The sequence below is a fragment of the Sulfurospirillum arcachonense DSM 9755 genome, from assembly GCF_000597725.1.
GTDB classification, from domain to species: domain Bacteria; phylum Campylobacterota; class Campylobacteria; order Campylobacterales; family Sulfurospirillaceae; genus Sulfurospirillum_A; species Sulfurospirillum_A arcachonense.
The window spans coordinates 1-57,671 of the sequence record NZ_JFBL01000007.1 but is presented as its reverse complement, the minus strand read 5'-3'; the positions used below and the strand labels follow the sequence as shown (position 1 = coordinate 57,671).

At 29.8% G+C, this 57,671-nt stretch carries 64 protein-coding genes and 1 tRNA gene (1 of these 65 running past the window's edge); 50 read left to right on the top strand and 15 right to left on the bottom strand.

The window, feature by feature from the left end; translation table 11 throughout:
* From K354_RS14090 to K354_RS0106855, 18 genes are all read left to right on the top strand, one after another.
* Window positions 1-303 carry the 3' portion of a coproporphyrinogen III oxidase family protein gene (locus K354_RS14090; RefSeq protein WP_084607337.1) on the top strand. The gene continues 978 nt to the left of window position 1, outside the view, so the window shows 303 of its 1,281 coding nt (coding positions 979-1,281); the start codon falls outside the window, past its left edge; it ends in the stop codon at window positions 301-303.
* A 15-nt stretch (window positions 304-318) separates the two neighbouring features.
* Complete coding sequence (locus K354_RS14085; RefSeq protein ID WP_037940432.1) at window positions 319-1,152, top strand: tetratricopeptide repeat protein; 834 nt, start codon at window positions 319-321, stop codon at window positions 1,150-1,152.
* 11 nt (window positions 1,153-1,163) lie between these two features.
* Window positions 1,164-2,006, top strand: a complete 843-nt coding sequence (locus K354_RS0106930) for a cysteine-rich Sel1 repeat protein (protein ID WP_024954777.1) — start codon at window positions 1,164-1,166, stop codon at window positions 2,004-2,006.
* A 1-nt stretch (window position 2,007) separates the two neighbouring features.
* Entirely contained in the window at window positions 2,008-3,069 is a 1,062-nt protein-coding gene (locus K354_RS0106925) for a nitrous oxide reductase accessory protein NosL (protein WP_051505398.1), read from the top strand.
* Entirely contained in the window at window positions 3,069-3,257 is a 189-nt protein-coding gene (locus K354_RS15100; RefSeq protein WP_024954775.1) for a hypothetical protein, read from the top strand. The genes K354_RS0106925 and K354_RS15100 overlap by 1 nt, the downstream gene beginning before the upstream one ends.
* Complete coding sequence (locus K354_RS0106915) at window positions 3,247-4,347, top strand: ABC transporter permease (RefSeq protein ID WP_024954774.1); 1,101 nt, start codon at window positions 3,247-3,249, stop codon at window positions 4,345-4,347. The genes K354_RS15100 and K354_RS0106915 overlap by 11 nt, the downstream gene beginning before the upstream one ends.
* Complete coding sequence (locus K354_RS0106910) at window positions 4,344-5,021, top strand: ABC transporter ATP-binding protein (RefSeq protein WP_037940429.1); 678 nt, start codon at window positions 4,344-4,346, stop codon at window positions 5,019-5,021. The genes K354_RS0106915 and K354_RS0106910 overlap by 4 nt, the downstream gene beginning before the upstream one ends.
* Window positions 5,021-5,974: a hypothetical protein gene (locus K354_RS0106905; RefSeq protein ID WP_024954772.1), complete on the top strand. Its 954-nt coding sequence runs from the start codon at window positions 5,021-5,023 to the stop codon at window positions 5,972-5,974. The genes K354_RS0106910 and K354_RS0106905 overlap by 1 nt, the downstream gene beginning before the upstream one ends.
* On the top strand, window positions 5,971-6,555 hold the full coding sequence (locus tag K354_RS0106900; RefSeq protein ID WP_024954771.1) for a hypothetical protein: 585 nt from the start codon (window positions 5,971-5,973) through the stop codon (window positions 6,553-6,555). Before K354_RS0106905 ends, K354_RS0106900 begins: the two co-directional genes overlap by 4 nt.
* Window positions 6,556-6,692: 137 nt before the next feature.
* Window positions 6,693-7,775 (top strand): ABC transporter permease, encoded by a 1,083-nt coding sequence (locus tag K354_RS0106895; RefSeq protein WP_024954770.1) that lies wholly within the window; start codon window positions 6,693-6,695, stop codon window positions 7,773-7,775.
* A complete protein-coding gene (locus K354_RS0106890; protein ID WP_024954769.1) occupies window positions 7,772-8,392 on the top strand; it encodes an ABC transporter ATP-binding protein in 621 nt (206 codons plus the stop codon). Before K354_RS0106895 ends, K354_RS0106890 begins: the two co-directional genes overlap by 4 nt.
* Window positions 8,379-9,947 (top strand): hypothetical protein, encoded by a 1,569-nt coding sequence (locus K354_RS0106885; protein WP_024954768.1) that lies wholly within the window; start codon window positions 8,379-8,381, stop codon window positions 9,945-9,947. The genes K354_RS0106890 and K354_RS0106885 overlap by 14 nt, the downstream gene beginning before the upstream one ends.
* Complete coding sequence (locus K354_RS0106880) at window positions 9,929-10,903, top strand: hypothetical protein (RefSeq protein ID WP_024954767.1); 975 nt, start codon at window positions 9,929-9,931, stop codon at window positions 10,901-10,903. Before K354_RS0106885 ends, K354_RS0106880 begins: the two co-directional genes overlap by 19 nt.
* Window positions 10,896-11,429, top strand: coding sequence for a YceI family protein (locus K354_RS0106875; protein ID WP_024954766.1), 534 nt, complete (start codon window positions 10,896-10,898; stop codon window positions 11,427-11,429). The genes K354_RS0106880 and K354_RS0106875 overlap by 8 nt, the downstream gene beginning before the upstream one ends.
* The gene (locus K354_RS0106870) at window positions 11,426-11,881 is read left to right on the top strand and encodes a hypothetical protein (RefSeq protein WP_024954765.1); all 456 of its coding nucleotides are present in this window, start codon (window positions 11,426-11,428) and stop codon (window positions 11,879-11,881) included. Before K354_RS0106875 ends, K354_RS0106870 begins: the two co-directional genes overlap by 4 nt.
* 5 nt (window positions 11,882-11,886) lie before the next feature.
* The gene (locus K354_RS0106865; RefSeq protein WP_024954764.1) at window positions 11,887-12,618 is read left to right on the top strand and encodes a metallophosphoesterase; all 732 of its coding nucleotides are present in this window, start codon (window positions 11,887-11,889) and stop codon (window positions 12,616-12,618) included.
* A gap of 3 nt (window positions 12,619-12,621) precedes the next feature.
* The gene (locus K354_RS0106860) at window positions 12,622-13,290 is read left to right on the top strand and encodes a response regulator (protein ID WP_024954763.1); all 669 of its coding nucleotides are present in this window, start codon (window positions 12,622-12,624) and stop codon (window positions 13,288-13,290) included.
* Between the two features lie 103 nt (window positions 13,291-13,393).
* Complete coding sequence (locus tag K354_RS0106855; protein WP_245600583.1) at window positions 13,394-14,653, top strand: sensor histidine kinase; 1,260 nt, start codon at window positions 13,394-13,396, stop codon at window positions 14,651-14,653.
* A gap of 40 nt (window positions 14,654-14,693) precedes the next feature.
* On the opposite strand, the gene sppA is transcribed toward K354_RS0106855, so the two are convergent.
* Together sppA and mqnF are read right to left on the bottom strand one after the other, a co-directional pair.
* Window positions 14,694-15,545, bottom strand: coding sequence for a signal peptide peptidase SppA (gene sppA / locus K354_RS0106850; RefSeq protein ID WP_024954761.1), 852 nt, complete (start codon window positions 15,543-15,545; stop codon window positions 14,694-14,696).
* A complete protein-coding gene (gene mqnF, locus K354_RS0106845; protein ID WP_024954760.1) occupies window positions 15,542-16,756 on the bottom strand; it encodes an aminofutalosine deaminase family hydrolase in 1,215 nt (404 codons plus the stop codon). Before mqnF ends, sppA begins: the two co-directional genes overlap by 4 nt.
* 83 nt (window positions 16,757-16,839) lie before the next feature.
* Here mqnF and aroQ point away from each other — a divergent pair, with 83 nt between their 5' ends.
* The 11 genes from aroQ to mnmA all read left to right on the top strand — a co-directional run bounded on the left by aroQ (window position 16,840) and on the right by mnmA (window position 25,821).
* Window positions 16,840-17,316 carry a type II 3-dehydroquinate dehydratase gene (gene aroQ, locus K354_RS0106840; RefSeq protein ID WP_024954759.1) on the top strand — a complete coding sequence of 159 codons (477 nt, stop codon included), beginning with the start codon at window positions 16,840-16,842 and terminating at the stop codon, window positions 17,314-17,316.
* An 8-nt stretch (window positions 17,317-17,324) separates the two neighbouring features.
* Window positions 17,325-18,359 (top strand): M24 family metallopeptidase, encoded by a 1,035-nt coding sequence (locus tag K354_RS0106835; RefSeq protein WP_174377778.1) that lies wholly within the window; start codon window positions 17,325-17,327, stop codon window positions 18,357-18,359.
* Window positions 18,356-18,820 (top strand): 2-amino-4-hydroxy-6-hydroxymethyldihydropteridine diphosphokinase, encoded by a 465-nt coding sequence (gene folK, locus K354_RS0106830; protein WP_024954757.1) that lies wholly within the window; start codon window positions 18,356-18,358, stop codon window positions 18,818-18,820. Before K354_RS0106835 ends, folK begins: the two co-directional genes overlap by 4 nt.
* Window positions 18,821-20,095, top strand: a complete 1,275-nt coding sequence (gene flhF / locus K354_RS0106825; RefSeq protein ID WP_024954756.1) for a flagellar biosynthesis GTPase FlhF — start codon at window positions 18,821-18,823, stop codon at window positions 20,093-20,095.
* Window positions 20,076-20,951, top strand: coding sequence for a MinD/ParA family protein (locus K354_RS0106820; protein WP_024954755.1), 876 nt, complete (start codon window positions 20,076-20,078; stop codon window positions 20,949-20,951). Before flhF ends, K354_RS0106820 begins: the two co-directional genes overlap by 20 nt.
* A gap of 10 nt (window positions 20,952-20,961) precedes the next feature.
* Window positions 20,962-21,330: a membrane protein gene (locus tag K354_RS0106815; RefSeq protein ID WP_024954754.1), complete on the top strand. Its 369-nt coding sequence runs from the start codon at window positions 20,962-20,964 to the stop codon at window positions 21,328-21,330.
* The gene (locus tag K354_RS0106810) at window positions 21,308-22,015 is read left to right on the top strand and encodes an RNA polymerase sigma factor FliA (RefSeq protein WP_024954753.1); all 708 of its coding nucleotides are present in this window, start codon (window positions 21,308-21,310) and stop codon (window positions 22,013-22,015) included. Before K354_RS0106815 ends, K354_RS0106810 begins: the two co-directional genes overlap by 23 nt.
* The gene (gene fliM, locus K354_RS0106805) at window positions 22,008-23,084 is read left to right on the top strand and encodes a flagellar motor switch protein FliM (RefSeq protein WP_024954752.1); all 1,077 of its coding nucleotides are present in this window, start codon (window positions 22,008-22,010) and stop codon (window positions 23,082-23,084) included. The genes K354_RS0106810 and fliM overlap by 8 nt, the downstream gene beginning before the upstream one ends.
* A gap of 66 nt (window positions 23,085-23,150) precedes the next feature.
* Window positions 23,151-24,017 carry a flagellar motor switch protein FliY gene (fliY, locus tag K354_RS0106800; protein WP_024954751.1) on the top strand — a complete coding sequence of 289 codons (867 nt, stop codon included), beginning with the start codon at window positions 23,151-23,153 and terminating at the stop codon, window positions 24,015-24,017.
* Between the two features lie 3 nt (window positions 24,018-24,020).
* The gene (locus K354_RS0106795) at window positions 24,021-24,755 is read left to right on the top strand and encodes an LOG family protein (protein WP_024954750.1); all 735 of its coding nucleotides are present in this window, start codon (window positions 24,021-24,023) and stop codon (window positions 24,753-24,755) included.
* Window positions 24,756-24,789: 34 nt separating this feature from the next.
* Window positions 24,790-25,821: a tRNA 2-thiouridine(34) synthase MnmA gene (gene mnmA / locus K354_RS0106790; protein WP_281169400.1), complete on the top strand. Its 1,032-nt coding sequence runs from the start codon at window positions 24,790-24,792 to the stop codon at window positions 25,819-25,821.
* Between the two features lie 20 nt (window positions 25,822-25,841).
* Here mnmA and K354_RS0106785 read toward each other — a convergent pair whose 3' ends face one another.
* Window positions 25,842-26,180 (bottom strand): EF-hand domain-containing protein, encoded by a 339-nt coding sequence (locus K354_RS0106785; protein ID WP_024954748.1) that lies wholly within the window; start codon window positions 26,178-26,180, stop codon window positions 25,842-25,844.
* Between the two features lie 115 nt (window positions 26,181-26,295).
* Between K354_RS0106785 and K354_RS14685 the strand changes: the two genes are divergently transcribed.
* Window positions 26,296-26,892 (top strand): NUDIX domain-containing protein, encoded by a 597-nt coding sequence (locus K354_RS14685; RefSeq protein ID WP_024954747.1) that lies wholly within the window; start codon window positions 26,296-26,298, stop codon window positions 26,890-26,892.
* A complete protein-coding gene (locus K354_RS0106775; protein WP_024954746.1) occupies window positions 26,882-27,061 on the top strand; it encodes a YgaP family membrane protein in 180 nt (59 codons plus the stop codon). The genes K354_RS14685 and K354_RS0106775 overlap by 11 nt, the downstream gene beginning before the upstream one ends.
* Before the next feature lie 2 nt (window positions 27,062-27,063).
* Here K354_RS0106775 and K354_RS0106770 read toward each other — a convergent pair whose 3' ends face one another.
* The gene (locus K354_RS0106770) at window positions 27,064-27,909 is read right to left on the bottom strand and encodes a DUF4405 domain-containing protein (protein WP_024954745.1); all 846 of its coding nucleotides are present in this window, start codon (window positions 27,907-27,909) and stop codon (window positions 27,064-27,066) included.
* A gap of 142 nt (window positions 27,910-28,051) precedes the next feature.
* Between K354_RS0106770 and K354_RS0106765 the strand changes: the two genes are divergently transcribed.
* The 5 genes from K354_RS0106765 (at window position 28,052) to K354_RS0106745 (ending at window position 33,998) form a co-directional block, all read left to right on the top strand.
* On the top strand, window positions 28,052-28,981 hold the full coding sequence (locus tag K354_RS0106765) for a ribose-phosphate pyrophosphokinase (protein ID WP_024954744.1): 930 nt from the start codon (window positions 28,052-28,054) through the stop codon (window positions 28,979-28,981).
* A gap of 11 nt (window positions 28,982-28,992) precedes the next feature.
* Complete coding sequence (gene lepA / locus K354_RS0106760) at window positions 28,993-30,786, top strand: translation elongation factor 4 (RefSeq protein WP_024954743.1); 1,794 nt, start codon at window positions 28,993-28,995, stop codon at window positions 30,784-30,786.
* Between the two features lie 2 nt (window positions 30,787-30,788).
* Window positions 30,789-31,361 (top strand): ComF family protein, encoded by a 573-nt coding sequence (locus K354_RS0106755; protein WP_024954742.1) that lies wholly within the window; start codon window positions 30,789-30,791, stop codon window positions 31,359-31,361.
* A 114-nt stretch (window positions 31,362-31,475) separates the two neighbouring features.
* Window positions 31,476-32,939, top strand: a complete 1,464-nt coding sequence (locus K354_RS0106750; RefSeq protein ID WP_024954741.1) for a DASS family sodium-coupled anion symporter — start codon at window positions 31,476-31,478, stop codon at window positions 32,937-32,939.
* A 72-nt stretch (window positions 32,940-33,011) separates the two neighbouring features.
* Window positions 33,012-33,998: a type 2 periplasmic-binding domain-containing protein gene (locus K354_RS0106745; RefSeq protein ID WP_024954740.1), complete on the top strand. Its 987-nt coding sequence runs from the start codon at window positions 33,012-33,014 to the stop codon at window positions 33,996-33,998.
* Here K354_RS0106745 and K354_RS0106740 read toward each other — a convergent pair.
* The 4 genes from K354_RS0106740 to K354_RS0106725 all read right to left on the bottom strand — a co-directional run bounded on the left by K354_RS0106740 (window position 33,988) and on the right by K354_RS0106725 (window position 37,945).
* Window positions 33,988-35,382 carry a sensor histidine kinase gene (locus K354_RS0106740; protein WP_024954739.1) on the bottom strand — a complete coding sequence of 465 codons (1,395 nt, stop codon included), beginning with the start codon at window positions 35,380-35,382 and terminating at the stop codon, window positions 33,988-33,990. The two genes, K354_RS0106745 and K354_RS0106740, sit on opposite strands and share 11 nt — an antisense overlap.
* A 3-nt stretch (window positions 35,383-35,385) precedes the next feature.
* Window positions 35,386-36,045 carry a response regulator transcription factor gene (locus tag K354_RS0106735; protein ID WP_024954738.1) on the bottom strand — a complete coding sequence of 220 codons (660 nt, stop codon included), beginning with the start codon at window positions 36,043-36,045 and terminating at the stop codon, window positions 35,386-35,388.
* A gap of 157 nt (window positions 36,046-36,202) precedes the next feature.
* A complete protein-coding gene (locus tag K354_RS15335; protein WP_024954737.1) occupies window positions 36,203-37,384 on the bottom strand; it encodes a methyl-accepting chemotaxis protein in 1,182 nt (393 codons plus the stop codon).
* Between the two features lie 117 nt (window positions 37,385-37,501).
* Window positions 37,502-37,945 carry a CZB domain-containing protein gene (locus tag K354_RS0106725; protein ID WP_024954736.1) on the bottom strand — a complete coding sequence of 148 codons (444 nt, stop codon included), beginning with the start codon at window positions 37,943-37,945 and terminating at the stop codon, window positions 37,502-37,504.
* A 91-nt stretch (window positions 37,946-38,036) separates the two neighbouring features.
* Here K354_RS0106725 and K354_RS0106720 point away from each other — a divergent pair, with 91 nt between their 5' ends.
* Window positions 38,037-38,600: a PAS domain-containing protein gene (locus K354_RS0106720; protein ID WP_024954735.1), complete on the top strand. Its 564-nt coding sequence runs from the start codon at window positions 38,037-38,039 to the stop codon at window positions 38,598-38,600.
* A gap of 28 nt (window positions 38,601-38,628) precedes the next feature.
* Here K354_RS0106720 and K354_RS0106715 read toward each other — a convergent pair whose 3' ends face one another.
* From K354_RS0106715 to K354_RS0106700, 4 genes are all read right to left on the bottom strand, one after another.
* Window positions 38,629-39,255, bottom strand: coding sequence for a LysE family translocator (locus K354_RS0106715; protein ID WP_024954734.1), 627 nt, complete (start codon window positions 39,253-39,255; stop codon window positions 38,629-38,631).
* A 118-nt stretch (window positions 39,256-39,373) separates the two neighbouring features.
* Entirely contained in the window at window positions 39,374-40,324 is a 951-nt protein-coding gene (locus tag K354_RS0106710) for an HD-GYP domain-containing protein (protein WP_024954733.1), read from the bottom strand.
* A gap of 114 nt (window positions 40,325-40,438) precedes the next feature.
* A complete protein-coding gene (locus K354_RS0106705; protein ID WP_024954732.1) occupies window positions 40,439-40,651 on the bottom strand; it encodes a 4Fe-4S binding protein in 213 nt (70 codons plus the stop codon).
* Window positions 40,652-40,869: 218 nt separating this feature from the next.
* A complete protein-coding gene (locus K354_RS0106700; RefSeq protein WP_024954731.1) occupies window positions 40,870-41,613 on the bottom strand; it encodes a ferredoxin-thioredoxin reductase catalytic domain-containing protein in 744 nt (247 codons plus the stop codon).
* Window positions 41,614-41,768: 155 nt separating this feature from the next.
* Here K354_RS0106700 and K354_RS0106695 point away from each other — a divergent pair, with 155 nt between their 5' ends.
* The 10 genes from K354_RS0106695 (at window position 41,769) to K354_RS0106650 (ending at window position 51,387) form a co-directional block, all read left to right on the top strand.
* On the top strand, window positions 41,769-42,536 hold the full coding sequence (locus tag K354_RS0106695; protein WP_024954730.1) for a transposase: 768 nt from the start codon (window positions 41,769-41,771) through the stop codon (window positions 42,534-42,536).
* A 93-nt stretch (window positions 42,537-42,629) separates the two neighbouring features.
* Complete coding sequence (locus K354_RS14885; protein WP_084607336.1) at window positions 42,630-42,890, top strand: cyclic nucleotide-binding domain-containing protein; 261 nt, start codon at window positions 42,630-42,632, stop codon at window positions 42,888-42,890.
* Window positions 42,891-43,057: 167 nt separating this feature from the next.
* Window positions 43,058-45,544, top strand: coding sequence for a DNA gyrase subunit A (gene gyrA / locus K354_RS0106685; protein ID WP_024954729.1), 2,487 nt, complete (start codon window positions 43,058-43,060; stop codon window positions 45,542-45,544).
* A gap of 115 nt (window positions 45,545-45,659) precedes the next feature.
* Window positions 45,660-46,157 (top strand): LPP20 family lipoprotein, encoded by a 498-nt coding sequence (locus K354_RS0106680; RefSeq protein WP_156928217.1) that lies wholly within the window; start codon window positions 45,660-45,662, stop codon window positions 46,155-46,157.
* Window positions 46,133-46,525, top strand: coding sequence for a hypothetical protein (locus K354_RS0106675; protein WP_024954727.1), 393 nt, complete (start codon window positions 46,133-46,135; stop codon window positions 46,523-46,525). Before K354_RS0106680 ends, K354_RS0106675 begins: the two co-directional genes overlap by 25 nt.
* A gap of 34 nt (window positions 46,526-46,559) precedes the next feature.
* Window positions 46,560-47,864, top strand: a complete 1,305-nt coding sequence (locus K354_RS0106670) for a sigma-54-dependent transcriptional regulator (RefSeq protein ID WP_024954726.1) — start codon at window positions 46,560-46,562, stop codon at window positions 47,862-47,864.
* A complete protein-coding gene (locus tag K354_RS0106665; RefSeq protein ID WP_024954725.1) occupies window positions 47,861-48,886 on the top strand; it encodes an aspartate-semialdehyde dehydrogenase in 1,026 nt (341 codons plus the stop codon). The genes K354_RS0106670 and K354_RS0106665 overlap by 4 nt, the downstream gene beginning before the upstream one ends.
* Before the next feature lie 8 nt (window positions 48,887-48,894).
* Window positions 48,895-49,389: a YqhA family protein gene (locus K354_RS0106660; RefSeq protein ID WP_024954724.1), complete on the top strand. Its 495-nt coding sequence runs from the start codon at window positions 48,895-48,897 to the stop codon at window positions 49,387-49,389.
* A 2-nt stretch (window positions 49,390-49,391) separates the two neighbouring features.
* Complete coding sequence (hemE, locus tag K354_RS0106655; RefSeq protein ID WP_024954723.1) at window positions 49,392-50,417, top strand: uroporphyrinogen decarboxylase; 1,026 nt, start codon at window positions 49,392-49,394, stop codon at window positions 50,415-50,417.
* 49 nt (window positions 50,418-50,466) lie between these two features.
* Window positions 50,467-51,387 (top strand): radical SAM protein, encoded by a 921-nt coding sequence (locus tag K354_RS0106650; protein ID WP_024954722.1) that lies wholly within the window; start codon window positions 50,467-50,469, stop codon window positions 51,385-51,387.
* A 20-nt stretch (window positions 51,388-51,407) separates the two neighbouring features.
* Here the strand turns inward: K354_RS0106650 and K354_RS0106645 are convergent, their stop codons facing one another.
* Together K354_RS0106645 and K354_RS0106640 are read right to left on the bottom strand one after the other, a co-directional pair.
* Window positions 51,408-53,558, bottom strand: a complete 2,151-nt coding sequence (locus tag K354_RS0106645) for a TRAP transporter permease (protein WP_024954721.1) — start codon at window positions 53,556-53,558, stop codon at window positions 51,408-51,410.
* 75 nt (window positions 53,559-53,633) lie between these two features.
* The gene (locus K354_RS0106640; protein ID WP_024954720.1) at window positions 53,634-54,581 is read right to left on the bottom strand and encodes a TAXI family TRAP transporter solute-binding subunit; all 948 of its coding nucleotides are present in this window, start codon (window positions 54,579-54,581) and stop codon (window positions 53,634-53,636) included.
* Window positions 54,582-54,750: 169 nt separating this feature from the next.
* Between K354_RS0106640 and K354_RS0106635 the strand changes: the two genes are divergently transcribed.
* Window positions 54,751-54,825: transfer RNA gene (locus K354_RS0106635), tRNA-Asn, on the top strand.
* Between the two features lie 130 nt (window positions 54,826-54,955).
* On the opposite strand, the gene K354_RS0106630 is transcribed toward K354_RS0106635, so the two are convergent.
* Entirely contained in the window at window positions 54,956-55,324 is a 369-nt protein-coding gene (locus K354_RS0106630; RefSeq protein WP_024954719.1) for a hypothetical protein, read from the bottom strand.
* A gap of 215 nt (window positions 55,325-55,539) precedes the next feature.
* Here K354_RS0106630 and K354_RS0106625 point away from each other — a divergent pair, with 215 nt between their 5' ends.
* Window positions 55,540-55,833 (top strand): nucleotidyltransferase family protein, encoded by a 294-nt coding sequence (locus tag K354_RS0106625; RefSeq protein ID WP_024954718.1) that lies wholly within the window; start codon window positions 55,540-55,542, stop codon window positions 55,831-55,833.
* Between the two features lie 181 nt (window positions 55,834-56,014).
* Window positions 56,015-57,571: a flavocytochrome c gene (locus tag K354_RS0106620; RefSeq protein ID WP_024954717.1), complete on the top strand. Its 1,557-nt coding sequence runs from the start codon at window positions 56,015-56,017 to the stop codon at window positions 57,569-57,571.
* Window positions 57,572-57,671 lie beyond the last annotated feature (100 nt).

Here is a 57,671-nt window from a genome sequence, read left to right as displayed (position 1 = left end):
GCTTCGAGTAAGCTATTTACACTTAAAAAACATATTCAATATCAATTTTTACTATATCTTTTTGGTGGTTGTGTTGAAATTAAAAAGTTTAATAAACTATTTAAAGTTAATTTAGAAAACATTTTAAAATTAGAAATTTTTATGCTAAAAAGAGTTAAAGCAATTGATATAAAAAAAGGGATTATTTATCCAACTAGATTTGGAGAGTTTCTTATTGTTTCTATGATGAAGGAGTTTTATATGGGTATGGATAATATTAGAGCAATGTTGAGAAAGTCAATTATGACTGAGACATTAAATTAATCAAAAAGGATAGATATGAAAAAGATTATAATTTGTTTATTTATGGGTTCAATGTTACTTTATGGAAGTTTTTTAGAAGATGGTATAAAAGCATACGCTAAAGGAAATTATAAACAAGCAGCACTAAATTATGAAAAAGCATGTGATAACAATAATGCAGATGGATGCTATAAATTGGGTTTTATGTATGAAAATAAACAAAGTCTCAAGCAAGATTTTAGAAAAGCTTTCAATTTATATGAAAAAGCATGTACTTTTGGTAGTGCAAGAGGTTGTTTTCAAGTAGGTGTTTGTTTTGATAAGGGTGGTATTGTAAATGTTGAAAAGGATTATTTAAAAGCAGAAACTTATTATAAAAAATCTTGTAAAAATGGTTTTTCATTGGCTTGTTATAATTTAGGAGGGATGTACCAATATTCTTTAAATCCTGATAAAAATAAAGAAAATATGGTGAGTATGTATGAACAAGCATGTGAAAAAGGAGCAATTTTAGGATGTTACAAGTTAGGTAATATTTATGAGCCAAAAGATAAAAAGAAAGCTATAAAATGGTACAAAGAAGGATGTGATCGAGAAGATACGCAATCTTGTTTTCGTCTTGTAGATATTCAAATAAAAAGTGTAGCAGCACTTGATTCTAAAGATTTTAAAAAAGTTTTTGATGAGTATACTGAGGGGTGTAAAGTTGGTAACACTACACAATGTTATAAATTAGCTATTTTGTATTCAACAGGTAGAGGTGTAAAACAAAGTTACCCAAAAGCAAGAAAGATATATAAAAGAGCTTGTAGTATGGGTGATAATGCTAGCTGTATAGAGTATTTAATGTTAACTGATATGGGTTTTTAAAAGGAATCAAAATGAAAAAAATTATAATTATATTAATGGCGTTTTTTCTTACAGCTGAAGCTGGGTATATAAAAGAAAGTGTTGAAGCGCATAAAAAAGGTGAGCATAAAAAAGTAGCAAGTATATATCAAAAGGCTTGTAATGAAGGAAAAGCATCAGCTTGTTATAATTTAGGTGTTTTATATATGGGCTCAGATGGAATAAAAAAAGATGTTACTAAAGCCATGAGTTATTATAAAAAAGCATGTGATGAAAAATTTACTTCAGCATGTTATAACTTAGGGGTGATTTATAGCGCTGGAAAAAATGTTAAAAAAGATATAAAAAAAGCAGTGAAATTATATAAAAAAGCATGTAAAGATAAGGATGGAGCAGCTTGTAATAATTTAGGACGAATCTATGCCCAAGGTGATGGAGTTACTCAAGATAAAAAAATGGCAACTACTTTTTATGAAAAGTCTTGTGCAAGTTTTGATTTGATAGGATGTAATAATTTAGGTTACATGTATGCTCATGGTGAAGGCGTTAAAAAAGATTATAAAAGAGCAAATGCATTTTATAAAAAAGCATGTGATGGTAATGTTTATATGGCTTGTGAAAATCTTGGTGTTATGCATGAAAATGGTTTAGGGCTCAAACAAGATTATAAAAAAGCTTCCCAATTGTACAAAAAAGCATGTGATAAAAAGTTTGCTAAAGGATGTAATAACCTTGGTATATTACATATTCAGGGAAATGGTGTAAAACAAGATACTATAAAAGCTAAAAGTCTTTTTAAAACAGCCTGTGATAAAGGGCTTAAATTAGCATGTACCAATTATAAATATTTAGATGATAGTAAAAAAGGAAATTAGTATGTTTGTTAAGTATTTATGTATATTAGCACTCATGTTTACTGTTTCAAATGCAAAAATGTTTCAGTCAATATCTGAAGACAAAGGGACATTTGTTCAAAAAGGTAATACAAAATTGTATTGTCCAAATTGCGGGATGAATTTACCAAAGTTTTATAAAACAAATCATATTCATAAAAATCATCAGTACTGTTCTTTACATTGTTTAGCTGAATCAAATAATGGAAAAAAACTTCAAGATGCAAAAGTTGTAGATACTAAAAGTTTAAAGTTTATTGGTGTAAAAAATGCTTATTATGTGGTTAATAGCACCAAAAAAGGGACAATGAGTGTACATAGCAAATATGCATTTGCAAAAGAAAAAGATGTACAAGAGTTTAGAAAAAAATATGGTGGACAAATTGTTGATTTTGCACAAGCATATGAATTAGCAAAAATAGATTTAAAAAAAGATACATCAATGATAAATACAAAAAGACAAAAAAAAGTCTATAAAGTTGGCAAAAAATTGTATTTAGCTAAATGTAATAAAGTAAACCCAGAAGCTTTTGAGAGTATAGCCTCTTTAAAAGCAGGGCTAAAAAGTGAATGTAAGATTTCAAAAGATAAAGCTTTGCAAGCTGTAGCTGTATATCTTTGGGATACACAAAAACTTCATAAAAAAATGGGGGCAATAGGTTCGATTAAAGTACCAAAAGATGCAAAATGTCCTATATGTGGTATGTTTGTTCATAAGTATCCAAAATGGGCAGCTATGATAGATGCAGATAAAAAGCTCTATTTTGATGGTGTGAAAGATATGATAAAGTATATTTTTTCTCATAAAGAAGATATAGATGTAAAAAATATTTATATAACTGATTATTTTTCAACAACGAAAATTAAAGCTAAAGATGCATATTTTGTATTTGGATCTAACGTATATGGTCCTATGGGAAATGAGCTTATACCTTTTAGCTCTGAAATTAGTGCGTATGCATTTAAAAAAGATCATTTTGGAAAAAAAGTACTTACTTTTTATGACATTGATCAAGATGTTTTAGAAGAGATTGAGGAGCTGTAGTGTTTTTTATAAAAAGGATATTAATTATTTTTTTCATTTTTTTAGTAATCATTATTGGTGATTTAGTGACTTATGATTATGTTGAAAAAGAAGATAAGATTAAGGAGATTTCTTCAAAAATGACTTCTATATCTCCCTCTTTTTCCTTTGCGTCAAAAGAATATAAGAAGTTTGTTTATGATAAATAAAAATTTTGTTGATTTTTCTATACTTTTACTTTTAAAAGATAAAAAAGAGTACTTATTTAGTTTTTTTATTTTTACTTTTATTGTTTTTTTAGCAAGTTCAATCTTATTTATATCAGATTCTATTAAACATGATCTGTTTATAGCTTTGGATAAACAGCACCAAATTATAGTAAAAAATACAAAGTCTGGTAGGTATACACCTTTAAGTGAAGAGCATATTGATAGTATTTTACAAATTTCTGGAGTGGATAACGTTAAAGGTAAAGTTGATGGCTATTATTATTTTGCTCAAGATAGACGATATTTTCATATAGTTGTTGATGAATCTTTAGATGAGCATAGTATGATTATATCTTCTGAAATTAAATCTATTTTAGCAAAATTTAAATACACCACTCAATTTAATTTTTTAACCCAAGATGGTATTACTAGCTTGGATATTAAAAAAGTTATTAAATCCAATATCATTTCTAATGATGTTATCTTAGTAAACGAAGATATTGCAAGAAAAATTTTGAATATGGATGAAGATGAATACTCTTATCTAGATGTATTAGTTCCTAATAATAGTGAGATAGATTTTATTTCACTAAAAATAGTTGATTTGTATCCTGATATAAAGGTAAAAACAAAAAATGATTTAAAGTCAGATTATGAATATGTTTTTTATTATAAAGGAGGTATATTTATGATTTTATATATAGTATCGATGATATCATTTTTTATTCTTTTAAAAAATCAAATATCTTCTGTATTTGGTGAAAAAAAACGTGAAATAGCAATATTTAGAAGTATAGGGTTTGCGATAAAAGATATTATTTTTCTTAAATTTATTCAAAATAGTGTAGTTGCTCTTTGTTCTTACTTTTTAGGTGTATTCTTAGCATATATTTTTGTATTTATCTTTGGTGCTCCATTATTAAAAAATATATTTTTAGGGCATGATGCTAGCCATATTATATTTACACCTATTGTAGATGTAAAAACACTTTTTGTTATGTTTATATTTACTGTTATTCCTTTTTTAGCCTCTATTTTATTGCCTGCATGGAAAATAGCAGTAGAAGATATGAGTGAGGTAATAAAATGAGATCCAAAATTTTAATAAGAAATTTATACAAGATTTATAATGAAAAAAAAGAAAATGAGTTTTTTGCCCTTAAAAATATAAATTTAAATATAAAGTGTGGAGAAATTGTTATTATAAAAGGTATTAGTGGCAGTGGAAAAAGTACTTTACTTTCTCTTATTGGAGCACTAAGTAAACCAAGTAGCGGTGATATATTGGTAAATGAGCAAAATATTGCAAAACTTCCTGATATTTTTTCCTCGCAATATAGAAATGAAGAGGTTGGATTTATATTTCAATCGTTCAATTTAGTAGATGGCTTAAGTGTTTATGATAATGTTAAAGCTCCTCTAGTATTAAGTAATATAAATCAAGATGAATTAAAGAAAAAAATTAATTTAGCTTTAGAAGTTGCAAACATAGCGCATAAGTCTCAACAGATGGTTTCAAATTTAAGTGGAGGAGAAAAACAAAGGTGTGCAATTGCACGAGCCTTAGTCAATTCACCTTCTCTTATTTTAGCTGATGAGCCTACTGCAAATTTAGATAAAAATAATTCATTAATATTTGTTGATATTTTAAAAAAATTCAAACAATTAAATAAAACGGTAGTTGTAGCAACTCATGATACAATATTTGATAATTTAGCTTTTGTTGATACATATGTAAATATAGAAGATGGAGCAATTATTTAATGTCTCTTTTTTTGTTAAATGACATAGTAGTTTTTATATTTATAGAAGTTATTTTATTACTTTTGTTATTTATTAGTGAATTTTCTGTCTTAAAAGTTTTAAAATATTGGGATTTTAGTGCAACCACTACTTTTCAATATGCTTTGGAAAAAAGAAATTATTTGGTTAATACTATAATATATTTTACAGTATCAGTAAAAATAGTACTTTTTATCTTTTTTGTTAAATCATTGGATGAGCTTTCACTTTTAGTTCCTGGAGCTATGTGTGCAACAGGTGTTATTGGAGCAAATTCCTACGGAAACATTTTATTGTTGTTTAAAATTTTTATGTTATTTTTACTTAGTATTTGGATTATTATTAATAAACTTGACTTAGAATCAAAAGTTTTTCCATATATAAAAGAGAAGTATTATCTATTTAGTTTTATTTTTGTTCTTACATGTATAGAGTTTTGCTTAGAGCTATTTTATTTTATGAATATACCATTAAGTGTACCAGTCTTTTGTTGTAGTACAGTTTTTAAATTAGATAATTTACCATTTGAATTAAACACATCAGGCTTACTGATAATATATTACTTACTTTTTGTAGTTATCTTAATATCATCGTACTATAAAAAAAGCATCATTAGTTTTTTTGCAAATATACTGTTTTTATTTACATCATATTATGCTGTTACGTATTTTTTTGGCACATACATTTATGAATTACCAAACCATAAATGTCCATTTTGCATGTTGCAAAAAGAGTATTTTTATGTAGGCTACTTTATTTGGTTTTCTCTTTTTTTAGGAGTTTTTTTTGGTATATCTCCTTATATAATTGAATCTATAACATTAAAAAAATATACTTATTTGCATAAGTATTGTATATTGTTTACCACCATATTTGTTGCTTTATCTACATATTTTGTAGTGAGTTATTATTTAAAAAATGGAGTGCTTTTATGAAAAGAGTATTACCATATTTTATTTTAATTATATTTGGTATTTTTATCTATAATTATGCACAGACTACTTCAGAAAATGTATATTATGTAGATGAGAATATAAAAAAAGAGCCTCTTCCTGTAGTTGAAATAAAAAAAGAAAAAACTGTTATATGTAGTGATTGTGGCATGATGGTCAAAAAACTTGATACTTCTGCACAAGTTGTAACTCCAAGTGGAAGAACTTATTTTTTTGATGATGTTGGGTGTATGATTCGTTGGGTTGATAAACAAAGTTTTAAAAAAGATATAAAAATGTTTGTTTTTGTCCCTGAATGTTCATGTTATATTGATGCATATGAAGCTTGGTATATAAGAGATGGTATAACGCCAATTGGATATGGCGTCAGAGCATACGGAACTTCAATGGGTGCACTTGGTAGTGATTTTACATTTTCCGCTCATGAGTATGGACTGCAAAATTATAAAGAATCAGATGCAGAAAAAGATATATATGAATTTGATGAAGTGAGACTCTATGTACTTAGAGGAGAAACTTTGCTGAACCCTTTGATTAAAAAACTGATACTATACCCAAAATAGAAATAAAACTCACTGCTTTTTTTACTGACAATTTACTAGTTACTTGACACTTCTTTTAATATGAATATTTGTTCATATACAATTCATAAACCTTTCATATTCGGATGTTATATTTACAAAAAATATAAAGGAATAGTTTGTTAAGTAATGCAATAAAAGCTTTAAAAGCGAATGCTTTAAAAACAACTCTTATATACTTTAGCCTCATTTTTTCAATTGTATCTATATTTTTAATAAGTGCAATTTCTAGTGGGATTATAAGTATGTATAGTAGTATGCTTAAAAGCGATGGTGATATCATAATAACTCAAGCAAAGATTTCTGATACATTCTTCTCTAATGTTGATATTAATCTTATAAACAAGATAGATAGACTCAATGGTGTTAAAGAATCATCAGCAATGATAGTAGGAGCATCACCAGTTGAAAAACTACCAATAGTTGCTGTTTATGGAGTGACTAAAAATAGGTTAAAGAATTATAAACTTATAAAAAATAATTATCCAAAGCAAAATGAAGCTCTTGTTGGAGAAGCAATATATACGAATCTAAAAAATAAAAATAGTATTTCTATTGCAAATAAAGATTTTAAAATATCGGGAGTTTTTACAAGTGATGTAGGCTTTGAAAATGGGAGTGTTGTTATAAATATTGATGAAGCAGGAAAAATATTTAATAAAAGTGCTTCTATGATAATGGTTAATAGTGATTTGAATGCTAATATAGAACTTTTAATAAAAAATATTAAATCTTTAGATACTAATATCGATGCAAAATCTACAGATAATTTTGTAGATAATTATAATCAATTTAAAATCATCAAAACGTCTTCAAATGTTATTTCATTAATTGCTTTTGCCATGGGCTTACTTGGAATTGTAAGTATTATGAGTATCACTATAAATCAAAGAAAAAGTGAATTTGGTATAAAAAGAGCATTAGGTATCTCTATGAAAAAGATTATTTATTCAATTATGTTTGAAAGTTTGATATTAGGATGTTTAAGTTTTGTAAGTGCATTTTTGTTATCTGAATTTGCTCTTTATCTCATAAAACATTCTTCTCATTTACAAGGTTATGTAAATGGGGAGATAACTTTTTCATTGGCTTTAAGTATTTTTCTAACTTCCATTTCTATGGCTGTTATAGGAGCTATTATTCCAGCATTTAATGCGGCTCAAACTGATCCTGTTAGTTTAATACAAGGTAATAGAATATGATAAAAGCAGTAGATATAACTCATAAATACAATAATGATTTAGCATTAAACAGAGTAAACCTTGAGATAAAAAAGGGTGAATTTGTATCGATAATAGGAGAGAGTGGCAGTGGAAAGTCTACTTTACTTTCTATCTTATCAACACTTTTAAAACCAAGTGAGGGAGATGTAATCTTCAATGATACAAATTATAAAGAGATAGAAAATATAGATACCTTTAGACAAACAAATATTGGATTTATATTTCAGTTTCATTATCTAATCAATTATCTTAATGTAAAAGATAATTTAAAAATTGCGAATGAAAAAGTCAGTGAAGAAGAAATTAACACACTTTTAGAAAAATTAGATATTCAAGAATTAGTTAATAAATATCCAAGTGAAATATCAGGGGGACAAAGGCAAAGAGTAGCTATAGCGCGTGCAATGATGAATAAACCTACTGTTATATTTGCAGATGAGCCTACCGGAAACCTTGATTCTAAAAATTCGTTAAAGGTATTTGAATTGTTTAAAAAGTTATCAAATGAGGGGACTATTATTATAGTTGCAACTCATGATTTAAAATTAGCTGCATTAGCAGACACAATATATGAGGTGAAAGATGGACAACTTTAATAGTTTTATTCAAAGAAATTTTAAAATATCTTTTGTATTTTTTGCATTAGGACTGTTTTTTGGCATTATATACTCTTTAAATTTACTGGGTATTTTTATAGATTCACAAACATTGTTACCTTCAAATATGAGATCAATCCATATTAGTTTAATGCTTTATGGTTTTGTGACATTAATGCTTTCGTATCTTCCTTTTTTAATTATTAATAAAGAAGTCGGAAGTTGCAGTGATGGACTCCATTATTTAAATTTATATACAATTTTTTGGTATATATTTTTAATATTTATGATTTTCTCACTTCTTTTTGGAAATACAAGAGGTTTAGCTTTTTATGATTTTCCTTATGAATTGAATTTTATTTTAGCACTCGCAGGTGTTTTTTATATTATCGCTTTATTTAAGTTTATTAAACAATATAAGGTGTTACCTACTTGGGTAAAAGTATGTTTAAAGATAGTAATTATTGCGCCAATTACACTGTTGATTTTAATGAATCCTATTATCGGTCAAGTTGAAAGAACGATAAGTGGACCTCATGGAGATAATACTTTAGGAATGAGTTTATCGATGATCCCTTTGTATTATTTGATTATAAAATTACTCAATAAAGGTGAATTTGTTGCTAAGTGGAATATTTTTTGGATTATTCCTACTATTTTTTATTTTTCTTCTGTTTTGTATAGAATCTTTTTTGTGCCACTTACTTATAATCAAGAGTGGTTTTTACAGTATTTAACATTTTTGTATGTGCCATTACTTTACAAGTGGTATAAGGATACTCATATTGAAGGATTTGCTAAAAAAGCTCTTCTTGTATCAATTTTAGCCTTTGTATTTGTAGATATTGAAGGCAATATTCTTTTTATTCCAGAACTACGATGGGTATTTCATAGAAATGATTTAGTGGTAGCTCACGCTCATGTAGCCATGGGTATAGGTGCATTTTTTATGGTAATTGCTATGTTTACACAATATATAAAAGAACTTCAAAAAAACTTTTTTTATACTGTGTATCTTTTAGGTATGCTCGGTATTTTTAGTGTTTTAAGTGTGAGTGGTTTATCACAAGCAGGTTTTATAGATATTGATATCTTGCAACTTTGGATGGCACGAACATTCTTTGGAATTATCACGTTTGCATCTATTATCGTATTTATAGATTATAAAATCAAAGCAACGAATTTACAAATATACAATGTACTAGGGGTTTTAAATGATGGTTTAGGAGGGGTATTTTTAATTTTATTAGCAAGTTTTATATACCCTTATATGCAAATACCTTTTGATGGAAAGTACCAGTACATTGTATTTGCTTTTGTAAGTCTTACAGGAGTTATTCATTTTATGGCTTTAAAATATAAAGAACATGAAGATATTTTGACCTCGCTTACAGCATTAATAAGAGTTTTTATAAGCGCAGTATTCTTTTCTTTGTATTCAGCAAATATTTTAGGGAAAGAAGCTTTAGTTATTTGTGTATTTGATTTGGTATTTGCACTTTTTTATGTAGTTTTTTTAAAGAAAGGAAAGATGTTATGCAAAGATTCATTCTAGTGCTTTTTATAGCTTCTGAGTTGTGTTATTATTTACTTATTGCTCAAACGGGTATTGTTGAGTATTTTTCATCAAATATTTATTTGATTGCGTCACTTCCTATAGGTGGAGTATTAGGTTCTTTTTTAAGCTTTTACATAAAAACATCTAATTCAAATAAAATATTATTTTTTCTAATTATTCAGCTTATTATGAGTTTTTTATATCCCCAATTCTCTTTTATTATGCTTTTTATTTTAGGCATTAGTGTTGGAGCTTTAGCTCCACTTATAATTAATGAGTTAAAAAAAGCTACGGCTTTGGATATAGGATTATCTTTGAGTCTTTCTTATGTTGTTGGAACTTTCTTATTTAATTATGAAGCTTCTGAGCGAGGGAGTATAGCTATAGTTTTAAGTCTCATAACTTTAGTCTGTTCAAGATTTTTACCAAAACAAAAAGTTTCTAGAATGAAATATGAAAATTATTCACTCTTTGCTATGGTTTTGTGGGTGTTTTTAGACTCTGCTTTGTTTGAATCCCTTTCTAGAGATTTAAGTATTTCTATATGGAGAGGTGGTTATAGTTCTCAGATTGCTCTGTTTCACATTGTGGGGGTCATAGCAGCTTTAGGTGTGAAATTAGAAAAGAATCAAAAAGAGTTATTGATAATGGTGCTGTTTGCTATAAGTTATCTCTTATATTTTTTGAGAGAAGCTAATATATTAGCTATTGTCTATCCGTTTGTTATTTCTTATTATAATGTTGTCATACTTCAAACAATATTGAAAAAAGATTTAAAAACAATATCAATTTATATGGTATTTATTGGATGGATAGCTTCTGGGACAGGTTTATTTGTTGCTGTAGAAAATTTGATTTTATTTGTACCAATTATATTTTTAATTGCATTTTTTAGAATCATCATATCTTATGAGAAATTAAGTATAATAAATAAGGAGATACGTCATGTATAGAATAGTTATTTTTGTTTTAGTAACTTGTCTTTGGGCAAATGCCTCAGATTTAACTTTACAAAAGGGAAATATATCAGCACATACAGAGATATTTGGTGATAGTAATATTAATCCAAGTACAAAAGAGATTCACTCAAAACTTATGATAGATGCTAATATAGAGTCACTAAGAGGCAAAATATTTATTGATACTCTTTCTTTAAATAGTGATAAAAAAGATAGAGATGAGCATATGTATGAGCTTTTAAATACACAACTTCATAAAACTATTTCATATGAAATAAAAGAAATAAGTAAAATAAAAGATGATTACCAAATAGCAGGTGTTTTAACGCTTAATGGAGTTCAAAAAGATGTCCTTTCCATAGCTTCAATCAAACAAGATAGTAATAACTTGAGTTTAGAAGGAAATTTCTCTATTCAATTAACACAGTATGATATGACACCACCAACATTATTGTTTTTAACTGTGAGAGACCAAATAGATATAACTTATAATTTAACATATAAAAAGGTAAATAAATGATAAAAAAAATCTTATTTTTAACACTATTTTCAGTATATATATTTGGAGCTAGTTTTAAAGTTAGTGATACTATTGGTAGTTTTTCTTTACCAGATCAATTTGACAAAGTTCATGTTGTAGATAATAAAGCAAAAATTATAATAGTCTCTTTTGAAAAAGATACAGGTAAGCTGGTTAATGATTTTTTGGCATCAAAGGAACCAAGTTTTTTACAAGAGCATAAAGCAGTATTTATTGCAGATATTTCTTTGATGCCTTCAATTATTACAAAGTTGTTCGCTCTTCCTAAAATGAGAGATTATAAGCATGACATCTTACTAATATATAAAGAAAATGATGATAGATTTTTACATAAAGAAGATCAATCAACAATTTATAAACTTGAAAATGGAGTTATCAAAAGTATAAATTTCATTACAACAAAAGAAGATTTAGCAAAAGTTTTTGAGTAATCAAGATGCATATTGTAGAACCTACTGTTTTAGAAGTATTTGTAGAGAATACTTCTTTAAACAACCTTAGAATACTTCACTTAAGTGACTTGCATATCAATAAAAAAACGAATAGTGAAGTATTGAAGTTATTAGTAAAACAGTGTAATGATTTAGAGGTTGATTTTATAGCATTGACTGGGGATATTATAGATTGTAAAGTAAAATTTATCAAAGAAAAATTGCAAATTTTAAATTCTATATCAAAAAGTGTTTATTATATTAGTGGCAATCATGATCTCTTTTACGGCTTGTCTTCACTTCAAAAAGTTCTAAGTAATTTTATTTTTTTAGATAACCAAATAAAAACAATTGAGTTTAAGGGTAATAGTATAAATATAATAGGTTTAAGTGATCGATTTTCGAAATTTTTTGGTCACAAAAGAGATGAAAAAAAAATAAAAAATATATTAAAAAAAAGTAGCCCATCGATATTTTTAGCACATCAGCCCAAAGATTATAAAATAGCTGTTAATTCACAAACGGAGCTTTTTTTATGTGGACATACTCATGGAGGACAAATTTTTCCTTTTCATTATCTTGTGCGTTTAGTACAACCTTTTTTAAATGGCCTTTTTTATGTGAATAAAACTGCTATTTATGTCAATAAAGGATTAGGTACTTGGGGTATTGATTATAGGTATAAAGCAAAAGCAGAAATGACTATTTTAAAATTAATTTCAAAAAAGGTACAATAAATTATGAAAATTTTAATTATAGAAGATGATATAAAAATTGTAAATTTTTTGAAAAAAGGCTTAAAAGAAGAAAGTTATACAGTTGATTATTCACTCAATGGTGATGAAGGTATATATCTGGCTTCTACAAATAATTATGATCTAATTTTATTAGATATTATGCTCCCAGTTAAAGATGGTATGGAAGTATGCAAAACATTACGCTCTTCTAATATTCAAACACCAATAATCATGTTAACAGCGAAAGATTCTATCGAAGATAAGATAATTGGATTAGATGTAGGGGCTAATGATTATTTAGCAAAACCTTTTTCCTTTGCTGAACTATTAGCAAGAATTCGAGTACAATTAAGAGCAAAAAACACATCTGATATTAAATTAAAAATTGCAGATCTTGAGTTAGATTTATTGCAAAAAACTGCAAAAAGAAACGGCGATAATATAGTATTAACCGCAAAAGAGTTTTCTCTTTTAGAATTTTTAATAAAAAATAAAGGTAGAGTCTTATCTGAAACATTGATAAGTTCATCATTAAGCAATATTGATGAAATGAATTTAAGTAATACGGTAAATGTATATATTTATAGACTAAGAAATAAAATTGATAAACCTTATGAGCAGAAGTTGATTAAAACTGTACGAGGTTTAGGTTTTAAGATATGTGATGAATAAGTTATCTATTAAAAAAAAGTTACTTATTTACGGCTTTTTTATACAACTTATTGTTTTATGTATTTTCTCTTTTTCTTTATATAAATCTTTAGATATAGCTACCATGGATAAGTTAAAAACTACTTTAAGAGTGATTGTATTAGATGTTGCAGATGATATAGTACATCATAAAAATGAACTTCATAGCATTAATTTTAATGAAGAAAATGAGTATAAATTTGAGCCTTTGTATTTTAGGTTATTAAAAGTCAGTGATTCTTTAGAAACCATAAGTTCTTTAACATTTCCTAAAAATATTTCTAGTCAATATTCAGATTTAAAATTTTTAAAACAAGGAACTATTACTTTTGAACATCAAAATCATTATGTTATTAGTAGAGTGAAAATAGATATAAAAAATATAGATTATGTGATAGAAGTTGCTACAAATCAAAATTATTTTAATAATACTTTAGAAAATCTTTTGTATATTCTATTTTTTATAGTTCCAATTGTATTGATTTTATCAACTACAGGAGGATATTTTTTAATTTATAAATCATTTTTACCAATTAACGAAATCTTAATGAATTTAAAAAAAATCAATGCAACAGATTTATCAAAAAGACTAGAAACTTTAGATAACAATGATGAAATAGACTTGTTAAGTAAAGAGATTAATAGCCTCTTATCAAGACTGGAAATTTCTTTTGATAAAATTTCTCAATTTAGTAGCGATGCTTCACATGAACTGAAAACGCCACTTACTATTATAAGAGGAGAGATCGAAGTAGGACTTAGAAAAGAGAGAACTACTCAGGAGTATAAAGAGATTTTAGAAAATAATTTAGAAGAAATTTTAATTATACAACGCACTATTGATGATTTACTTTTTTTAGCAAAGTCTGAAGAACCTTTAAATAGTAATTCTAAAGAGTTAATATATTTAGATGAAGTAACACTTGAGGCAATAAATGAACTTAAGAGTTTTGCAAAGTTAAAAAATGTGAGTATAGAGTATGAAATAAAAGATGCTATGCAGATGCAAGGGCATTCAAAATTACTTAAAGTGGCTATAAAAAATATTATAAAAAATGCCATTCTTTTTAGTCATGAAAATGAAAATGTCATAGTTGAAAATTATATAAAGGATGAGAAATATATTATCAGTATTCAAGATTTTGGTATTGGAATTCCTCAAAAAGAACATAAAAAAATATTTGAAAAATTTTATAGAACTGATAAAAGCAGAAACAAAAATTCAGGAGGAACTGGTCTAGGAATGGCAATTTGTGAAAAGATTGTTACATTACACGGTGGAAAGGTTGAACTTCAAAGTAAAGAGAATGAAGGCACTATAGTTACTTTTGCTTTTTTTGTATAAACCTTTACATGTAAATAAAAGAGTATTGTGAAATACTCTTTTATCGTAGAGAACTTTTAATATTAAAAAAGCTTAAGGCATTGACACCTTTTAATTCTTGTAAAAACATATCCATTTCACTTGGTTTTTCCCAAATAGGATTTTGAACACCACTAATTTTTTCTAATTCAAGTTGGGCAGTGTATAAAGATCCAACTTCATCAATAAGGCCCTCTTTTTTTGCTTTTTGTGCAATAAAAACTCTTGCATTTGCAAAACTTTTTGTATCTTCTATTTTAAGATTTCTTGCATTTGCTACATCTGTTGTGAAAAGAGTGTAAGCATCACTTATAAGTTCTTTAAGAGCCATTTTTTCTTTTTCATTCCACTCTCTTGTAAATGTTCCCATTTGTTTATATTCACCAGCTGTTATAACTTGTTCACTAATTCCTAGTTTATCAGCAAGTGATTTAATGTTTGGTGCTTGGAATAATACGCCGATTGAACCTATAAAAGCTCCAGGATTTGCTATAATTTTTTTACTCCAAATAGATGCATAATAGCTTCCACTTGTCATACTCCCAGCTGCATATGCAACAACAGGTTTAATTTGATTTAATCTTTTAACAGCCATACTAAGTTCAATTGAAGGGGCCAAAGCACCTCCTGGAGAGTCTACTCTAAGTAATACACCTTTTATATTTTTATTAAGTGCTGCTTTTTCAATATTTGCTAAGATGGTGTCTATCTGATTTATTTGACCTTCAATTCGTATTGTTGCTAGATTTGCTTTTTGTAATGTTTCTTTGTTTAAAGGGTTAAATATAAAAAACAATAAAAGAAGAAAAAGCATAGCTTTGAAATGGTTATGGATATAACTTATGAAGTTGCCTATCCATCTAAAAATTATCATAATTTCCTACCTCCTATATAAGTCGAGTGGGTTGTTTTAGTATGGAGAATTAGTTCTAAAGGAATGTCTTCTTCACAGTAAACATCCTCTGGCAGTTCACATACTATAAAGTCTGCCAAAGTGTCTTTTTTTATTTCACCACAGTTTAGATTGAGTGCATTTGCTCCATTTTTCGTAACAGCAAGAAGAGATTTTTTTGCAAGTGAATTAATATCTTGTTTTTCATGTGTTAAAATTACTGCTCTTAATTCATCCCAAAGATTTAAAGAGATGTTGGAGCTTAGACCATCTGTTCCGATTGTCAGGTTGTTAATATTTCTAATGTTGAGTTTACCTGTTCCAAGAAGTCTATTAGAAACAGGACAGTGAGTGATACTTCCTCCTTCATCTTCTATTTCTTTAATTTCTTTTGGAGTTGCTTGGACGCAGTGAGTAAAAAGTGTTTTACAGCCTTTAAAAAGTTTTATATAATCATCTGCATTGCTCATAGGTTTTGAGTTTGGTGCAAAATTTGAAAAGAAGTTATTAAAATCCCCATCTCCTTTATCCAACCAATTTCTCTCAGCTACACTTTCCATAAAGTGAGTTGAAACGACATAATTATATTTTCTTGCAATATCAAGTGCATTACGAGCTAAAATTGGATGAGTAGAGTATGGTGAATGAATAGAAATAGCAGGGATAAGTCTTTCACTTTGATGATCTTGTGCAGCTCTTAGTCTTGATAAAAAATCATTAAAAAGTATATCCACTGCATCAGGACGACTTCCTAAAACTTCTGCAAAAAACACAACTCTTTGAGGAGAGTTTAGGCATGCTTCAAAATCTTTACCAAAACTACTAATAGCACCAATAGAAGTAGTACCACTTTTTTGCATGATTTTTAACTGTTCCTCTATAATTTCATCTGTACAAGCCAAAAGTAAATCATCCCTTTTTACGATAACTGAATTTAACCAGGCTATAAAATCACCATAAGTTAAAGAAGATTTGTTTGCACTAAATTCTAAGTGAACATGAGGGTTAATAAGTCCTGGCATAAGCACAGAATTTTTTGGTAGATTTATTATTTCTGCATCAGGATATTTTACATTCAAAACCTCAATATTATCTATATCTATAATTTTTTCATCAAAACAAATTGCTTTATCTTTTGAAATTTCAAATTCATCGTTACATGTAAGGATGTAACTTGCATTTATTATCTTCAAATTTGTCCTTGTATTTTTTTTGAATTATACTTAAATTATGCTAAGAATAGGTATAATAGCAAAAATTTATATAAAGGTGTTTAATGAAAATCGTAGTAATTCAAGGTCCAAATTTAAATCTATTAGGACATAGAGAACAAAATATCTATGGCCCAATGAAATTAGAAGAGATTCATACTCAAATGGAAAATATTGCAAAACAAAATAAAATTGAAATAGAATTTTTTCAATCTAATTTAGAAGGTGAGATTGTTGATAAAGTTCAAGAGTGTATTGGTGATGCTGATGGTATTATTATCAATCCAGCAGCATATACTCATACATCAATTGCAATTAGAGATGCAGTTGCAGCAGCAGCAATGCCTGTAGTAGAAGTTCATATCTCTAACATTCATAGACGTGAAGAATTTAGAAGTAAAAGTTTAATTGCTCCAGTTTGTGCAGGTCAAATTGTTGGTTTTGGTCCATTTGGTTACCATTTAGCAATGATTTCTATGACACAAATTTTAGGTGAAATTCAAGCAGCAAAAGAAGCTCAAAAAGTACAAGCAGAAGCTTAAGTATAATAATGAACTTTATTTTAAGAGATGAAAATGCCGTATTTTATGAATGCGGCTTTTCATGTGATAATGTTGTCTTTTTAAAACTTGGAAGTGAAGCTTTTTTTATAACAGATTCTAGATATGATACTGAAGCAAAAGAGTATATTCAAAATGCAGAGGTTATTGTTGGGGATAGAAGAGATTTGTTTATAACAGTAAGAGAGTTTATAAAAAAATCAAATATAAAAGAGCTTGTTTTTAATCCAAATGAGTGGAGCTTAGCAAAATATGAAAAATTTACTTTAGATTTAGATGAAGTAAATTTTAAACAAGTTCCTAATTTTTCACAAGAAAAAAGGATAATAAAGAGTGATACAGAGTTAGATATTTTAAGACATGCTTCAAGCATTGGCGCAGATGCTTTTGATAGATTTGCAAAGTATCTTAATGAAAACTCTTTAGGTGCAAGTGAACAACGATTACATTATGAAGCAGAAAATATTTTGAAAAAACAAGGTGAATATGAATTAAGTTTTTCTCCTATTTTTGCATTAGGAAGAAATGCTGCAAAGTGTCATGCTCTTCCTTCAAATGATTCTCTTGAAATAAATGATTTAATTCTTTTTGATGCAGGTGTGAAGTATAAAAGATATTGTTCAGATAGAACAAGAACAGCACAGTTTGATAAAAAGATAAATTTTTCTAAAATTCAAACCTTTAGTGATGCAAAACAGCAAAAGATTTATGATACTGTTTTAAAAGCACAAGAAGCTGGCATAAAAAAAGTTCAAACAGGTATAAAAGCTTGTGAAGTTGATTTTGCTTGTAGAGAAGTGATTGATAAAGCTGGTTTTGGTGAGTTTTTTATTCACTCTACTGGTCATGGGGTTGGTTTAGATATCCATGAGTTACCAATAATATCTTCCAAAAGTGAAACTATACTCGAAGAAGGAATGATTTTTACAATTGAGCCTGGGATTTATCTTCCAGATGAATTTGGTGTAAGAATCGAAGATACAATAGTTGTTACAAACGGTGGTGCTGAGGTTATTGGTCAATGACATTTTTTTGTGATAGGTTTTTTCCTATTGTAAAAAATGAAAATAAAAATTATAAATATAAAGCAGTAGTTGGCATTGGTGGAAATAAGGGTGATATGAGAAAAAGATTTAGAAATCTTTACATGTATCTTTTAAAATGCCCACTGATAAGTATAAGTGAAACATCTTCGATTTTAAAGAATCCACCTTTTGGATACTTAGAACAAGATGATTTTTACAATGCTATTATTGTTTTACGAACGTCTATGAGTGCAAAGGCATTTTTAAAATTTCTTTTACATGTAGAAAAGATTTTTAAAAGAGAGAGAAGTTTTAAAAATGCCCCAAGAACACTTGATTTGGATATAATATTTTTTAATAATATGCAAATTCGAAGTAAAAATTTAGTGATACCACACCCTAAGTGGTTTGAGCGAGAGTCCGTGGTTCTACCACTTTTAAACTTGAAAAGGAAAATATAGGTGAAGTTTTTAACTTTTAGTGCAGAAACACCAGCAGCTGCTTTAAAACAAGCACAAATAGAGTGTGGTGAAGATGCCTTAGTTGTCAGTACTAAACAAGTGAAAAAAAAGACAGTGAATGCCCCTGCTCTTTATGAAGTTGTTGTAGCAGTAGAAGATGCAAAAGTAGCAGCTCCTCAAGTTCCTAAAAAAGAAAATTTAAAAAGCAGCGAAGATGTATTACTCAATATATCAGAAGCAGCAAAACAAATTTCTCAGATTGCCAGAGTAACTGATGAGAGTATGCCCGGTAAAAGAAAAACCAATATTTCTATAGAAGAAAAAAGTAGAAAAGATGAAGATGTAAGTGATATAAAAGTAGAAATAACAAAACTTGCAGATAAAATTAAACTTATTCAAGAAATGTTTTGGGAAGAAAAAGCACCACAGAGAAATAACTTAGCAATACCACCAGAGTTTTCTGAAATATATAAGTTAGCAAAAACAAGTGGTATGGGACCAGACCATTTGGATAATATAATGAAGTTGACTCTTGAGCATATGCCTCAGAAGATGAGACAAAGTAGTGAATCAATCAAAAGATATTTTCAAGTGCTTCTTCGTAAAATGGTTCCTGTTCGTCATGAGAGGGAAGTTCCCAAAGGAAGTAAAAAACTTATCATGTTCGTAGGGCCAACAGGAGTTGGCAAAACAACAACTATAGCAAAATTAGCTGCTCGTTTTTCATATATAAAAGAAAAACGAGATAAGGTAGGCATTATTACACTCGATACCTATAGAATAGGTGCTGTAGAACAACTTTTTCAGTATGCAAAAATGATGAGACTTCCAATAGAAGATGTTGTAGATCCAAGTGATTTTAACAATGCACTTCGTTCTTTAAGTCATTGTAATGTTATATTAATAGATACTGTAGGGAGCTCTCAGTATGATAAAGATAAATTATCAAAATTAAGTAAGTTTATTCAAAATAGTGATTATGAAATAGATGTTAATTTAGTGCTTTCTGCAGGAAGCAAATTAGAAGATTTAAAAGAGATTTATAAAAACTTTTCATTTTTAGATATTGATACACTTGTTTTTACAAAATTTGATGAAACAAAAGTTTTTGGAACAGTATTTTCTTTGATTTATGATATAGATAGACCGGTGAGTTACTTTTCAGTAGGGCAAGAAGTTCCTGATGATATAGTAGTTGCAAATAGTGATTTTTTAGTGGAATGTATGTTAAATGGTTTTGAAAGGAAGCAAAAAGATGCAAACTCAAGCAAATAAACTTCAAGAACTTGTTAAAGATGGTACACAATCTACTAAAAAAAATAAACAAACAAAGTATATAGCAATAACAAGTGGAAAAGGTGGAGTTGGAAAAAGTACGCTTAGTGCAAATTTAGCTAATGTTTTATCTACAAATGGTTATAAAGTTGGTTTGTTTGATGCTGATATAGGATTAGCCAATCTTGATGTTATTTTAAATGTAAGAATAGAAAAAAATATACTTCACGTGCTAAAGGGTGAAGCAAAACTTGAAGATATCGTTGTTTCTGTAAAAAAGAATCTTTTTTTAATACCTGGTGAGAGTGGAGATGAGATATTAAAATATAACGACCAATTTTTATATGAAAGATTTTTTGAAGAGACAAAGGTTTTAGATGATTTGGATTTTATGATAATAGATACAGGTGCTGGTATTGGTGGACATACACAACTATTTTTAGAAGCTGCTGATGAAGTTATCGTTGTGACTGTTCCAGATCCTGCAGCTATTACAGATGCATATGCAACGATTAAAATAACAAGTAAAGTCAAACCAGTTATCCATTTAGTATTAAATATGACAAAGAGTTCTAAAGAAGCGGAACTTATTTATGATAAAATATCTAAAGTAGCTATGGCAAATATTAAGAATTTGAGTTTAAATTTATTAGGACGTCTTCCTGAGGATAAACTCATTGCAAAGAGTATAAAACAAAGAACACTCTTTACAGATGATGCACCAAATTCTTTAGCTTCACAAGATATAAAAAGGATTGTGAATAATTTAGTTTATAGATTGGAACACAAAGTGCTTAATAACAACGAAAGCAGAGGTTTTGGTAACTTTATAAAGAGTCTTATAGAAAAGTTTTAAAGGTTAAAAAGTGGTTAGTCCAAATAATTTTATTTATTTTTTTACAGTATGTGGTTTTTTTATTGGTTTAATATTTACGATAATAAATTTTACATTACCAGAAGATATTATTCTTTACACTGCAGAGATAACACTCTTTTTTTATCTTTTTATACATATTGTAATCATGAATTTTGTGGACATAAAACGTTTTGGCGTGAGTCTTTTTAATAAAAAAGAGTATGAAGAAATTAGTGAATATTTTGTTGGTGAACTAGATGTTAGAGAAAAAAGAATGGATAGTTTACTTCTTGAAGTAGAAAAAATGAATATAAAATATGAACAAGAAACAAAACAAAAGAAAGAACCTGAAGTAGATGCACATAAAAAAGCAGCTTAATCCATATTCTAAACATATAAAAAAAGATCAAGATGATTTAGTATTACAATACTTGCCTGCGGTTAGAGCAATGGCATATAGATTAAGAGAAAGATTACCATCATCCATTGATGTTAATGATTTAATTTCTATTGCTACTGAGGAAATGATAAAACTCTCTCGTAAATATGATGTAAGTCAAAATGATTCTTTTTGGGGATATGGACGTAAAAGAGTATATGGATCAATGCTTGATTACTTAAGAAGTCTTGATGTTATGAGCAGATCAAATAGAAGATTAATAAAAGCAGTTGATAGAGAAATTGAAAAATATCTTAGTGAGTATGAAGAAGAACCAACTAGTGAGTATTTAGCAAAAGTCTTAGAAGAAAGTTTAGAAAAAATAGAAGAAGCAAGAAGTGGTACAAGAGTAGTTGCTTTAATGCCTATAAATGAGCAAATAACAATACTTTCTGAAGAAGATACTGCTCAGAAGGTTGAAAAAGATGAGCTTATTGATTTAATTAAAGGGATTTTGGAGAAGTTTAATGAAAGAGAACAATTGATAATTCAGCTATACTACTTTGAAGAATTAAATCTCAAAGAGATAAGTGCTATATTAGAAATTAGTGAGTCTAGAATTTCTCAGATTCATAAAAAATTATTATCAAAAATAAAAGAAGAGTTAGGATTAGGCAATGGCTGATATATTAAGTCAAGAAGAAATTGATGCCTTATTGGAAGTTGTTGAAGAAGATGGAGATACAGAATCTGTTGAATCTGGAGAAGAGGGTGATGATAGACAGATAATTCTTTATGATTTTAAACGTCCCAATAGAGTATCAAAAGAGCAACTTCGTGCTGTAAAAGGTATACATGATAAAATGGCAAGAAATCTTGCTGCTCAAATTTCTTCTATAATGAGAAGTATCGTTGAAATTCAACTTCACTCTGTTGATCAGATGACTTATGGTGAATTTTTAATGAGTTTACCAAGTCCTACTAGTTTTAATGTTTTTTCTATAAAGCCACTTGATGGAAGCTGTGTTATAGAAATTAATCCTTCTATAGCTTTTCCTATGATTGATAGACTTTTAGGTGGGTTAGGAGAGTCATTTGAATCTACTAGAGAATTAACAGATATTGAATTAAACTTATTAGATGCAATTTTAAGAATAGTTATGCAAAGACTTAGAGAAGCATGGGGACCAATTACAGAGATGTATCCTGTTGTTGAGACTAAAGAGTCTAGTCCAAATGTTGTGCAAGTAGTAAGTCAAAATGAAATTGTAATTATGGTTGTTATGGAAATTATCATTGGAAATTCTAGTGGTATGATAAATCTTTGTTATCCTGTTATCTATCTTGAGCCAATTTTGTCACGCTTAGCCAATAGAGATATTATGCTTGGTGAGACGAGTGCTAAAAAGAGTAGGAATAAAGAACTAAATGCACTTGTAAGTCGTGCAGAAGTTTTTAATGAGGCTATTTTAGGCACAGCTGATTTAAGTGTAGGAGAATTACTTGATATTGAAGCAGGTGATGTTATCATACTTGACAGGGCAGCTGATGATCATGCAATAGTGTCTATAGATAAAAAAGATTTATTTTTAGCAGAAATTGGTTTGCATAGATTTAGAAAATCAATAAAACTAAAATCATTAATAAAAACTGATAAAGATGAAGTTAAATCTGTTTTAGAACAATTAGAATCAAAAAGAATGGAAAAAATTTATGCTACATCTGAAGAAAATAATGAAAACAAAGAAATATGATAAAACAAAAAAATAAAAAGAGGTTTACTTTTAGTACAACTCTAGGTTCAATGAAAAGGGGCATTAATGGTAAATGAATTTGTAAAGATATTAGAGGGTGAAATAGTCTCAACAATTGAAGGTTTAACAGGAATTGCTCCTACTGTAGTGTTAAATAAAGAGACATCTGCAGATGATAAAACAACATTATTACCACCTCTTGCCGTCTTAGATGTCAGTGTAAGTGGTGATTTAGATACATCATTGAGAATTACAATATCTGCTATATTAGCAACGGCTCTTGGAGATATGATGCTTGGTGGTGAAGGCATTGAAAAAGAAGAGATGGATGATGATGATTTAGATGCAACAAAAGAGATAATCTCAAATATTCTGGGTTCTTTATCGACTACTTTAAGTGGACAAAAAAGCATGCCAAATTTTGCTTTTAGTGTGGATGATATAAGGTATATAGAGCCTACAGGTGATATTAATTTTGATGGATTTTCTAAATTGTATGTATTTGATATGGGAATCCAAAGTACTACTGATAATATATCTTTTGCATTTAGTTCAGATTTTTTAGCCGCAATAATGGGTGAAAAAAAAGAAGATTCTCCAGCTTTAGAAGAAGTTCCATCACATGTAGAACATGAGAAGGTTAGTTATTCTCATAATTTATCAAATGAAGAGATGAAAAATATTGAGCTTATTAAAGATGTAAAACTTCCTATAAGGGTAAGAATTGGTTCAAAAAAAATGCTTTTAAAAGATGTATTAAGTATGGATATAGGTTCTGTCATAGAATTAGATCAACTTGCTAATGATCCTTTAGAAATTCTTGTAGGAGATAAAATTATAGCTCAAGGTGAAGTTGTCATTATAGATGGTAACTTTGGTGTACAAATAAGTGAAATAGGTACAAAAAGAGAACGCCTAGAAAAGCTTAGGTAGTATATGACATCAGGAAGTAAACATATAAAAGATACGGAACGCTCAAACGTTTGGAGTGTTCTTAGAATAATGAGTGATTTTGTAAAAGGTTTTGATGAACTTAAAGATATTGGTCCATCAGTAACTTTTTTTGGTAGTGCGAGATTTGATGAAAAGAATAGGTATTATAAAGAAGCTAGAAAACTTTCAAAAATGCTAGCTGATAAGGGTTATAATATCATTTCTGGTGGTTCAAGTGGTATCATGGAAGCAGCTAATAGAGGAGCTTATGAGAGTGGTAAAGCTGAATCTATTGGATTAAATATAGAATTAGAACATGAACAGGGTGGAAATGGCTATACTACGAAGGATTTGAGCTTTGATTACTTTTTTGCAAGAAAAGTAATGCTTGTAAAGTATTCTTTAGCATATGTCATTTTTCCTGGTGGATTTGGAACATTAGATGAGTTTTTTGAGTCATTAACACTTACCCAAACTAACAAAATTTCAAAAATAAGTATATTCTTAGTAGGCACGCAATACTGGGATAAAATATATGATTTTATAAAAAATGAAATGGTTGAAAATGGAGTTATAAATCCTGAAGATATTGAACTTATAACTTTTACAGATAATCTTGATAAAATCGCTCAGGATATAGATGAAAGATTAATTTTACATATTAATGATTTAAAAAATAGTGGTTTAAGCGATACTGAGTATTATAAGAAAGCAATAGACCATATTCAAAAGTCATAGATAATTTAGTTTTTTGGTCTAAAATATTTATAATATAAAGAGTAAAAAAATGTCAAAAATATTAGTTGCAATGAGTGGTGGAGTTGACTCTACTGTTACTGCATATAAGTTAAAAAATGCTGGTCATGATATAGAAGGCGTGTATATGCGTTTACATGACGATGTACTTGCCCATGAAGAAAATATAAGAAAAGTAAAAAAAGTAGCAGATTATCTAGATATTAAATATCATGTCCTTGATTTAAGTGATAAATTTAATGATTTTGTTTATGAGCCATTTGTAAATACTTATAAAAATGGCTTAACGCCAAATCCTTGTGTATTGTGCAATAGAAATATAAAATTTGGAGCTCTTTTAGATTTTACAAAAGAGTTAGGTATGGATAAACTTGCAACTGGCCATTATGTACAAATCAAAGATGGATTAATCACTGAAGCTATTGATGATAGTAAAGATCAAACATATTTTTTAGCAAATGTAAAAAAAGAAAATTTAGCTTTTATTGAGTTTCCTCTTGGAACAATGCATAAAGTTGATGTCAAAAAATTCGCTGCAACTATAGAAGTATTAAAAGAGTTTTCTACTCAAAAAGAGAGTAGTGAAATTTGTTTTGTGCCTAATGCTTATACAGATATTTTAAAAAAACATATGGACATAGATAAACCTGGTAATGTTTTAAATACTCAGGGTGAGGTAGTTGGAACTCATAAAGGTTATATGCATTATACAATAGGTAAAAGAAGAGGATTTGATGTAAAACTGGCGCATGAGCCTCATTATGTTACAGCAATTAATGCTAAAACTAATGAGATTACAGTTGGACTCAAAGAAGATTTAAATATTAAAGAATTTAAAATTAAAGATATTAATATGTTCATAGATGAACAAGATTTTGAGTGTTCTGTAAAAATCAGATATAGAAGTCCTAAGATTAAGTGCAGTGTACATGTAGAGGGAAAAAATGCTAGGGTGACTCTATATGAAGATGTTCAAGGTTTAGCGGCTGGACAAATGGCTGTTTTTTATAGAAAAAATCAAGTTATTGGTGGTGGTTGGATAGAGTAGAGAGGAATTTTCCTCTCTTTTTAATTAAAGTTTTTGCCTCTACCTTTTTTCTTAATTACTTTGTTTTGTTTACGTAATTGTTGGGCATGAATTAATTCTCGTTTTGTTATCCTACCATCTCTATTTTTATCTATTCTAGTGAATTTTAGTAAATTAGGAGATTTTCTTAGTAATCTACCATCATGCGTATTTTGTTTCATCCGCGCTTTTTTCGTAATAATAAACTCTTTTTTAGTTACGAATCCATTTCTATCATGATCAAAAGCTTTAAAGGGTATAGGATTCATACCTGTAGCATTTAACACCGAACCAAATAAAGTAATTCCCAAGAAAAGAGTAATTAATTTTGAAATTTTCATAATACATCCTTTTAATTTATATAAGTTAATTATATATCTACTATCTTAACCCAGTGTTAATAAGATATTTTTATTATATTTTTACTATACTTAGAAGAAAAAGAAGAGACATCAATTGGAAGAGATAAAACGTATTGCTTTTGGAAAGATAAATCCTGCTAAAAATAATGCAGTATTTTTAGCTATATATGTAAAAGACATAGCTCCTTGGAAATATTTTAAAGATGATATAAAACATACAAGATGCCCAGCAGTTATAATGATAGACAGATGGGATGGCCGTATGGGTTTCCCTGGTGGTGGTATGAAAGAAGATGAAGATATACTTGATGCTCTTAAAAGAGAGATAAAAGAAGAGATTGGAATTACTATAAAAAAAGACAAGGTTCATCCTATAGCATCTCATGAGTGGAAAATATGTACACATTTTTATGGGCTAGAAGTGAATGAGTTAGAGTTTTTACATATTTATTATCATATTTTAAGTAGTTTTTCTCGTTCAATTTTACTCCATGCTTATGAAGAAGGGGATGAATCACGTTTTATGAGTGAGACTACTGGTATCAAAATAGTCCCAATTATAGAGCATAATAAAAAAGGAATAAATAAGTTTCTAGAGAACTCTTTTGCTGGAGCAACAAAACAAGATTTAGAGATATTTTTAGATGAAGTATTAGATTATAAAACAAAAGGAGAAGAGTTTGAAATGTAATGTGGGAGGAAGAGATAGAATCAATAGATTAGTAACTGGAACAGCATTGATAGCATATGCTGTTTATGCAAATCAGCCTATGGCATATGCAGGGATTATTCCTCTTATAACAGGAATAGTAGGCTTTTGCCCACTATATCCTTTATTTAAATATAGTTCGTGTAAATAATATTACATTAGTTTTTCAAAAAGCTCCATTGGTGTAGTTTCTAATTCTTCTGCAATAGTTTTCATTGTACTTTCTTGAGTAATTTTTGGAGCTATTTTGTGAATAATATTGAGAGCTTTGTTGAGATCTAAACCATATTTTTGACTAGCCTCGTTAAGAGTTAGTTTCCCTAGTCCTGAGCCCATCTTAGGTATTTTTGATATTTTTATATTTTGTTTTTTTGTTTGATGCTCTTCTATTATTTCATTTTCTTCTATATCAATTAGATTATAGACTGCATTAGGAGCATATCCATTTTCTTCAGCAATATCCAATAATTTTTTATTTGCACTAACTCCTATAAAACCTTTATTTTTTAATGTCGCTATTGCTTTATTTAAGTCAATATCTGTTTTTTTACAAAGAGATTTTAGACTCGATAATTCTGCATGTCCATAAGGTGGAATTCCTCCATCTTCTTCCCAGCTTGTTTTAATAGAATCTTCAAAATCTAAAAAAGTTTTAAATGGAGGAATTTCGTAAAGTGTTCCAAATAAAAAAGCTAAAGTAAAAATAAGAGATAAAAGAAACTCTTTTGTAAGCAGTGTAAATTCTTGATTTTTATTTTTTAAATAAGATATTAAAGGTTTCCAATTCAGATATAAATGTAAAACCATACCGACTAAAAACAAGACCATAAATGTTACATGTAAAGAGCCATATTGAGTTTTAGATAAACCAAATAATTCCCAGTTAGTCCAATAAGCAATTTTCCCCTGAGGTACTATAAACAACATAATACCAGTATAAACCATAATCAAAAATGCAAATGTAATACATAAAGATGTAAAACGTCTTAAATTTACCATGACAATTCTCCTTATTTAATCATTCAAATAATAATTATTACATGTATATCTTAATAGCTTGTTAATGATATAGCAAAATGTATTTTTAAGACCTTTTTTAGTAAAATGGAAGACTTTTAAACATCATCAAAGGAAACGAATTATGAGAGGCTATAAAGTCTTTACGGGAACAGCTAACCCAGAATTGTCAAAAAAAGTAGCTAAATATCTATCTTTACCACTATCTGAAGCATCAATAAAACGCTTTAGTGATGGTGAAATTAGTGTACAAATTAGTGAGAGTGTAAGAGGAAAAGACGTATTTATCATCCAACCTACTTGTGCACCTGCTAATGTTAATTTAATGGAGTTACTTATTTTAACAGACGCACTTCGTAGAAGTTCAGCAAGTTCTATTACAGCTATTATGCCTTATTTTGGATATGCTAGACAAGATAGAAAAGCAGCTCCAAGAGTTCCAATTACTGCAAAATTAGTTGCAAATATGATTGAAACAGCAGGAATTGATAGAGTTGTAACAATTGATTTACATGCAGGACAAATTCAAGGTTTCTTTGATATTCCAGTTGATAACTTATATGGTTCAATTATTTTTCTTGACTATATTAAAAATAAAGGATTAAAAAATCCTGTTATAGCTAGTCCTGATATTGGTGGTGTTGCACGTGCAAGAAGTTTTGCAAAAAAACTTGGCGTGGATATTGTTATTGTTGATAAGCGTCGTGAAAAAGCAAATGAATCAGAAGTTATGAATATAATAGGTGATGTTGAAGGCAAAGACGTTATTTTGGTTGATGATATGATTGATACAGCTGGAACTATTGTAAAAGCAGCAAAAGTTTTAAAAGATAAAGGGGCAACAAGTGTTATGGCATGTTGTACTCATCCAGTTTTAAGTGGACCAGCATATGATAGAATTACAGAAGGTGAATTAGATGAGCTTTTAGTATCTGATTCTATTCCTTTGACTCAAGAGTGTGAAAAAATTAAAGTTTTAAGTGTTGCTCCAACATTTGCAGAAGTTATTAGACGCGTTTACCACAATGAAAGCGTTAATGGCTTGTTTATATAAGATTGGTATAAATGCAAAAAAATATTAGAAATTTTTCCATAATCGCTCATATTGATCATGGGAAAAGTACATTAGCAGATAGACTCATTCAAGAATGTGGTGCAGTAAGTATGCGAGAAATGGGTACTCAGATGATGGATACCATGGACATAGAAAAAGAGCGTGGGATTACTATTAAAGCGCAAAGTGTTAGACTTACTTATGTTAAAGATGGTGAACCATATATATTAAATCTTATTGACACTCCAGGTCATGTTGATTTTTCTTATGAGGTATCGCGTTCACTTGCTTCTAGTGATGGAGCATTACTTGTAGTAGATTCTAGTCAAGGTGTGGAAGCTCAAACTATTGCCAATGTTTACTTAGCCCTTGAAAATGATTTAGAGATAATACCTGTTTTAAACAAAATAGACCTTCCTGCGGCAGATCCTGATCGTGTTAGAGACGAGATAGAACATACTATTGGCATAGATTGTACAGATGCTTTAGGAGTAAGTGCTAAAAGTGGTATAGGTGTGACTGAACTTCTTGATAAAATTGTTGATACTATCCCAGCACCCGAGGGAGATGAAGATGCACCAACAAAAGCAATAATTTATGATAGTTGGTTTGATAATTACTTAGGTGCCCTTGCTCTTGTTCGTGTATATGATGGAGAAATTAAAAAAGGTCAAGATATTTATGTTATGGGAACTGGAAAAAGGCATGAGGTTTTAAACCTTATGTATCCTCATCCTTTAGCATTACAAAAAACACAAGTTATTAAAACTGGTGAAGTTGGGATTGTAGTTCTTGGACTTAAAAATATTGGTGATGTTCAAGTTGGTGATACAATTACTGATTATAAAAATAAAACTAAAGAAGCAATCGAAGGTTTTGAAGAGATTAAGTCATTTGTATTTGCAGGAATTTATCCAATTGAGACTGATAAGTTTGAAGATTTACGTGATGCTCTTGATAAATTAAAACTCAATGATTCTAGTATCTCTTATGAACCTGAAACATCTGTTGCTTTGGGATATGGTTTTCGTGTAGGATTTCTTGGTCTTCTTCATATGGAAGTTGTTAAAGAGAGATTAGAGCGGGAATTTGATTTAGATTTAATTGCAACTGCCCCTACAGTTACTTATAAAATAGAAAGAACTGATGGAGAGATTATAGATATACAAAATCCAAGCCAATTACCACCAGTTAATGAGATAGAAAAAATAACAGAACCTTATGTAAAATCAACTATATTGACTCCTACTGAGTTTTTGGGAAATATCATTACCTTACTCAATACAAAACGTGGAATTCAAGAAAAAATGGACTATTTAACTCCAGAGAGAGTTCTTTTAGAGTATTCAATTCCTATGAATGAAATTGTTATGGATTTTTACGATAAGCTAAAATCTGTATCTAAAGGATATGCGAGTTTTGATTATGACCAATCAGGTTTTAGAGAAGGTGACTTAGTAAAACTTGATGTTCTTGTTGCAGGTGAAGTAGTAGATGCCTTGTCTATTATTGTTCCACGTGAGAGTGCTCAGACTAAAGGACGAGAGTTTGTAAAAGCTATGAAAGAGATAATCCCAAGACAACTTTTTGAAGTAGCTGTTCAAGCAAGTATTGGAAATAAAGTAATTGCTCGTGAGACAGTAAAGTCTATGGGTAAAAATGTTACTGCAAAGTGTTATGGTGGTGATATTACAAGAAAAAGAAAACTATTAGAAAAACAAAAAGCTGGTAAAAAAAGAATGAAATCAATAGGAAAGGTTCAACTTCCTCAAGAAGCATTCTTAACAGTTTTAAAACTAGATTAATTATGAGGTGCCAACTTTGTTTAAATATAAGTTGGCATCCACTGTGTAAAAACTGTTTATCTACTATATTAACTCCAACTCCTTCAAAAAGAGTATTAGAAAATGGCCTGATAGTTTATAGTTTTTATAAATATTCTGAAATTTCAAACCTCCTTCATACGAAACATACGTATCATGGTGCAAAAATATTTTCACTTTTAAGTAAACATGCGGTACTCCCTTTTATAAAAAGCTTTACATGTAAAGATATATTTTCTCTTCCTATTGATGATCATATAAGAAGTGGATATTCTCATTCTGCTATTATTACAAAAGAATTAAGTAAGTATTTACGGCCACTCTATAGTAAATTAAGAGCAAAAAATAGAACAAGATATTCAGGACAAAAACTTGATGTAAGAAAAAAAGAGAAAAGAGATTTTACTCTTACATGTAAAGACAATATTAATGTCATTTTGATAGATGATATAGTCACCTCAGGAAATACTCTTATTGAAGCAAATGAAATATGTGAAAAGTCCAATGTAAATGTACTTTTTGCAATTGTTTTAGCTGATGCAAATGAAGATAAATAGAATTTACTTCAAACTTTTTATAAAGAAAAACCATAATTAATAACGTGACAGATATATGACAGCATTACTTGCTAATATTTCTTTATTAAATAAACTTTAAAAAGGATATTAGTTATGAAAAGTCAGGTAAAATTAATACCAAGTGTCATAGCAATTTGTATTTCACTTCTTATTTGGTTTATGATTCCTGTGCCTCAAGGGGTTACTCCAGAAGCATGGCATTTATTAGCACTATTTATTGGTACAATAGCTGCTATTATTGGTAAAGCAATGCCAATAGGCTCTCTTGCTATTATAGCTATCATGTTAGTAGCTATTACAGGTGTTACTGATCCTAGTCCAAAGATGTCTATCAAAAATGCATTGAGTGGATTTTCTAATTCACTTATTTGGTTAATTGGGATTGCAATTATTATTTCCAGAGGTTTAGCCAAAACGGGTTTGGGAAATAGAATAGGATATTATTTTATTTCACTTTTTGGTAAAAAAACAATAGGTATAGGATATGCACTAGCAATCTCAGAACTTGTGATTGCTCCAGTAACGCCAAGTAATACAGCTAGAGGTGGTGGGATTATTCATCCAATTATGAAGTCTATTGCTTCTAGTTTAGGCTCATCTGTTGAGAATCATACAGAAGGTAAAATTGGTAAATATCTTGCTTTGGTCAATTATCATATTAATCCAATTACTTCAGCAATGTTTATTACAGCAACTGCCCCAAATCCACTTATTGTAAAATTTGTATCAGATGTAACAGGTGCAAATGTTAGTATTACTTGGACAATGTGGGCATTGGCAATGTTTATTCCAGGTATGGTTTGTATTGCTCTTGTTCCTTTAGTTGTCAATATATTTTTTCCACCAGAGATTAAAGAGACACCAGATGCTCCTTTATTTGCTAAAAATAAATTATCAGAAATGGGTAAAATGTCTTTTAATGAAAAGATCATGATTGGTGTATTTGCATTATTACTTTTTTTATGGGCGGGTGTACCAGCAATGATCTTTGGAAAAGCATACGCTTTGCATTCAGCAACAGTGGCTTTTTTAGGACTTTCGATTTTACTAGTAACAAGTGTACTTACTTGGGATGATGTTCTAAAAGAAAAAGCTGCTTGGGACACCATTACATGGTTTGCTGCTCTTGTTATGATGGCAACTTATCTTAATAAACTAGGACTTGTTAAATGGTTTTCTGGCGTGGTACAAAACAATATCTCTAGTTTAGGAGTTGGTTGGGAACTCTCAGTGATTATATTGGTATTGGTATATTTATATGCGCATTATTTTTTCGCTAGTACAACAGCACATATTACAGCAATGTTTGCAGCATTTTTTGCTGCTGGTATAGCATTGGGGGCACCACCTCTATTTTTAGCATTTATCTTAGCTGCGGCTTCTTCAATAATGATGGCATTAACACATTATGCTACAGGAACATCTCCTGTTATCTTTGGCTCAGGTTATGTGAGTTTAAAAGAGTGGTGGAAAATGGGATTTATTTTTAGTGTACTTAATTTAAGTGTTTGGCTTGTTGTTGGTGGTGCTTGGTGGAAATTCCTAGGCTATTGGTAAAATTAATCTATAGCAAAATATAAATACTCTTTAGATATAATTGTTCACAATTATATCTAAAGGTAAATGTTTATGATTACTCATTGGTTAAAATACTATTTTTGTATTTTAGTAATATTGTTATTTTATACACCGCTTCATGCATCAAATGATTCTATAAGTTCTCCTATAGAAATAATTGTTGGATTTGGACCTGGGGGAAGTACAGATACACTTGCTCGCTCTATGGCACCATATTTATCAGAAGCATTAGATATTCAAGTAAATGTAAGAAATATACCTGGACGTGGGTCTGCTCTTGCTATTGAAACTTTTTTAGATGTACCATTAGAAAAAAACACCATACTTTGCTCAGCATTCTCTCCTTTTATTCCAGCAGCAATTATTCAAAAAAATGTAGAATTTACGATGAAAGATTTAGATTTTTTAAATATTCAATGGTATGGGTATGATTTGATCGCTGTTTATGGAAAGTTAAAAATTAAATCTTTAGTTGATTTACTTTTATCAATAAAAAACTCTACAAAAAAGTTTAAAGTAGCTGTGGTAGAAAATTCTAATGGATATCTACTATTACGTTTTTTACTTAAAGAGATGAATATCTCCATGGATAAAATTGATTTGCATAAATATAATAGTGGAGGAGATGCAAGAAAAGCTATTTCAAATGGAGATGTGGATGTTATTATGATTAGTTCAAAACGTAGTGAGTTCATAAGGCAATATATAACCCCTTTAGCAATTTATTCTAATAATAGGCAAGCTGAGTGGGATATTCCAACAGTAAATGAAGCTTTATCTTCACTTGGAATAAAAATTCCATTAGTTCCTGGATATATGAGAGGATTTGCTCTGAATGCAGCTTATAAGAAAAAATATCCTGAACGTTATAAAATAATAGAAGATGCTTTTAAACTTATTATGGCTAAAAAAAGTGTTCAAAGGGCTCTAAAAAAGAATAAAGTTGGTGGAACATGGACAGGACCGGAGAAATCAACAAAAATATTAAATGAAACAAATAAAATTTTTAAAAAATACCAATATCTTATTAAGCCATAGTTTTTTCAGGAGTATATCTTTTAAAAAATATACTAATAGATAAGCCTTGTGGAGATTCATTTTTAATAGAAATACGTGCATTATGTAATTCTACAATTTGTTTGACAATACTTAGACCTAAACCACTTCCTTGTTTATTTGAATCAAGTCGAAAGAAACGCTCATAAATAGAGTCTAAATATTTTTCTGGAATTCCTGGACCTTCATCTTTTATGCACAATATGACAGTATCCTTAGTTTGAGTAAGTGCTAAGGTAATGGTACCTTGTGGATTGTCCTTTTTATCAACGGCATAATTTAAGGCATTGTCTATAAGATTATTTAACATACTTTCTAAAATGATTGGGCCACCAAAAATCCATATTTCATCTTTTGCATCAAATACAAATTTAAATCCTCTATTATAGATAAAAGAGATTTTATCTTTAGCAATGTTTTCGCAAAATAATGTAAAATTAATAGCTTTAAAATGTACACGATTAAAAGTATCTGGATTTGTTTTAGCATATAATAAAAGTTGTTGAGTGATATTAATCATAGATGAAATAAGAGTTAAATTACGTTTTTTATAAGGGATATTTTCAATAGATTCATCCATTTCAGTAAGCATTTTTAGCTCTGCTAGAGGTGTTCTTAGCTGATGAGAAATATCTGCATTAAAGCGTTCAATATGAGAAAAGCTTTTTTTGAGTTTAATAAGCAGTTGATTAATACTTTTGACCAAAGAGATAACTTCTATAGGAATTTTTACTTCTTTAATAGGAGTTAAATCATTAATGTCACGGCGCTTTATTGAATACTGTAGGTTAATAAGAGGTTCAATTCCTTTTTTAACAGCAAATAAAGAGCTAAAAATTGCAATTATCATTATTATAAAGATAATTGTACTAATAACAATAAGTACTTCTTTGATAATAGCATTTCTATCTTCTAATGTTTCTGCTAAATAAACAAATGCCACATAAGTATTTCCATTACGAAGCATTTGATGTTTTATATACAAAGAGCGAATTTTTTTACCTAAAAAGATAGTGTTATAGTACATGTATGCTGGAGTATTTTGTGTTAAATTAGGCTTTGGGATATCATCAAAACCAGCAAGAAGATTGTGCGTAGAATCTTCTACACTATAAAAAACACTACTTTCTCCTGCTGAGGTTTGCATATGAATACCCATATTGGGTTGTTTAAATTTAACTTTACTGTCTTGAACATACAAACGCTCAATAATACTACTGCTTTCATGCATTAAAACATTATCAAAGTATTGGTTGATTTTATATTCAAGATAAAAGAAAATAAGGCTAAATGTAATAATCAAAATAAATATTAAAGAATAAATAAGCCATTTTATAAGTCTTATTTTAATAGAAGGATATTTCATTGTTTATGTAAGAAGGATATAGCCTAAGCCATGTACCGTATTTAGTTTCATACTATCGCCTGTTTTTTTTCGTATTCTTGAAACATAAGTTTCAACAGCAGTAGAGTTTAAATCATCTCCAAAAGAAGTAATATGCTCAGATATGCTGTCTTTGCTAACAACTTGGTTAGCATGAGTGATTAAATACTCAAAAACACTCAGCTCACGATTACTAAGTTCGATACGAATATCATTTTTAGAAAGAGTTCTCGTGGTTGTATTATATAAAAAATCTCCAATAGTGATTAAGGATTGTCCATTTTGTGCTACTCGTCGTAGTATTGCATGGACACGTGCAATAACTTCTGCTCGCTCAAAAGGTTTACACAAATAATCATCAGCACCAGATTCTAAACCTAAAACTTTTTGATCTAATTTATCTCTTGCTGAGATAATAATTACAGGAATTTTTTTTTGATTTTTACGTATTCTTTTTAAAATTTCAATCCCATCAATACTAGGAAGACCAAGATCTAATAAAAGAAGATCATATTCTTGATACTCTAAAACACTAGCACCTTCTTCACCATCATGAAAAACATCAACAGCATATCCTTCACTACATAGTGTTTTTTTAAGTCCCATAGCCAGTGTAACATTGTCTTCTAAAATTAATATCCGCATAAAACCCTCATGATTTAAAAAGCTTTGATGATAATTTTACTATGTATCATAGAAAAAAGTGCTTAAGAGTTCTTTATATGAAAGACGTGCTTACTTAAATTTAATAGAACCCAAAGCACCACCTATGTAGTAAAATGTTAAATACATACCAATACTACTATATATTTTTATTTTCTGCATTATTTAATGATTGAGAAACATCAACAATAATTTGAAGTTTTTTAATAATCTCATTCATAGCTTTATTTTCATCTTGTGCTGCAATACTAATACGTTCAATTTCTGATTGAGTGTTAATAATCTCATCAACAGTACGTTGCAATGCAGGAACAATTTGATCCACAACATTTTGTACATCCATAATTGATAAGCGAATGCTATCAGTTGATTTGTTACTTTGATCTGAGAGTTTACGTACTTCACTTGCAACTACAGCAAATCCACGTCCATGTTCTCCTGCTCGTGCAGCTTCAATTGCAGCATTGAGTGCTAAAAGATTGGTTTCAGTAGCGATGTACTTAATAGCCGTTGTAATTGAACCAATTTGATCAACTGCTGTATTGAGCTGTTGTGCCATATTATTAGTAACTTGTACATTTTCAACTTCGCATGTAAGTTTATTATTCACAATACCTATTGTACTGGCAGTATTTTCGATGGATTGGGAAGTGTTTTGAGTAATTAATGAAATTTCTTTTGTTTGAGCAGCCAATGTTTTAGAAATATCTCGAGCGTCTTGTAAAGATTTATTACTGTTAATAGCAGTTACTGTTTGAGCTAATGAACTAACACTTTTAGCTGTAGCAGAGCGTGGAGGACTTGGAATAACTTTGACGTTAGATTTTAAATAGTGGTTGTATTTACTATAAAGTGCTTTACCTTTGGAAACATAACCATCTGTTCCTATAATATAATTAGCATTACTTAAAGCTTCTTTTGTTTCTGATTCGCTACATTCATCAAAAGGAACAATTGTATAATGAACTTGATTTAGAGCATAGTAATTTAAAAACTTGAGTGTGACATTGGCACCTGATTTACTATTATTAAAAATTACAACGTTTTCATCTTTTGGAATACGGCTTACTTCGATAAAAAAATCAGTTGGAGGGATAAACTCTACACCAACAACAACTTCTTTTCCAAATTCTTTTACCATTTGGTCATAACGGTTAGTAAAACAGACAACTAAATCAAATTTGTTTACATCATAATTTTGATAATTACTAAGTGTTGCTTTTTCATAGATTGCTGTTGTCGAAAGAGTTGCATCAACTAAAGAAACAAGTTCCTGTGTAGTTGCTTCATTTGCGCCAATTAATAGTAGATTTACACTCATCAATAGTCCTTTTGTAGGTACTTCTATATTTATGAAAATAAAATTTATTCATTATAAAGATAAAGGCGGGATAAAAATAAGACTAATTAAAATTTAATATAAAAAGTTCTTAGTGCATTAGTGAAATTTTTCTTCGTTTAAAGCAGAAACCCTTTTTTCGCATAAGTATAATAGTTTTAATAATTGAGAAGTTGTCTCTTTAAGTTCTACATAATAAAGTTTTGCTTTATCTAGATCTAACGGATCTATATCAGATAAATTCATCATTTTTGAAAAAAGGCCTTTTTTCTTTTTTTTAAATAATATTTCAAATAGTTTTGCATATTCTTTATGCCATTGTGCATGTATGGTTTCAATATCATTAAAAAAAATAGATCCCCATAAATCTTTTAAACGATTATTTTCATCGTAAAGCCATTTACCAAATTCACATTCTGTACTATTTAGTGCAGTAGGTTTATCAATTTTTTGACCAGTGATGGCAGCAAGAATTTTATCTGTTTGGAAAACATGGACCTTTCTTATGTCTTGCATTTTTTGTAATGTTTGGTTTTTATTCATATTAAGCAATATCCTATTTTCTTAAGAAATTTTTATATTGTTTCAGAAATAATACTATATAATAACTATATTTTTTATAAAAGGTTAAATTATGTCTCATCCAATACCAACTAATAAAGAAATAAAACTTAGTACTAAAAGATATATTGTTTCTAAAACAGATACAAAGGGAATTATAACGTATGGTAATGATTATTTTATAGAGATTGCTGGATATAGTGAAGCGGAACTTTTAGGAAAACCTCACTCAATTGTAAGACATCCTGATATGCCAAAAATTGTTTTTAAATTGATGTGGGATAGAATCAATAAAGGCCAAAATATTATGGCTGTTGTTAAAAACTTAGCAAAAAGTGGTGATCATTATTGGGTGGTAACAGATTTTGAGCCTAAGATAGATCCTCTTACAAATCAAATTCTTTCTCATACTGCATTTAGAAAAGCAGCACCCAGAGAAGCTATAGATACAATGGAACCAATTTATGCAAAACTTTTAGAACTTGAAAAAGAGGGTGGCATGGAGGCTAGTGAAAAATATCTTTATGGATATTTGGAAAACAATAATACTACATATGATAATTTTATAAATAGTCTAGTCGAAAATAAAGGGCTTTTTAAATTGTTTTTTTCAACGATGAAAAAACTTTTTTCATAAAATAATAGATGCAGAGGTTAAATCTATTTTATGAATTTTTGTGCATAGTTGCAGTAAAGATTCCAGCCCCAATTAAAGCTGTTCCTCCTATTTGATTTAATCTTTTTCTTGCTGTGTAATTTTTTATTTTATGTTGAATCTTTCCAGAAAATATTGCAAAAGAAGATATAGTCATAAAAGTTACACAAGAGAATGAAAGCATTAAAATTATAAATTGAGGAAGAACATTTGCAGAAGTATTTACAAATTGGGGTAAAAAAGCAACAAAAAATATTATATTTTTAGGATTTAAAGCTGTCACTATTGCTGATGATTTAAACATTTTATATTGAGATATATTCTTTTGTGTAAACATATTAGAATTAACTTCAGGGGTTTCTTTGAAAGCTTTAATGCCTAAATAGATAAGATAAAATACTCCAAACCATTTGAGAATACCATATAGCACGGCAGAAGTAGATAGTATTGCTCCAAGCCCTAATAATGAGATTACCATAGCTATAAAGTCACCAAATAAAACTCCCAAAGCAAGAGGTGCTACAGATTTTTTGCCATAAGTAATTGCTTGTCCTATAACAAATATTACAGTAGGCCCAGGAATAATCGCAAAAACAAAAACGGTAGATACAAATGCTAACCAAATTTCAATACTCATAAATTTTCTCCTTAAAAGTATTTAATAGTATAGATTATAGGGTTTTTAATTTAATAATTAAATTAGCTTTCACATTTAAATAATAAATAGGGGGGAAGATTAAATTATTTTTTATAAACTATATACTTGATTTACTCATAAATTTGATAAATTCAATAAATAAATTTTTATCAATATCATCTATCATTTGTGTTTTCATAAGCCGTAGGGCTTCAAAAGAGCTAAAGGCATCTTTATATGAGCGTTTGGTTGTAAGAGCACTAAATATATCACTAATAGCTATTATTTTTGCAAAAGTATGAGTATTCTTAGATGTAAGTTTATCTGGATAACCATTTCCTCTTGCTTTTTCATGGTGGTTTCTAGCTGCTTTTAAAATATCCTCATTTTTTTCATTATGAAATTGTAATATTTCATAACTATGGATAGGATGAGTTTTCATAATCTCAAACTCTTCATCACTCAATTTACCTTTTTTGTTGATGATTTCTTGAGGTATCTTACTTTTACCAATATCATGCATCATCGCAGCATTTCCTATGTTAGATATATCCTCATAAGAAAAATTGAGATAATTAGCAAAACCTATAGAAAAAACAGCAACATCAACAGAGTGGGTATAGGTATAATAATCATGTGAGCCAATTTCCATCATACTTCTTATGGATGAATCATCTGACAATATAATATTGATTGTATTTTCAACTAATTTTTTAGAACGCTCAATCGCTTCTTTTGATTCTGGTTTTTCAAAAAGGTCATTAACTATTTTTGATGAAGTATCATAAATAAGTTTTGATTTATCTTTTAAAGAAACAAAAGTATCGCTAGTAATCTTACCCAAAACACTTTCTAAGTAGGAATAGTATTTTTTAGTATCTTCATTTTTAATATACATAGCTTTATTGGCAGATTGGCTAATAATAGATGCAAGTTTTTTGGGAAAGATATCATTTTGTTCTACTATCATCGAATAAAATTCTTCTTCTTTTCTATATATGTTAAAAGGTATACGAGTTTCTTCTTTAATAGCATAAAGAGGAATTTCAAAATGAAGATTACTAGACATGTTACACTATCCATAGCTTTTTTTCAGGATAGCACATACTTTATTAAAGAAGATATAAAATTATAATATAACCGTCATAAAGTAAGGCAGATGTAACTGCCTTACCAAAATTTATTAAACATCCATTACAATACAGTCTTCTGTAGGACAGGCTTCCATACAAGCAGGTTCATCATGATGGCCTACGCATTCAACACATTTGTCTGCATATACATAATAAATCTCAGCACCTGTTGGATTTTCATCGTCATCTACGATAGCTTCTACAGGACACTCATCAATACATGCTCCACAAGATATACAAGTATCAGTAATTTTTACTGCCATAATTTTTCCTTTATTTGATAATTTTTAATTAAAAGTTAAATAATATTAAACCAGTATTGTTTAGTAAAATAAATTAATGGTTTAATCTGACCAGTTTGAACCGGCACCTTTTTTTAATCAAGATATCTTCTTTAAAACGTTTTGCAAAAAAATTTTACATTAAGTTCGTAGCATAGAAATAGCATAACCTTATTAAAAAGTAAAAATATTAAAGTTATTTACTCACCACTAAGCACTTCCCCATCAAATGAGATGATTCCGTGTTCAAGATTGATGACTGTTTTATAACCCATATGTTTTAATATACGTTGACAGTATTCACTTCTACTACCACTGTAACAGTAAACAATGACAGGGATATTTTCTTGTCCATTTAGTTGTGACATTGCATTGTGAAAGCTTGTTGTAGGGACTAAAAAATCAGTACCTTTAATACGATTTGCTACCCACTCCATCCATTCACGAGTATCTACAAGATTAAAATTAACACAGCCATTTTCTCTGGCTTCTAGTAATGATTCAAGTTCATTTCCATCAATCTGATTTTTTTTCATTAAAGCTTGACACTCTTCTTTACTTAATCCTCGAGAGTGTGTATGTGCTGCTTCTTCCATATCTTCTTCTTGTGCAAGCTCTTTTGCATGCTCTGGAGTACAAAAAATTGTACAGTGGCATTTGCCATTTTGTGGAATTTCTTCGTTAAGAGCAGGAGTACAAGGGCATAAACGATTGTCTGCTTCAGTTTGTTCTTTTTTGGTTGCACCAATAACCATAAAACAAGGACAATAACGTTTTCCATAGATGATTTTATTTCGTGTAAGTCCTTGTTGGATTGATTCTTTTACTTCATCAAGAGGGGTATATTCAAAACCAAATTCCTGACATACTTTATCAGTAAATGCTTCTGTTTTTTCTAATTGAGTTAAGAATTCTGTTGAATTCATATCTATTTTTGTTATCACACACTTTCCTTATAATTTTTGGCTTATTATAATGAGTTTGTATTGAAAAAAGATTAAGTAAATATTTTATATGTAAAACAAAAAGTTTCTTACAAACAAATAGGGGTCAGGTCTAAACTCTAAACTTTTTGATATAATTTACCAAAGGAAACATCATGCCAAGAAGATTGAGAGTAGAAAACTGTGGTTATCATCATGTCTATAATAGAGGTGTTGCCAAGAGTAATGTTTATGAAGATGAGTACGATAAAGTAAAGTTTATAAAAATACTTTCTCAAGTATCAAAAGAGTACAAGTTTAACATTCACTCTTTTTGTCTTATGTCTAATCATTATCATATTCTAATAGAAAACAAAAAAGAAAATCTCTCCGATGGTATGCGTCAAATAAATTCACAATATGCAAGTTATTTTAACAAAAGACACCATAGAGTAGGGCACCTTTGGCAAGGTAGATACAAGTCTTGGTATGTGTTAAATGAGAACTATCTTTTTACACTCTTTCATTATATAGAACTAAATCCAGTCAAAGCAAAAATAAGTAACAAAATAGGTGAATATAAGTATTGTGCAACCTATAGCATATTAAAAGATGCAATACCTCCTTTTTTGCAAAACTCTTTTGTGTTGCGTGATTATCATACTCATGAGTTGTTTGATCTATTAAATATTTCACTTAAGAAAGATGAACTTGAAAATATAGAGAAACTTCATAAGAGTCGATACAAAAAAGAGGATGGAAAAGTTTTACATGTAAAGAAAAAAAATTTATGTGAATATTTTTTACATGTAGAGAATAAAAAACAGAGGAATGAAGCTATCTTAGAAGCTTATGAAGAAGAGTACAGTAAAAGTGAAATTGCAAAGCAGATAGGTTTGAGTGGTGCAGGAGTAGCAAAAATTATTAAAAAATTAAAAGAGTAAGATAATGAAAACAGATGTATTAGCTTTAGAGGAAGAAATTTGGGATAGATTTTTAAATATTACTTCATTGCATGTAGTTAAAAAAATGAGTATATATATCGTTTTGGAGATATTCCTTCATTTTTCTTTTACATTTATAAAGGACTGTTTCAAGCCTACATTATAAATGACTTAGGACACGAATATAACAAAAACTTTTTTCATGAGTATCGTTTTTTTGGACCTATGTCTTCATTGATGTTTCAAAAGCCAATTAATTTTGAAATAGAAGCTTTAGAAGATGGAATATTGATTGAGATAGATATAATATTTTTAAATGGTTGGTTCGAATCTCTGCAGTTATTGTTGCTTTAAATTTGTTGTTTTTTCATTAAAAAAGTATTTATTAAGAAAGAAAAATTAATTTAATGCTATTAAAATAGTAAAAATACTTAAAAAGTTTATAGTTTAGACCTGACCCCTATTTAGTTTTAATCCTTTTTTGAGTAAAATAAGAAAAATTAAAATAGTGAGGTTAATGTATGGAAAATATTTTCGACAGTAACCAAGATATACAAAGCATAAATATCGAAGATTCGATAAAGGCTAGTTATCTTGATTATTCAATGAGTGTTATTATTGGTCGTGCTTTACCAGATGCCAGAGATGGTCTAAAACCAGTACATAGAAGAATACTTTTTGCTATGAATGATTTAAGTATCAGCTCTCGTAGCCCATATAAAAAATCAGCTCGTATTGTTGGTGATGTTATCGGTAAGTATCATCCACATGGTGATACTGCTGTTTATGATGCCTTAGTTCGTATGGCTCAACCATTTGCTATGCGTATCCCTTCAGTAGATGGGCAAGGAAACTTTGGTTCTATCGATGGTGATAGTGCAGCGGCGATGAGATATACTGAAGCTAGAATGACGCCTTTAGCTGAAGAGCTTTTAAAAGATATAGATAAAGATACTGTAGATTTTACTCCTAACTACGATGATTCTATGAGTGAGCCTGATGTATTACCTAGTCGTGTTCCAAATTTACTAGTAAATGGTTCAAGTGGTATTGCTGTTGGTATGGCTACAAATATTCCTCCTCACTGTATGGATGAAGTGATTGATGGCCTTTTAGCAATGATAGATAACCCTGAGATTGAACTAGATGAGATGATGGGATATATAAAAGGACCAGATTTCCCTACAAAAGGGATTATTTTTGGTAAAAAAGGTATTTTAGATGCGTATAGTACAGGACGTGGACGTATTAAGATAAGATCTAAAATACATATGGAGAAAAAAGGTAATAAAGATATTATTATCATAGATGAACTTCCTTATCAAGTCAATAAAGCACGTCTAATTGAGCAAATTGCAACTTTAGTAAAAGAGAAGCAAGTTGAGGGAATAAGTGAGCTTAGAGATGAGAGTGATAGAGAAGGTATTAGAGTTGTCATTGAACTTAAGCGTGAGGCTATGAGTGAGATTGTTTTAAACAACCTTTATAAATCAACAAATATGGAAGTAACTTTTGGTGTTATCTTACTTGCTATTGAAAATAAAGAACCAAAAGTATTTAAACTTCTAGAACTTTTAAGACTATTTTTAAATCATAGAAAAACAGTCATTATTAGAAGAACAATTTTTGAACTTGAAAAAGCAAAAGCAAAAGCACATATCTTAGAAGGTCTTAAAATTGCTCTTGACAATATCGATGCAATTATCGAGCTTATTAAAGGGAGTGAAGATACAAAATCAGCAAGAGAAGGTCTTGTAGAAAAATTTGGTCTAAGCGATCTTCAAGCAGGGGCAATTCTAGATATGAAACTAAACCGTTTAACTGGTTTAGAAAGAGAAAAAATTGAGAACGAATTAAAAGCTCTTCATGAAGAGATTGAAAGACTAAGTGCAATTTTAAAAAGTGAAACACTTTTAAGTAATATTATTAAAGAAGAGTTAGAAGAGATCAAAGCTAAATTTAAATCTCCTCGTATAACTGAAATTGAAGATGATTATGACGATATAGATATGGAAGATCTGATTCCAAATGAGCCTATGGTCGTTACTATTACTCATAGAGGTTATATCAAAAGAGTACCATTAAAATCATATGAAAAACAAAAACGTGGTGGAAAAGGCAAAACAGCCGTTACTACATATGAAGATGATTTTATTGAAAGATTCTTTACATGTAACACTCACGATACACTTCTGTTTGTAACTGACCGTGGACAACTTCACTGGTTAAAAGTTTACAGAATTCCTGAAGGAAGTCGTACAGCTAAAGGAAAAGCAGTTGTAAATCTTCTGAATCTTGTAGCGGATGAAAAAATTCAATCAATCAACCCTACAACAGACTTTAGTGAAGAAAAATCTTTAGTTTTCTTTACAAAAAATGGTATTGTTAAAAGAACAAATTTAAGTGAATTCTCAAACATAAGAAGCAATGGTGTAAAAGCTATTAATTTAGATGAAGATGATTCAATCATAACAGCACAAATAGCAGATAAAGAGATAAAACAACTTTTTATCATGACTAAATTGTCTCAATGTATCAAATTTGATATTGAAAAAACTCGTGACCAAGGTAGAAATACACGTGGTGTAAGAGGTATTAAATTTAAACTTGAAGGTGATGAGGTAGTTGATGCGAATATCATTAAACATGATGAGCAAGAGATATTAGTAATGAGTGAAAAAGGTATAGGAAAGCGTACAGAAGCTGGGGAATACCGTCTGACTAACCGTGGTGGTTCAGGTGTAATTGCTATGAAAATGACACCAAAAACAGGTAAAAATGTTATTGGTTGTTTAATGGTAGATGAAACTATGGATATGATGGCACTTACAGTTGCTGGTAAAATGATTAGAGTAGATATGCAAACTATCAGAAAAGCTGGACGTAATACAAGTGGCGTTATCGTTGTAAATGTATCTGGAAAAGATGTTGTAAAAAGTATTGCTAGATGTCCTAAAAAAGAGGAAGAAGATGAACCAATGGATGATGAAGGTTCATTAGTAGAATAGTTTATAGATGATATAAAACTCTAAGAAAAGTTTAGTTTTTTATAAAAATAAAAAGTTGGAATAGGAGTTGCTTATGTTTAGCAAATTGATACAAAGGTATGCTATGAATAAATGGATGATATCCCTGTTTACGGGAATGGGTATGCTTATGCTGTTCTCTGGATGTGCTATGACACAAACAAGTACTACAGCACAAGTAAAGAAAGAGCCAAAGGTAATTGTTCAAAAAGTTGATAGAGAAGATATAAAACAAATTCTTCAAGAAGAAAAGTTTATTTATCTTAATAACAACCCAGATAGAGTTTTTGCAGTAAATGGTGAAGGGATTGCACCACAAAATACTGTTTCTCCAGCTCAAGCAATGGCTTTAGCAAAAAGAGCAGCGATTGCAGATGCATATAGACAAATGGCTGAAAAACTTTATGGTGTTCAAATCAATGCAAAAGATACTATCAAAAATGCAGCATTGTATGATTCTAGAATAGTATCTCAAGTAAATGGTCTTGTAAAAGATGCAACTATTACTGAGCATGATTTTAAAGATGGTTTATTTATAGTAAGAATGGAACTAAAGATGAATGGTGCTAGGTGGAAAGAAATTTTTGCTTATTAATTTTCTTTACATGTAACTTGATTTCAAGTGAAAACTTTTGGTTTTCCTATAAATCAGCTACTACTAATAAACAAATAGTATATGAGGAGAGAAATATCTCTCCTCTAATGCTTGATTCAAAAAATGATAAATATAAATTTTTATGCAAAATAGATACTCAAAAAAAGCAGTATCAATCTACCCTTCATTTTTTAAATGAAAACTTTAATAAACTTCTTCCTTGTTTTTATCCAATGAGTACACAAGTGATAAGTAGAACACTTATTGAGACAAAAGGTGTATTAGATAGAAGCGTACTTACTATAACCCCCACACAATTTACAGTAGATTTTAAAGACCAATTTGCTAATATAAGTGTTTTAAGATAGATTCTAAATATTTCTTTAAAAAGGGGATAACTGGGTGAATATAGCAATAGTCGAAGATGACATCAATATGAGAAAATCTTTGGAGTTCGCTTTAAGTGAATACAAAGAATTTTCGTTAACTACATATAAAAGTGCAATTGATGCGCTCAAAAAGATAGATAGTAGTGTAGATTTAATAGTCACTGATATAAATATGCCAGGGATGGATGGGATAGAATTCATAAAAGAGTTAGATGGTAGATATGATATTATTGTAATTACTGGAAACGCTACACTAAATCGTGCTATTGAATCTGTTAGGTTAGGAGTTAAAGATTTTTTAACAAAACCTTTTGAAGTTGATACTTTGGTAGATGCTATAAAAAGACAAGTAATAATAAGTAAAAAAGTAAAAAGTAGTAAAAAAGACGATTCAAAAAGTGACAATAGTGATTTTGTGGCAAGTTCAGATGCTTTAGATAAGGCATTGAAACTTTCAAAAAAAGCAGCTAGAACCGATGCTTCAGTTTTACTTATGGGTGAGAGTGGAGTGGGAAAAGAGTTATTTGCAAATTTTGTTCATAAAAACTCTCCAAGGGCTAAAGGAAAGTTTATAGCTATAAATATGGCAGCTATTCCTGAAAATTTACTTGAGAGTGAGCTTTTTGGATATGAAAAAGGTGCTTTTACAGATGCGACAACTTCAAAAAAAGGTCATTTTGAAATTGCCCATGGAGGGACACTGTTTTTAGATGAAATTGCTGAGATGCCTATAAGCTTACAAGCAAAACTTCTTAGAGTTCTCCAAGAAAGAGTTATAACACGTGTAGGTGGGACTAAAGAGATAGAAATTGATGTTCGTATAGTAAGTGCAACAAATGCCGATATACACAAAGCAATCGAAAAAAATGAGTTTAGAGAAGATTTGTATTATAGATTAAATACAATACCAGTAAAAATCCCTTCTCTTCGAGAAAGAAAAGAAGAGATAGAACCAATTGCAAATTATACATTAAAAGAAGTTTGTAAAAAATATGAACTGGATGAGTTAGAGTTTTCAAAAGAGGCTTTAAAAGAGTTAAATAGTTACAGTTGGCCAGGAAATATTAGAGAATTAATTTCAGTAGTTGAAAGAGCAGCTATTTTAAGCGATAATAATGTGATTAGTTTAGAAGATCTTTTTTTAGATAGTAGAAATACAAATAAAACGAAATCAATAGATAGTATGGAAAAAGAGTTGATACAAGAAGTTTTGCAGAGTGTACAAGATGATAAATTGGAAGCTGCAAAAATTTTGGGTATGAGTAAAGTAGTATTAGACAAAAAAATTAATAAATATAACATAGAGGTAGCGTTATGAAAAAATATAATGTAGCAATAGTAGGTGCAACAGGAGCTGTAGGCGAAGAGTTGTTTAGAATATTAGAAGAAGTTGATTTTCCAATTAATAATTTAATTCCCTTAGCAAGTAGTAGAAGTGCTGGTGTAGATATAGAATATAAAAACAAACATTACAAAGTTTTAGAGTTAACAGAAAATATTTTTGAAGAAAAAGACATAGAAATTGCATTTTTTAGTGCAGGTGGTTCAATATCTGCTCATTATGCTAAATTTGCAGCAGAAGCGGGTGCCGTTGTAATAGATAATACAAGTCACTTTAGAATGGAAGAAAATGTACCTTTAGTGGTTCCTGAGTGTAATCCAGACGATATTACTAGTTGGAAAAATACTGGGATTATTGCAAATCCAAATTGTTCAACTATTCAAATGGTACAAGTTTTAAAACCACTTGATGATGCATTTGGTATTAAAAGAGTTGATGTTAGTACTTATCAAGCAGTAAGTGGAGCTGGAAAAGCTGGTATGGAAGAGTTAGTTTCACAAATGCAAGACTTTTTTGCTTTTAAATTAGCAGAGTGTGAACCAAAAGTATTTCAACATCAAATTGCTTTAAATGTCATTCCTCATATTGATGTTTTCATGGAAAATGATTACACAAAAGAAGAGATGAAAATGGTAAACGAAACTCAAAAAATTCTTGGAAGAAACATAGAAGTAAGTGCTACATGTGTTAGAGTTCCTGTAATAAGAAGTCATAGTGAGTCAATTACTATTCATTTTGAAAATGATATAAGCGTAGAAAAAGCGGTACAAGCTTTAAAAGATGCACAACATGTCACAGTGATAGATGATCCGGCTAAAAATGAGTATCCAATGCCTTCAACAGCTAGTGATACTGATGAAACTTATGTTGGTAGAATTAGAAAAGATATTAATAGAGATAATGTACTACATCTTTGGTGTGTTGCTGATCAATTAAGAGTGGGAGCTGCAACAAACTCTGTTCGTATTGCACAAAAGTGGATTGAGATGGAAGGCTAATTATATATATGTTTGAAAAGGCTTTATGGTCAAGTAGACTTTTAACTATATCTGCAGTAATTTTTGGTCTTTTAGGAGCAATAATTCTATTTTTAATAGCAAGTGCAGATATAGTACACGTTTCAATTATAACGTTTAAATATTTTTTTGCTGCATATCATCCTGAAAACTTTCATGCAGATATTGTAAGTGAAATTATAGGCGCTATTGATTTATATCTTATTGGTGTTGTGCTATTTATCTTTAGCTTTGGTATTTATGAGCTTTTTATATGTGAGATAGAAGAAACTAACGAAGGTGGAGAATCAAAAGTTCTTCACATCACCTCTTTAGACCAGTTAAAAGATAAAATAGCAAAAGTTGTAGTGATGGTTTTAGTTGTAAACTTTTTTCAAAGAGTTTTGCATACAAGTTATGATGGGGCATTAGAGATGCTATATTTTGCAGGTTCGATTATGGGACTTGCTATTGGATTATATTTTTTAAATAAGGTTGGTAAGTAAGAATGATTTTTGTAGATGCGTGTTTTGGAAAACCTACATCACATACACCAGTATGGATGATGAGACAAGCTGGAAGATATCTTCCTGAATATATGGAAGTAAGAGCTCAAGCAGGAGATTTTTTATCTCTTTGTAGAGACCCAGAAAAAGCTTGTGAGGTAACTCTTCAGCCAATGGATATACTTGGTGTTGACGCAGCAATCTTGTTTAGTGATATTTTAGTTGTTCCTATGGAAATGGGAATGGAATTGAAATTTGTAAAAGGGGAAGGTCCTCTTTTTCCAAATCCGATAAAAACAATGGAAGATTTAGACGCATTATGTATTGAAGAAGCAGCAGATAAATTAGAGTATGTATATGAGACTATCCGTCTTATTCGTGGCAAACTAGCAGCAGATAAAGCACTTATTGGTTTTTGTGGTGCTCCTTGGACACTTGCTACATATATGATAGAGGGTCAAGGTACAAAAACGTACGCAATAGTTAAAAAGCTTATCTACTCAAACCCTAAGTTTATGCACGCACTTCTTAGAAAAGTAACAGAAGTTATTAAAATCTATATGCAAAGACAAATTGAAAATGGCGTTAATGCTGTTATGATTTTTGATTCATGGGCTGCTGCTCTTGAAGAGAGTGCATATTTTGAATTTTCATGGGATTATATGAAAGAAATTTCAGCGCATTTAAAAGCAAAATACCCTCATATTCCAGTGATTATGTTCCCTAAAGGAATTAGTGGTTACTTAGATAAAATTGATGGTGATTTTGATGTATTTGGTGTTGATTGGTCAACTCCATTAGAACTTGCTAAAGAGAAACTTGGTGACAAGTATGTTCTTCAAGGCAATATGGAACCAACAAGACTTTATAATAAAGATGCGATTAAAGAGGGTGTTGAAAAGATAGTAAAAACTATGGATAACAATAACCGTCATATTTTCAACCTTGGTCATGGAATATTGCCAGATATCCCTGTTGAAAATGCAAAATACTTTATTAAACAAGTTCAAGAACAAACTAAAAGATAAAACAATAAGGGAGGTTTTCCTCCTTATCCTTACATGTAAAGAGAATTCCATGAATAAAATCGTTTTTGGTCCAATAACTTCAAGAAGATTTGGACAGTCTCTTGGTATAGATTTAAGTCCTGATGCAAAACAGTGTAATTTTGACTGTATTTATTGTGAATTAAAAGGTGCAAAACCAGTAGATACTATACAAAATCCTCCTTCAGTACAAAAAGTAGTCGATGCAGTAAAAGAGGCACTTTTAAAGTATAAAGATATAGATGTCATCACTCTGACTGCAAATGGTGAACCAACACTTTACCCTCACTTACAAGAGTTGATACAAGAGTTAAACAGTATCAAAAAAGATTCAAAGTTATTGATACTTTCCAATGGTGCTACATCTTCATCTAAACAAACAAGAGAAATTTTAAAAGAGATAGATATAGTAAAACTCTCATTAGATTGTGCAACACAGAGATGTTTTAACAAGATAGATAGACCTTTAAAAGGTTTACATGTAGAAGATATTGTGCAAGGTATAAGAGAGTTTAGAAAAATATACTCTAAAGAGCTTGTTATAGAGATTTTAGTTGTTGCAGGTATCAATGATAAAGAAGAAGAGTTTGAAGCACTTAGAACTATTTTAAAAGAGATACAACCAGATAGAATTGATATCAGTACGGTAGATAGACCACCAGCTTATGATGTAAAAAGTGTTTCTATTCCAAGACTCAAAGAGTTAGCGGGTATCTTAAGTTCACTTCCTATAAGTTTAGCGTATAAACGGGATTATAGTGAGGAAAAAAGAGATTTTACCAAAGAAGAGATCTTAAATATGATAGATAAAAGACCACAAAGCTTTGATGATGTTCATATTAGTTTTTCAACAAAAAGTATACAAATACTTGAACAATTAGTAGAAGAAAATTTCTTACATGTAAAGAGTGTTGCTGGGGTTAATTTTTATAAGTTAAAAGATAGAGCTTAAAGAAGCCCTATCTTTTTTGTTTATGCTTTAGCAGAAGTTTTTATTCTTGCTTTTTGCATGAAATATATTGCTATATAAATAGCTATACCAATCACATATGATAAGTAGTGACTTGGAAGATGTAAAATTGGTTGCATAATCTTTGGTAAGAACATCAAAGGAACTATTGCTAAAAACATTAATCTCTCTATTGTATTTACCTTCGTTATAAAATAACTTTGTGTTGCAGAACTAAAGGCAAACATACCTATAACTGCAGTTATAAAAATAATACCAATTTGTACAGGATCTGTTATCCATTGCCATTTTGTTGCATCATCAGGATCGATAGCATCTACACCACCTATGAGTAAAAGTTCATTATTGAAAAAGAACATAAAAGGCAATATAGCTGTTCTCATATCGTAAGTAAAGCCTTGGATACCTGTTTTAATAGGGTCAGATTTTGCTATACCAGCTGCCGCATAAGCGGCAATTCCCACTGGTGGCGTATCATCTGCGAGTATCCCAAAGTAAAATACAAAAATATGTGCAGCAATTGCAGGTATGAGGTAACCACTGTCAAATGCTAGAGTCATAATAACAGGAGCTGTTAAACTTGCCATTACAATATAGTTTGCAGTTGTAGGAAGTCCCATACCAAGTATAAGTGAAGTAACAGCAGTGAGAACAAGTACAAGTATAATGTAGCCATTTGATAACTCTTCAATGACTTCGATTAAGACTTGTCCAATTCCTGTGAGCGTAACAGAACCAACAACCATACCAGCAACTGCTGTTGCAATTGCAATTGGTACCATGTTTTTTGCTCCATTGACCATACCATGACCAATATCTATAAAACCTTCAAAAAATACATGTTTTGTAAGTTTTTCTTTTTTTATCAAGGCAAAAATTGGTTTTTGTACCACCATAATCATCATCATAAAAGCTATACCACTCATAGCTGCACTTGTTGCAGACTCTCTTAATCCAATAAGTGTATATACTAAGAAAAAGATAGGAATAATATAATGAATCCCTCTTATAAATGAGTCCCATTTTTTAGGTAATTTTGCAGGGTCTTCTCCCTCTAATCCAAGTTTTAATGATTCTAAATGAACTATATAAAAAAGTGCAAAATATGATACAAAAGCAGGAATAAAAGCGGCCATAACAACATCAGTATAACTCAGCCCTAAAAACTCAGCAATAATAAATGCTGCAGCTCCCATAATAGGAGGCATAAGCTGACCATTTGTTGAGGCTGCTACTTCAACTGCGGCTGCTTTGTGTTTAGGAAAACCTAATCTTTTCATTAGTGGAATAGTAAATGTTCCTGTTGTAACGGTATTTGCGATAGATGAACCTGAAATAATACCTGTAAGTCCTGAAGCTGCTACTGAAGCTTTTGCAGGCCCTCCTCTGTATTTTCCAAGTAGAGCATACGCTAAGTTGATAAAATATTCACCAGCACCAGCTCTCTCTAAAAGTGCACCAAAGAGTACAAATAAGAAAACAAAACTCGAACTAACCCCAAGAGGTACACCAAATATCCCTTCGGTTGTTAGATACATTTGTCCTGAAATTTTAGCTATACTCGCACCCTTATGTGCAATCAAATCAGGCATATATTGTCCAAAATAATCATACACTAAAAAGAGTAGAGCAATAATGGAAAGTGCAGGCCCAAGAGCACGTCTTGAAGCTTCTAAAATAAGTACAATAGAGACTATTGCAAATATAATATCTCTTTGTAAATATAATCCCGGTCTATAAGAAAGACCAGTATAATCTATATAAACATACAGGGCTCCAGCAGCAGAAACTGTGGCTAAAATAAAATCATACCATGTTATATTCGAACGCAAGTGAGGCTTTTTTTGCATTGGGTACATGAAGTATACTAGTACAATAGCAAAAGCTAAATGCACAGAGCGCACAAATACACTATTTACCGGCACAACACCAACATAAAGTTGATAGGATGACCATGCAAAGGCTATAATAGCAACCATCCAATATTGCCATTGTCCTGTTGGAAAGATTCTTTGACCTTCTAATTCTGTGATTAACTTTTCTTCAGCATCCAGTTCCTCTTCACTATCAAAAGGATCTCTCTTTTCAGATAATTCTTCGAGTAAGGTATCACTTTGTGGTGTTAAATCTATCTCTTTTTCATCATAATTCATAAGTAATATCCATGTTTAAATTCTCAGTGTGAGATACTATAGAAGTATCTCACATATATATTGAGTTTGTGTGAACTATAAAAGTCCAGCTTCTTTAAATGCTTTTATAGCACCTGGGTGTTGAGGAGCACTTAAACCATCTAAAAGAGATTTTTTAGTAATAGTTTTATATGCAGGGTGTAATTTTTTAAATGCAGCAAAGTTGTCTAAAATTGTTTTAGTAACAGTATATACTGCTTTGTCACTGATTTTATCACTAGTTACAAGAACAGCTTTTACACCAATACTTGGAGTATCATTAGTAATTCCTTTGTAAAAAGTTCCAGAAATAGTACCTTTTGCATAATAAGGGTATTTGCTAATTAATGCATCAATATTTTTACCAGTTACAGGCACGATATAAGCATCTGTTGAGTTAGCTGCATCTTTGATATTTGCCGTAGGATGACCAAAAACACCAAAATAACCGTCTATTTTCTTATCTTTAAGCATGTTAGGGCCTTCAGTTGACTTTAACTCACTTTTAAGAGCTAAATCACTTGGGCTAACACCTTCAGCTTTCATTACAATTTCAGCTGTAAGACGAGTTCCAGAACCTGGTACATCTATATTGATTTTTTTACCTTTTAAATCTGCAAGAGATTTTATGCCAGTGTCTTTTCTAACTACTAATGCTAATAATTCAGGATAGATAGCGATAACACTTCTTAATCCTTTGTAAGGATTACCTTCAAATTTTTTCTCACCATTAAGTGCATAATATACAACGTCACTTTGAGCAATACCAAAATCTAACTCGCCAGCACGAATTGTATTTACATTATAAACAGAGCCTCCAGTTGACTCAACTGAACATCTGATACCAGTTTTTTTCTTTATCTTGTTTACAAGACGACAAACTGCGCCACCTGTTGGATAGTAAGTACCAGTAACTCCACCTGTTCCAATAGTGATGAATTCTGCACCAAAAGCAGGGATGCTAAGTGCTCCAGCCAATGCGATAGTTGCTAATTTTTTAGTCATAAAGACTCCTTTTAAAAAAATTATATATGGTAATTATTCTATCGACTTTTATCTGTTTTTAACATAAAAGCTAAATTAGCCATATAATTAGAAAGAATTTGAAATTTTTTTCAAAAAACTATTGACATTGAATAGATTTTTTACTATAATTTCGTCCTCGTTAGCGTGTTCCGGATTAGCTCAGCGGTAGAGTAGGTGACTGTTAATCACTTGGTCGCTGGTTCGAATCCAGCATCCGGAGCCATTTTATTTTTAACTTTCAAAACAAAATATTTCAAACCACTTAAATTTTTATAATAACTTTTTGTATTTTAACAATCTAGCAGATTTATCAAGCTTTTTATTTCAGGTATGTCTATAGTCCTAAATGTAGTTCATACAACTGTATTTTCCATCTTTTTTAAGTATTTGACCATATTTACAAAATCCTCACCTAGTTCAGTACGCATAAGATCTATATGAGTATCTATAAATGCATTTGAAAACTCAATCTCAGATAAAGGCACAAGAGCATCAAATGATAATCCTAGTTGATTAAAAGAGTAATTAAAATCTGTTATCTCTTCTTCTTGAGATATATCAATAGCATGTGTGATTGCTTGCATGTTGATTCTCATTATAAGAAGCTGTTGGTCTTGCTCTGATATGGTGCTAATAGAATCAGCTATTCCATTAATGATGTAATCATAAATTATTCGAGAGAGTACAATTTGTTTTTTAGTTTTTAAAGACAGTGTTTCCATAACATCACTTTATTATCAATTTTTTTGATTATAGCATACATACAAATAGACTTTATCATGAAGACTTTGTTTAACAAAATTAAATCTACATGTAGAGATGTATACTAATATATCTGATTTAAAATATGATATGCCACAATCAAAAATGGAATTCTCTCAATTAATATCATTTTAACTGGAAAACAGTCCGCTGAATTTAGAATATAAGTATAATTATGTTAGAAAAGAAAAAGATACTAAATATTTTAAAAAAATATAAAATAGAACATGATGCTGACTATGGTATTACAAAGATAGGTATATTTGGTTCAGTTGCTAGAGATGAATCAAATGAGAGTAGTGATGTTGATGTTGTAGTTGAACTAAAAAAACCAAACCTTTTTACTCTTTCAAGTATAAAGCAAGATTTAGAAGATAAATTAGAAAATCGTGTTGATGTTGTTAGAATTCGAGATAAAATGAATCAATTTTTAAAAAGCAAAATTACTAAAGAAGCTATATATGTCTAATGAAGTTTTATTGGAAGCTTTAAAACAAATTTCTATTTCTTCAAAAAGAATTTTATAAATATAAATTTTTTCTTAAAATAATTATTAATAAAAATTTTTATATTTATATTTAAGATGTCACGTAAGATATCACGTGCTATTGTTAAACTTCCATATCAAAATTATTTTATGGAGGTTTGAAATGAAAAAGGAAATGGTCTCAAGAAGAGATGCCCTTAAAATAGGTGCTTTAGGTGCAGCAGGTTTAGCAATGCTAGGTGCAACTAATGCAACAGCAGCAACAATCCTTGAAAAAGATGTTAAATTTGATGAAACATATGATGTAATCGTAATTGGTACAGGTTTTGCAGGTCTTGCAGCAGCCGCTAAAGCATCTCAAAGAGGTTTAAAAGTACTTGTTGTTGAAAAGATGGGTCGTGTTGGTGGTAACTCAGTTATCAACGGTGGTGGTATGGCTGTACCAAAAAATCGTTTACAAACAGAATATGGTATAAAAGACTCTAATGAATTATTTATAAAAGATTGTTTAAAAGCTGGACTTGGAATTAACCATGTTGAACTTTTAGAAACTATTGCAAATAGAGCACATGAAGCATTTGAATTTGCTGTAGAATGTGGTGCTAAATTTCAAGATGATAAGCCACCTCTTCAATTTGGTGGTCACACTGTTCCTCGTTCAGTTTTTACAAAAAATTCAAGTGGATCAGGAATTATTAAACCAATGACTAAGTTTGTTGAAGGTCTTCCTGGTTGTAAAATTGTAAGAAGAACTAAGTTTGATGATTTTGTAATGGATGACAAAGGTGGTGTTGTTGGAATTACAGTTAGAACTGGTTATAGATTCAATAAAAAACTTTTAAGTGATGATGCAGAAAACACAACTGGTGAGAAAAAAGTATTTAGAGCTAAAAAAGGTGTTATTTTAGCAGCTGGTGGTTTTAGTGCAGATAAAGTTTTCAGAAAACTTCAAGATCCTAGATTAGGTGTTGATCAAGATGTGACTAATCATTTAGGTGCAACTTCTGGTGCAATGTTAAAAGCATTCCAAATTGGTGCAATGCCAATTCATATTGGATGGATTCAACAAGGTCCATGGGCAAGTCCTGATGAAAGAGGTTTTGGTACAGCTCCACATATGACTCAAGGTGGTGTTTTTAAATACGGTATCGCTGTAGATATCAGAAATGGTAAGCGTTTCATGAATGAAATGGCTGATAGAAAAACTCGTGCTGATGCTGAATATAGAATTCTTCATGAAGATCCGACTGCAAATCCTGTTGCGTTTGGTACATCAAATACATTTGATAAAAATGTTATTGCTACAAGAGAAAAAGCTCTTAAAGCTGATGTTATGAAACAATTCGACACTGTTGATGCATTAGCAGCACATTACAAAATTCCAGTAGATGCACTGAAAGCAAGTATTAAAAAATACAATGATGGAACAAAAAAAGGTGTTGATGAATTTGGTAAACCAGTAAAAACTTATAAAGGTCAATGTATAGAAGATAAGGGACCTTATTTTGCTATTCGTTTACAACCAAAACCACACCACACAATGGGTGGAGTTAAGATTAACACAAAAGCACAAGTAATTTCAGGAAACACAATGAAACCAATTGCAGGATTATATGCAGCTGGAGAAGTAACAGGTGGTACTCATGGAGCGAGCCGTTTAGGAAGTGTAGCTGTAACTGATTGTTTAACATTCGGTATGATTGCGGGAGAAAATATTTAATTATGAAGAATAAAAAAACTCTTTTTTCTCTAGGGTTTTTTTTCATTTTTAGTGTAGCATTTTTGTTCGGAAGTAGCAGCGAAAAAGCTGCTGCTCCTGA

Bases quoted from the DNA above. Each gene is read 5' to 3' on its own strand.
- K354_RS14085 (WP_037940432.1), top strand. From the start codon at position 319: ATGAAAAAGATTATAATTTGTTTATTTATGGGTTCAATGTTACTTTAT.
- K354_RS0106930 (WP_024954777.1), top strand. From the start codon at position 1,164: ATGAAAAAAATTATAATTATATTAATGGCGTTTTTTCTTACAGCTGAA.
- K354_RS0106925 (WP_051505398.1), top strand. From the start codon at position 2,008: ATGTTTGTTAAGTATTTATGTATATTAGCACTCATGTTTACTGTTTCA.
- K354_RS0106915 (WP_024954774.1), top strand. From the start codon at position 3,247: ATGATAAATAAAAATTTTGTTGATTTTTCTATACTTTTACTTTTAAAA.
- K354_RS0106910 (WP_037940429.1), top strand. From the start codon at position 4,344: ATGAGATCCAAAATTTTAATAAGAAATTTATACAAGATTTATAATGAA.
- K354_RS0106905 (WP_024954772.1), top strand. From the start codon at position 5,021: ATGTCTCTTTTTTTGTTAAATGACATAGTAGTTTTTATATTTATAGAA.
- K354_RS0106900 (WP_024954771.1), top strand. From the start codon at position 5,971: ATGAAAAGAGTATTACCATATTTTATTTTAATTATATTTGGTATTTTT.
- K354_RS0106890 (WP_024954769.1), top strand. From the start codon at position 7,772: ATGATAAAAGCAGTAGATATAACTCATAAATACAATAATGATTTAGCA.
- K354_RS0106885 (WP_024954768.1), top strand. From the start codon at position 8,379: ATGGACAACTTTAATAGTTTTATTCAAAGAAATTTTAAAATATCTTTT.
- K354_RS0106880 (WP_024954767.1), top strand. From the start codon at position 9,929: ATGCAAAGATTCATTCTAGTGCTTTTTATAGCTTCTGAGTTGTGTTAT.
- K354_RS0106875 (WP_024954766.1), top strand. From the start codon at position 10,896: ATGTATAGAATAGTTATTTTTGTTTTAGTAACTTGTCTTTGGGCAAAT.
- K354_RS0106870 (WP_024954765.1), top strand. From the start codon at position 11,426: ATGATAAAAAAAATCTTATTTTTAACACTATTTTCAGTATATATATTT.
- K354_RS0106865 (WP_024954764.1), top strand. From the start codon at position 11,887: ATGCATATTGTAGAACCTACTGTTTTAGAAGTATTTGTAGAGAATACT.
- K354_RS0106860 (WP_024954763.1), top strand. From the start codon at position 12,622: ATGAAAATTTTAATTATAGAAGATGATATAAAAATTGTAAATTTTTTG.
- K354_RS0106855 (WP_245600583.1), top strand. From the start codon at position 13,394: ATGGATAAGTTAAAAACTACTTTAAGAGTGATTGTATTAGATGTTGCA.
- sppA (WP_024954761.1), bottom strand. From the start codon at position 15,545: ATGATAATTTTTAGATGGATAGGCAACTTCATAAGTTATATCCATAAC.
- aroQ (WP_024954759.1), top strand. From the start codon at position 16,840: ATGAAAATCGTAGTAATTCAAGGTCCAAATTTAAATCTATTAGGACAT.
- K354_RS0106835 (WP_174377778.1), top strand. From the start codon at position 17,325: ATGAACTTTATTTTAAGAGATGAAAATGCCGTATTTTATGAATGCGGC.
- folK (WP_024954757.1), top strand. From the start codon at position 18,356: ATGACATTTTTTTGTGATAGGTTTTTTCCTATTGTAAAAAATGAAAAT.
- K354_RS0106820 (WP_024954755.1), top strand. From the start codon at position 20,076: ATGCAAACTCAAGCAAATAAACTTCAAGAACTTGTTAAAGATGGTACA.
- K354_RS0106810 (WP_024954753.1), top strand. From the start codon at position 21,308: ATGCACATAAAAAAGCAGCTTAATCCATATTCTAAACATATAAAAAAA.
- fliM (WP_024954752.1), top strand. From the start codon at position 22,008: ATGGCTGATATATTAAGTCAAGAAGAAATTGATGCCTTATTGGAAGTT.
- fliY (WP_024954751.1), top strand. From the start codon at position 23,151: ATGGTAAATGAATTTGTAAAGATATTAGAGGGTGAAATAGTCTCAACA.
- K354_RS0106795 (WP_024954750.1), top strand. From the start codon at position 24,021: ATGACATCAGGAAGTAAACATATAAAAGATACGGAACGCTCAAACGTT.
- K354_RS0106785 (WP_024954748.1), bottom strand. From the start codon at position 26,180: ATGAAAATTTCAAAATTAATTACTCTTTTCTTGGGAATTACTTTATTT.
- K354_RS0106770 (WP_024954745.1), bottom strand. From the start codon at position 27,909: ATGGTAAATTTAAGACGTTTTACATCTTTATGTATTACATTTGCATTT.
- K354_RS0106765 (WP_024954744.1), top strand. From the start codon at position 28,052: ATGAGAGGCTATAAAGTCTTTACGGGAACAGCTAACCCAGAATTGTCA.
- lepA (WP_024954743.1), top strand. From the start codon at position 28,993: ATGCAAAAAAATATTAGAAATTTTTCCATAATCGCTCATATTGATCAT.
- K354_RS0106755 (WP_024954742.1), top strand. From the start codon at position 30,789: ATGAGGTGCCAACTTTGTTTAAATATAAGTTGGCATCCACTGTGTAAA.
- K354_RS0106750 (WP_024954741.1), top strand. From the start codon at position 31,476: ATGAAAAGTCAGGTAAAATTAATACCAAGTGTCATAGCAATTTGTATT.
- K354_RS0106745 (WP_024954740.1), top strand. From the start codon at position 33,012: ATGATTACTCATTGGTTAAAATACTATTTTTGTATTTTAGTAATATTG.
- K354_RS0106740 (WP_024954739.1), bottom strand. From the start codon at position 35,382: ATGAAATATCCTTCTATTAAAATAAGACTTATAAAATGGCTTATTTAT.
- K354_RS0106735 (WP_024954738.1), bottom strand. From the start codon at position 36,045: ATGCGGATATTAATTTTAGAAGACAATGTTACACTGGCTATGGGACTT.
- K354_RS15335 (WP_024954737.1), bottom strand. From the start codon at position 37,384: ATGAGTGTAAATCTACTATTAATTGGCGCAAATGAAGCAACTACACAG.
- K354_RS0106725 (WP_024954736.1), bottom strand. From the start codon at position 37,945: ATGAATAAAAACCAAACATTACAAAAAATGCAAGACATAAGAAAGGTC.
- K354_RS0106720 (WP_024954735.1), top strand. From the start codon at position 38,037: ATGTCTCATCCAATACCAACTAATAAAGAAATAAAACTTAGTACTAAA.
- K354_RS0106715 (WP_024954734.1), bottom strand. From the start codon at position 39,255: ATGAGTATTGAAATTTGGTTAGCATTTGTATCTACCGTTTTTGTTTTT.
- K354_RS0106710 (WP_024954733.1), bottom strand. From the start codon at position 40,324: ATGTCTAGTAATCTTCATTTTGAAATTCCTCTTTATGCTATTAAAGAA.
- K354_RS0106705 (WP_024954732.1), bottom strand. From the start codon at position 40,651: ATGGCAGTAAAAATTACTGATACTTGTATATCTTGTGGAGCATGTATT.
- K354_RS0106695 (WP_024954730.1), top strand. From the start codon at position 41,769: ATGCCAAGAAGATTGAGAGTAGAAAACTGTGGTTATCATCATGTCTAT.
- gyrA (WP_024954729.1), top strand. From the start codon at position 43,058: ATGGAAAATATTTTCGACAGTAACCAAGATATACAAAGCATAAATATC.
- K354_RS0106680 (WP_156928217.1), top strand. From the start codon at position 45,660: ATGATATCCCTGTTTACGGGAATGGGTATGCTTATGCTGTTCTCTGGA.
- K354_RS0106665 (WP_024954725.1), top strand. From the start codon at position 47,861: ATGAAAAAATATAATGTAGCAATAGTAGGTGCAACAGGAGCTGTAGGC.
- K354_RS0106660 (WP_024954724.1), top strand. From the start codon at position 48,895: ATGTTTGAAAAGGCTTTATGGTCAAGTAGACTTTTAACTATATCTGCA.
- hemE (WP_024954723.1), top strand. From the start codon at position 49,392: ATGATTTTTGTAGATGCGTGTTTTGGAAAACCTACATCACATACACCA.
- K354_RS0106650 (WP_024954722.1), top strand. From the start codon at position 50,467: ATGAATAAAATCGTTTTTGGTCCAATAACTTCAAGAAGATTTGGACAG.
- K354_RS0106645 (WP_024954721.1), bottom strand. From the start codon at position 53,558: ATGAATTATGATGAAAAAGAGATAGATTTAACACCACAAAGTGATACC.
- K354_RS0106640 (WP_024954720.1), bottom strand. From the start codon at position 54,581: ATGACTAAAAAATTAGCAACTATCGCATTGGCTGGAGCACTTAGCATC.
- K354_RS0106630 (WP_024954719.1), bottom strand. From the start codon at position 55,324: ATGGAAACACTGTCTTTAAAAACTAAAAAACAAATTGTACTCTCTCGA.
- K354_RS0106625 (WP_024954718.1), top strand. From the start codon at position 55,540: ATGTTAGAAAAGAAAAAGATACTAAATATTTTAAAAAAATATAAAATA.
- K354_RS0106620 (WP_024954717.1), top strand. From the start codon at position 56,015: ATGAAAAAGGAAATGGTCTCAAGAAGAGATGCCCTTAAAATAGGTGCT.